This is a genomic window from Enterococcus sp. E5-37 (genome assembly GCF_035726925.1).
GTDB lineage: Bacteria > Bacillota > Bacilli > Lactobacillales > Enterococcaceae > Enterococcus_B > Enterococcus_B faecium.
In genome coordinates, this window is the sequence record NZ_JAPMLG010000001.1 from 230,686 (window position 1) to 288,356 (window position 57,671).

The window sequence follows — 57,671 nt, forward strand, 5'->3', positions numbered from 1 at the left end:
TGAATTAACGGTGATCGGAGAACCGCCTAAAATCCTGGAACATCTGATTGAAATCCGAGGAATCGGGATCATTGATGTAATGAATCTTTTTGGTGCGAGTGCGGTACGTGGCTCTATGCAAGTCCAGTTGGCTGTTTATCTGGAAGCATGGGCAAAAGATAAGAAATACGACCGTCTGGGCTCTGAAGACACGACCGTTGAAATCGCGGAAGTGGGCATTCCACAAATAAAAATCCCTGTCAAAACAGGACGAAACGTTGCAATCATCATTGAAGTAGCCGCGATGAATTTCCGTGCACGTACAATGGGCTTTGACGCAACGAAAACATTTGAAGAAAGATTAAGTCGCTTGATTGAAGAAAACTCAGGCAACGACTAGCAAGGAGTGACAATATGTTAGCACAAATCAATCGAGTTGCTTTTGAGCTTGTAGGGATTCCTATCTACTGGTATGCATTGATCATCGTATCAGGTATCATTATCGCCATGTGGCTTAGCAGCAGAGAGGCTGTTCGGGTAGGATTAAAAGCAGATGATGTGACAGATTTTATGTTGTGGGGATTGCCTATCTCCATTATTGGCGCTCGCTTATATTATGTTTTATTTGATCTTCCCCAGTATATAGCTGATCCAATCCAAATATTCAATATCCGTTCAGGAGGCTTAGCTATTTATGGCGGACTGATTGCAGGCGCGATCACGCTGTATTTTTTTACTAAATATCATTTTATTTCTTTGTGGACTTTTTTAGATATCGCTGCACCAAGTGTATTATTAGCACAGGCAATCGGTCGTTGGGGAAATTTCATGAACCACGAAGCATATGGACCAGACACGACGCGAAGCTTCTTAGAAAGTCTGCATTTACCGCAATTCATCATTGATAATATGTATATCGAAGGGATCTATCGTCAACCAACATTTCTTTATGAATCACTTTGGAGTTTGATTGGATTTATTTTGCTTTTGTTTTTACGAAAGAAACCACACCTTTTGAAAAAAGGCGAAGTCCTTTTATGTTATCTAATGTGGTATAGTTTCGGGCGTTTCTTTATTGAAGGATTACGTACAGACAGTCTTTACTTTTTAGGTGTGATCCGTATTTCTCAATTATTATCTGCTGTGTTATTTGTCGGTACATTGATTCTATTTATTTGGCGCAGAAAAAAAGGAAATTTACCGGATTATGACCGCTCATTAGGAAAAAATCAACAAATTATCTGATTTTTAGAGCGTTAAAAATGAAAAAAATTTCAGGAGTGGTAAAATGAATTATAGAGTAGCGGTTTTAGGACCAGGCTCTTGGGGTACTGCTTTGGCACAAGTCCTCGCCGAAAACGGACATGACGTTCGGATTTGGGGACATCGTGCTTCACAAGTAGAAGAAATCAACACCCAACACACGAATCAACGTTATTTACCAGATCATTATCTACCCGATTCCATCCAAGCATTCACCAATATGGAAGATGCAGTAAAAGACGCAGATGCGGTGCTATTCGTCATTCCAACGAAAGCAATACGTTCTGTTGCAAAAGAACTAGTGCCTAAATTGAATACAAAGCCAGTGATCATCCATGCAAGTAAAGGATTAGAACAGGGAACACATAAAAGGATCTCTGACATCTTGTTAGAGGAAATCCCAGCAGAAAAAAGAAAAGCTGTTGTTGTTCTTTCTGGACCAAGCCATGCAGAAGAAGTAGCGAAACATGACATCACTACGATCACAGCTGCAAGTACAGATGCAAAAGCAGCAAAATATGTACAAGAGCTGTTCATGAATAATTATTTTCGGATCTATACTAATCCTGATGTGATCGGTGTAGAGATGGGGGCAGCTTTGAAAAATATTATTGCTATTGGTGCTGGCGCTATTCACGGCTTAGGGTTTGGCGATAATGCAAAGGCAGCAATCATGACGCGCGGATTAGCTGAGATCAGCCGTTTAGGTGTAGCAATGGGTGCCAACCCGCTGACCTTTATCGGATTAAGCGGAGTAGGCGATCTAGTCGTTACTTGCACAAGTGTTCATTCTAGGAACTGGCGCGCAGGCAACTTGTTAGGACAAGGGCAGCCCCTAGAAGAGGTGCTAGCCAATATGGGAATGGTCGTTGAAGGTGTGAATACTACCCAAGCAGCGATGGAACTAGCCCAAATAATGGAAATCGAAATGCCCATCACTCAAACAATCTATGAAGTGCTGTATGAACAAAAAGAAATCAAAACAGCCGCAAAAGAAATCATGTTACGTGATGGGAAAAAAGAAAATGAATTCTCATTAACAATTTTTTGAAGGAGCGAATGTATATGAAAGTCAAAAAAGCAGTTATTCCAGCAGCAGGATTAGGAACAAGATTTTTACCAGCAACAAAAGCTATGGCAAAGGAAATGTTGCCAATTGTTGATAAACCAACAATCCAGTTCATCGTTGAAGAAGCGTTGAAATCAGGTATCGAAGACATCTTGATCGTTACAGGAAAAGCTAAACGACCAATCGAAGATCACTTTGATTCAAATATTGAATTAGAAACAAACCTAAGTGAAAAAGGAAAGACCGAATTATTGAAATTAGTAGAAGAAACGACAGATGTCAACTTGCATTTCATCCGTCAATCTCATCCAAAGGGTTTAGGACATGCCGTTCTTCAAGCAAGAGCCTTTATTGGAAATGAACCATTTGTCGTTATGCTAGGCGATGATATAATGGAAGACGAAGTACCATTGACACAGCAATTAATCGATGATTACGAACGTACTCATGCTTCTACGATCGCCGTTATGCAAGTTCCTCATGATGAAACTTCAAAATACGGAATTATCAATCCAGGAGAAGTATTGGAAGATGGGTTATACAATGTCAAAAACTTTGTTGAAAAACCAGATCCAAGCAAAGCACCAAGTGATTTAGCTATTATTGGACGTTACTTATTGACTCCAGAAATTTTTGATGTATTGTCCGAGCAACAACCAGGAGCCGGAAATGAAATCCAACTAACTGACGCAATCGATACATTGAATAAAACACAACGCGTATTTGCCCGTAAATTCACAGGTAAACGTTACGATGTCGGTGACAAATTTGGTTTTATGAAAACAAGTATTGAATATGGTCTAACACATCCAGAAGTAGGTGCACCTTTACGTGAGTACATCCTGTCTTTAGGTAAAACATTAGAAGCAGAAGGAAGCAAGATCGATCATAATCCAAAAGGAATAACAGAAATCAAAGAAGAAAAGAAAAAATAACCCTTTTTTCTAACGAGCTTCAGCTGCTAATTGAATAAAAAGTAGTTGAAGCTCGTTTTTATTTGTTTAAAAAACACGAAAATGCTATCCTTATAGAAAAGAGAGACAAGAAGGGAGTTTGATCATGTCAGGAGGAGAAATTGCAGGATTGATCGCAGCAATCGCCTTTGCGATACTTGTCGTTTTTATCGTTCGTGTGTTGTTGCAAGTTTCTAAAACTTTAGAAAAAGTAGATCAGACTGTAGCAGAAGCAAATACGACGATCGAAATCGTCACAAAAGACGTAGATCTTTTGTCTAGACAAGTAGAAGGCTTACTGGTCAAAAGTAATGAACTGCTCTTGGATATCAATGGAAAAGTCGCAACGATCGATCCATTGTTCACAGCAGTTGCTGATTTAAGTGAAAGTGTATCAGAACTTAATCATTCTAGTAAAAACATCGCGACGAAAGTCGGCGGAATCGGTAAAACGACAGCTAAAGCGACGGTTGCCGGAAAAGTCGGTGGGACAGCGATGAAATTTTTTAAAAACAAAAAACATACTGAAACGACAGGAGGAAAATAAAAATGGCTAAAAAAGGTGGATTTTTATTAGGTGCAGTAGTCGGAGGCACAGCCGCAGCAATCGCCGCGTTATTGTTAGCACCAAAATCTGGTAAAGAACTTCGGGATGAATTAGCTGCCCAAGCGGATGATTTGATGGATATGGCTTCAGATTACACAGATATGGCGAAAGAAAAATCGACTGAGTTAACAGGTATTGCAAAAGAAAAAGCGCAAGATCTTTCTCAACAAGCAGGTGATCTAGCAGGTAGTGTCAAACAAAAAGTAAGTGAATCAGCAGATGAAGCAGGAAGTGAATCTGACGATATCTTGTTAAATCTTAAAGAACAATCAGCTGACTTATCTAATCGTTTCAAAAAAACGGCAGAAGATATGAAAAAACCTGCAGATGAATTAGGAAGTATTGCTAAAGATACTTCAGAAGATATTATGATTGATGTAAAAGACGCTGCTGGTAAAGCAGGAGACACTGTCAATGAAGGAATGTCAGAAGCAGAACCAGTTGCAGATGACACAAAAGAAATGATGAAAATGGCAAAAGAAGATGCGAAAGAAGCTAAAAAAGAAATAAAAGATACAATGACAGATTCATCTACAAATCACTAAAATCACAAATTTATAGAATAAAAAGGTGGGAGCGGACTAGCTCTCACCTTTTTTACTCTTATTTTTCTAAAACAAGTAATTCTTTTGGTGTAGTCGTGAATGGCACACAGCCATCGCTTGTCACATATACACAGTCTTCGATACGTACCCCTACTTTTTCAGGAATATAGATTCCTGGTTCAAGAGAGAAGCACATCCCTTCTTCGATTACTAAGTCATTTCCTTCTACAAGGGAAGGGAATTCGTGGACGGTTGTTCCGATCCCGTGACCTAAACGGTGATTGAAATATTCGCCGTAGCCATAGCTGTTGATCACGTTTCGTGCGATTTGATCAAGTTCACCTGCTGTCACACCTGGACGGACGGCTTCTTGTGCGGCAAGCTGTGCTTCAAGAGTGATGTTGTATATTTTTTCTTGGAAGTCGGTTGGTTTTTGATAAGCAATTGTACGAGTAGCATCACTGCAATAGCCATTCCAAACAACGCCAAGATCGAATAACACAAGTTCATTCGGTGAAATCTTCGTGTTTCCTGGTGTACCATGAGGGCTTGCAGCATTTGCTCCTGCAAGGACTAATGTGTCGAAAGACATTTGTGAAACACCTTGTTTTTTCAATTGGTATTCAATTTCTGCAATGATCGCTTGTTCAGTCACGCCTTCTTTCACTGCTTTAAAGCCAATCTCAAATGCAACATCGGCCCATTTACCAGCTTCGATCAGTTTGTCTTTTTCCTCTAGAGTTTTGATCAGTTGTAGACGTTGGATGATGGAAGTTAGATCAGTGTAAGAATCCGTTCCCGTCAAGATATCAGAGATAGCATCGAAGCGCTCGACAGTCAAGGCGTTCTTTTCAATCCCTACATTGCCAGGCTGACCATAGCGAGCACGAAGTTCTTTTCCGATGATCTCCCAAGGATTTTCGCTGTCTAAATAGCCACGGACATCATACGCCCAACTACTGTTTTGAGCATCTTCAACTTCCAAAGCAGGAGTGAAAAGGAAAGGATCTTGTTCAAGAGGGATAAAAAGAGCTAGTACACGCTCATGAGGATCACTTTCGTATCCGGAAAAGTAAGCGATGTGGCCAGGGTCGCTGATATAAGCCAATTCGACTTGGTGTTGTGCCATCCATTGACGTAGTTCATTGATTTTTACGTTATTCATTTGGCAACCTACTTTCTAAATTAATTTTGTATTCAATAATTGTACCACTGATTTATTAAAAGACCAACGTTCTAAAAACTGAAAAAAGTAAAAATTTTCATGAAAACAGAGATAAAACGGTTGCAATTCTTGAGATTATTTGATATTCTATTTTAGAAATGTAAGACGTATTTTCAGAAAACATATAAAATATGAATAGGAGAACACAAATGGAAAAGCAAACAATCACTATCTATGATGTAGCGAGAGAGGCAAATGTTTCGATGGCTACTGTTTCACGTGTCGTAAATGGCAATCCAAACGTCAAACCAGCAACAAGAAAAAAAGTCTTGGAAGTTATCGATCGCTTGGATTATCGTCCAAACGCAGTTGCGCGTGGCTTGGCAAGTAAGAAAACAACAACAGTTGGGGTAATCATCCCTGATGTCAGCAATATGTTCTTTGCTTCTTTAGCACGTGGTATCGATGATGTGGCAACAATGTACAAATACAATATTATCTTAGCAAATTCAGATGGTAACGACCAAAAAGAAGTCAATGTATTGAATAACTTACTGGCTAAGCAAGTGGACGGCGTGATCTTCATGGGTCACCATATCACAGACGAAATCCGTGGAGAATTTTCACGTTCAAAAACTCCTGTTGTATTAGCTGGCTCTATTGATCCAGATGAACAAGTAGGTAGCGTAAACATTGATTATGTATCAGCAACAAAAGATGCAGTAAACAAATTGGCAAAAAGCGGCAATAAAAAAATCGCTTTTGTCAGTGGTGCGTTGATCGATCCTATCAATGGACAAAATCGTCTGAAAGGCTATAAAGAAGCATTAAGCGAAAATAACCTACCATATAGCGAAGGGTTGATCTTTGAAGCACAATACAACTTCAAAGATGGTCTATCTCTAGTCGATCGGATCCATAATAGCGGTGCAACAGCTGTCTATGTTTCAGATGATGAATTAGCCATCGGTATTTTGGATGGTTTATTAGACCGTGGCGTGAAAGTACCGGAAGAATTCGAAATCATCACAAGTAACAATTCACTACTGACAGAAGTAGCTCGTCCTCGTTTAACAAGTATCACACAACCATTATACGATTTAGGGGCGGTATCTATGCGCCTATTGACGAAAATGATGAATAAAGAAGAAGTCGAAGAAAAAACGATTATCTTGCCTTATGGAATCGAAGAAAAAGGATCTACAAAATAATAAAAGGACAACCATTCAGAGGTTGTGTGCCTGCCGTTTAACTCTGCGTTACAAGGAGCAATTTCAAAAAACAGCATCTCATGTTTGATGAATATTGTGACTCGTGATTCGGAGTTGGCAGGAGAACACCGTTTATTCGGGAAAAGGGGTTATGACAAAATTTTGTTATAATCCTTTTTTTGTGTCTTAAAAAAGAGAGAAAGTGGTTGAAATTACATTTATCGTATATAAAACAATCCGTGTATAGATGCTGCATTTTGTTCACCACCATCAAAAAAATAAGGGAATGTGACAATACTATTGTCACATTCCCTTATTACTGTGTATTCTATTAAATCAATCATCTTTCTCATCTGATTCTTTGGTTGCTTGATTCGCTCTTGCATAAGCTGAAGCGGTGTTCCAGTAATCTGTATAGTTTTCATCGGTACCGCCAACGCCAAACTTAAAGGCGCTTTTCTTCGGTCCATTTTTCGCCCATAGCGATTCAACTGTTTTTCCTGGTGTTTGGATGGATTTTTTATTGACAGTAACTTTTCCAGGTGTTTGACCAGTAAATCCAGATACTTTTTTCTTCATCACATCAGATGATAATTCGAATTTCTCATCAGTGCCAAAAATGTCAGGTTTTGCTTGGTAAGCTTGATTGATCAGATTGGCAAGATAATTAGCCGAACGTATCCTTGCTTTGCTGTCCATTCCAGTATTGTCATCGTGCCCTGCCCAGCTACTGATGGTAATAGACGGAGTAGAGACAATTAGCCATGAATCTCGGTATTCATTGGTAGAACCAGTTTTTCCGACCCAATCTGCTTTTCCTAGATTTCCGTTTAAGCTTGAGATGGCATCTTTGAATGGTGTAGTGATTTTTGCATTGATCACACTGCGCATCATGTCATTCATGATCGATGCCGTTGCTTCCGAATAGATCCGGACAGAGTTGCTTTCGTGTTTATAAATTACATTTCCTGCGTTATCTGTGATGGAATCGATGATATAGCCTTCTTCATAGACCCCGCCGTTTGCTAAAGCCTGAAATCCGTTGGTCTGTTGAAGCGTCGTGACATCTACTGTACCTAAAGGAGCAGATTCAACGCCCCAATTGTCATTTGCCGGGTAGTTCATCTTTGCCAAGTAGTGCTCGTAAGCATATTGTTTCGATCCACCGGAATTCAACACATCTTGATATAAGTGATAAGCCGGGATATTGTTGGACCATTCTAGTGACTCACGGACGGTTTGGAAGGTGTTCGATCCTTCGTTAGTAGCATTGACGATTTTCTCGCCAGCATTTTCTCCTTCTTGCCAAGTTGTTGCATAATCTGATACACGGGATTCTGATCCGATAAGCCCCATGTCGATTGCAGGTCCGTAAACAAGAACTGGTTTGATTGATGAGCCAGCTTGACGTTCTGTATCGAAGGCATGGTTATTTTGATTCTGACTGTAATTCCGTCCGCCAACGAATCCGTAGATGCGACCAGTTCTGTTATCCATCAATACATTTCCGGTTTCTACTTGACTGCCAGCACCATCATCTAACATGTATCCATAATTTTCAACGCCATTTTGCAATGCAGCATAGACATCTTTATCGATTGTCGAATGGATTGTATATCCTTTATTTTGGATCGTTTGCTGTGCCTTTTGATAATAAGCGTCACTGACCGATGAATCAGACATATCAGCGTTGTCTTTTTCAGCCAATTGTTGTGCAATGATTCTTGTTGCTTCATTCATCACAGTATAATACAAGAATTCTCTGTCAGTCTGTTCTGCGATTTGTTGTGGTAGAAAGTCTTTTGTAAGGTCATAGGCTTTTGCTTCTTCGTATTGTTCTTTCGTAATTTGGCCTTCACGATACATACTGAATAAAACAAAATCTTTTCTGGCAAGGCCGGCAGAAAGATCTTCTTTTAGCGCGCCTGTGTTCGTGTATGGACTATACGTGATCGGGCTTTGGGGTAATCCAGCGATGTAAGCAGCTTGCGGCAGCGTCACATCTTTTGCATCTACACCAAAGATTCCTCTTGCAGCTTCCTGGACTCCAGCAATGTTTTGTCCCTTATTATTACGACCAAATGGTGAGACATTCAAATACGTAGCAATGATCTCATCTTTTGAAAAGTATTTTTCTACTTGTGCAGAAAGAATGATCTCGTTTGCTTTACGTTTGAATGTTGTTTCATCTGTAAGGATCTGCTGTTTGACTAATTGCTGTGTCAAAGTTGATCCACCAGAAGAGCCAATACCAGTAGCTTCAGATACTAATGCTCGTAAAACAGCTTTAGGAACGTAACCTTGGTGTTTATCGAAGTATTCATCCTCTGTGCTGATAATTGCAGTTTTCAATAAAGGTGAAATTTTATCAGATGAAATAGTCGTGCGCATCAGATCTGTCTGGATTTTTGATATCTCTGTATTATCTGCATAAACAATCTTTGACGTTTCTGTAATGTTTCCTAGTTCTGTCTGCAGTGCTTTTTTAGTCGGCAATTGTGTGTCTTCGACGAGATAGGCAAAATAGCCAGCGCCTATTCCAATACCTAGAGCTGCGAACATCAAAAGAAGAACAGTAATAAAAACAGTCAATGATTGAAAAACTCTAAAAATAATCTTAGGAACAAACCATTTTTCTTTTTTTCTTCTATTCTGTTTTTTTCGAGTATTTTTGCGTGGCAAAAGGGTCACCTCAACTAATGGTTTTATTTCGCTAATTATAGCAAATAATAGAACAAAAAAACAGACAAGGCTGTTTTTGGCAGGAATTTCTTTTTTAAAGGAGTTAAAACGTGAGAAAATGATCTTTTTTATAAAAGAGTTCTTAAGCTTTTCTTTAGAGAAAATTTCAGTTACTATGGAGAACAGGGCAAAGAAAAATCAATCATTTTCTTTGTATATCATTTTACCAATATATAGGAATTGTTAGTAACAATTGCCTTTCAAGGAGGAATCCATCCATGTTATTAGGCTCACACGTCAGCATGAGCGGAAAGAAAATGCTGTTAGGAGCAGCAGCAGAAGCAGCCAGTTATGGATCTTCGACTTTTATGATCTATACAGGCGCCCCTCAAAACACTAGAAGAAAAACCATCGAAGAGATGAATATTGATGCCGGAAAAGCGTACATGGCAGAAAACGGTCTAACAAATATCGTCGTTCATGCCCCTTATATCATTAATTTGGGGAATACGGTCAAACCAGAAATGTTTCCTTTTGCCGTCCAATTTCTGAGAGAAGAGATTGTTCGTGCGGAAGCTTTAGGCGCTACTCAAATTACACTTCACCCAGGTGCTCATGTAGGGGCAGGAACAGAAGCCGGAATTGCTAGAATTATTGAAGGCTTGAATGAAGTTTTGACAAAAGAACAGACGGCACAAATCGCTTTGGAGACAATGGCAGGTAAAGGTACGGAAATCGGTCGAACATTTGAGGAATTAGCGCAAATCATCGATGGAGTAAAATTGAATGAAAAATTATCCGTTACTTTTGACACCTGTCATACGAATGATGCCGGTTATAATATTAAAGAAGACTTTTCAGGTGTAATGGAAGAGTTTGATAAGATCATCGGGTTAGATCGGCTTAAAGTACTCCATATCAATGATTCTAAAAATCCGCAAGGTTCGCATAAAGACCGGCACGCCAATATTGGTTTTGGAACAATCGGATTCGACACGCTGAATAAGATCGTCCATGATCCAATGTTTGACAATATTTCGAAAATCTTGGAAACTCCCTATGTCGGCAAAGATAAAAAGAAAGCTTACGCACCATATGGAAAAGAAATCGCCATGTTCAAAGCGCAAACATTTGATCCAGAAGTGTTTCCTGAGTTATTAGCAGAAGAAGTGATACTCTAAGATTTTCTATCTGACAGCAGCAAAAAAGGACCAGGCACATTGCCTTGTCCTTTTTTGTTTAAGAAACAAAGGAGTACTTTTTGCAGTCTTTTTCATCATGCATCTTCTCCCCCCTCTTTTTAAATTTAGACAAACAGGGTATACTGGTAGAAAAGTAAAAAAACGAAAAGTTTCACAAGCAAGTGGCAAAACGTGATTGGAAGGACGAAAAGATGCTGAACACTTTAAAACCCTTGATCAACCAACTAAAAAAGAAACATACATACTTTATTCTTGGCATAGCCCTATTATTTACAATTATTCGTTTGTATTTATATAGTAAAGCAATCTATGGAACAGACATGTCGGCAACCTATGATGACCAGCTGCTGATTCGCTATGCTCAAAATATTTTGGACGGTAAATGGCTAGGGGAGTATACGACTACAACACTTTCCAAAGGAATCTCCTACAGCTTATTTTTAGTACTTGCACATAAACTGCATCTTTCTTATGCAGTTTTGTTCGGCATGTTCAGTATTTTTGCCAGTATATTGGTTGCACTCGCGTTTAAACCGATCGTGAAGAACAAGTATCTTCTTTTAAGTATCTATTTTTATTTTTTGTTTTCTCCGATTAGTTTTACACATGAATATTCCACTCGAACATATCGTAATGCCCTCGTGATTCCGGCTGTTGAGATCATTATCGCTTGTTTATTAGCTATTTATTACCGCAAATACGGTTCTAGCAGAAAATTGCTGCCATGGTTTTTAGGGCTTTCTGTCGCTTTTCCTTTCTTTTGGTTCATTCGCGAAGATTCTATCTGGCTTCTTCCTTTTACTGTAGTAGCTTTGGGTATCAGTTTCGTCCAGATCTTGCTAGGGCAAGACTTTTCTTTCAAAGAAGTAAAGAAGTTAAAAAAACGACTCTTTCTTCTCTCGAAACGGGAATGGCTGAAACTTTCATTGTTATTACTTCCTATAGTTGGCTTTTCCATCGTCTATCAGTGGATCGAATATAAAAATGAGACAACATACGGTATTGCAACCATCAATGACCGTTCCAGTGGAGAATTTGGACGTTTGATGAAACAACTGATCCGAATAGATGATGAAACGAACTTGAATAAAGAAAACAGTGAGATATGGGTCTCACATGCTGCACTAAATAAAGCATTAGCCGCATCTCCTACATTCCATACTGTTTCTACCCGTATTGACGAATTATATACGACTCACGCGTGGACTCAAGGTGGAAAAGTAAAAGAATTACCCGGAGATATCATCTTTTGGGCATTGCGAGATGTGGTAAGCGAATCTGGTTATTACCAAAACAATGCAAAAGAAACCAATGATTTTTGGAAAAAAGTCAACCAAGAATTAGAAGAAGCCTATCACAAGGGAACCATCAAAAAGAAAAAAGAGTTCTATCTGATGGGATCAGGAGATGGAAAGACGATGAGTGATCTACCAATCGTATTCGATTTCCTTCAATCAGGATACGCTTATGCATGGCGATATAAAGATTTCCATCAAGGAGGAAATTATAGTTTCGGAACGCAAGAACAAGTCAAACAGGCTCAAGAATTATTAAACCTTCCGCTAATGGAGAATTGGATCGATAGTAATGAACCGAGAACACCTAATTTCCAATTAACAAAATCAGCAAAAGTCGCGAATGTCATCATAAAAATTTACCAAGTTCTGGCTATTCCCGTGCTGATTGCTTCAATAGCAGGGATATTACTTATGATACTAGGAACCGTATTTGCAAAAGCTGATCGTGCCTATTATAGTTCCTCTTTGATTGTGGTCACCGGATTAATACTGACACAATTGGTTTTTCTTTTCGGTGTCTCGTGGTTTTGTTCTTATGCGCCAGAAAAAAAGGATTATTTTTTAAGTGTCTACACTGGCGCAGGCGTGCCGTTAACGCAATTCATCGTAGTAACAAGCATGCTAGTTTTCAGTAAATTAAATCTGAAAAAAGCTTTATCTTCTAAATAAAAAGACCCTTGGTAGCTAGATTTTTAACCTAACTATCAAGGGTCTTTGTGTGGAAAAATCAGTTTTTATTCGATTTCTTCTACCATTTCCTGCAAACGCTGTTCATATTTTTTGTTTCCTTTATATAAATCACCAATCGTCCATGCCAACAGGAGGAGGACAAGAACAATGATTACATAAGCGATGTGATCAGCCAATGCTAGTTGAGCGGAAGTGGCTTGCTCGCCGAAGAAACTTTCGATCTGTCCTGGTAATCCTCGTAAGTTCAAGTAAGTTAGACTAATCACAGAGAACCAGCCAAGAAGTTTTACGATGAATGAATTTTTAAATCGGCTACCCATCTCCGCTTGGCTGTTGGTCATCATCAGTAAAGGGATCATCGAAAACGGCAACGCAAAAGCCAAGAACACCTGGGATTCATTCATTAAGTTATTCAAAGCGGTATGTTCTTCGATCGTTCCTTTTGTACTTGTAAACAAAACACAAATCAATACAGGAATCACAGAAAGCAATCGTGTGACCAGTCTTCTTAGCCAAATCGGGATACGCATATGGATGAATCCTTCCATGATGACTTGACCGGTCAACGTACCAGTAATAGTAGAGTTCTGGCCAGAAGCAAGAAGTGCTACAGCAAATAAAGTGGACAAGATACCAGATTTTGCTACAGCAATCAAGATACCATTGCTCATAGCTGATGGATCAGATAAAGCTTCATACAGACCAAAAAAGGAAGGATCTTGAACAGAACCGGTTTTGAAGACAGCGACACCCATAATCAATAGCAGCGCATTGACTAGAAAAGCCATCGACAATTGGATATTAGAGTCCCAAGTAGAAAAACGTACAGCTTGTGCTACATCTTCTTCGTCTTGGTGATCGATCTTCCGAGTTTGTGAAACTGCTGAATGTAGATATAAGTTATGTGGCATGACTGTTGCGCCAATAATCCCTAATGCTCCAGTTAGCGGAGTTTCGCCACCAATGACAGGTGAGTCGGAGAATGTATGGCTGTTAGGGATAAAGCCAGCAAATAAACTGTGCCAATCTGGGTTAGACAAGCCAACTTGATAGACAAAAACGAATAAAATGACGAAAATCAAGCAGACAACCAGTGCTTCGATCTTACGAAACCCGACTTTTGTCAGTAGTAAGAGAACGAAAACATCTAATACAGTAATAAAGACGGCAATCACCAATGGAATATCAAAAAGTAAGTAGAGGGCGATTGCTGCACCAATGACTTCTGCAATATCTGTTGCCATAATGGCTAATTCAGTCAAGATCCATAAAATGACACCCAATGTCTTACTTGTGCGTGCTCGGATTGCTTGGGCCAAATCCATTTGGGTCACGATTCCTAATTTTGCTGCCATATACTGTAAAAGCATAGCAATCAGACTAGACATCAAAATAACTGACATCAATAAATATTGGAAATTTTGTCCACCAGTGATCGAAGTGGACCAGTTACCTGGATCCATATAACCAACTGCTACTAATGCACCTGGTCCAGAGTAAGCAAGAAGTGTTTTAAAAAAACTTTTCCCCTTTGGTACATCAACTGTTCCATTTACTTCAGCTAAAGATAAACCATTTGTATGTTCAATAAGTCGATGCTTATGAAATTGTTTATTGGATTGATTATTCAAGAAAAAACCACCTTTCCTATTTATCTACGATTACATTCTACACCTCAAAAAGAAAAAATTAAAGAAAAAGATTCGGTATGCCTAATTTATTTTCGTGGCGTGTCTTGCTAGATGACGAAAGAAATTTTGTTCTCCTCTAAAAAAACCGCTATTTTTTGCATGAAACTAAAGAATACGCCTTTCTTTTTTCAATAAACTTTAGTAAAATAAGTCATTGAGAGCAATTCGGAAATAGAAAGGAGAGATTTATATGTTATCAACAGGTATTGTCGTACTTATTGCTATTATTGCTTTGCTAATCGGCGCAGTAGGTGGCTTTTTCCTAGCGCGTAAATATATGAAAGACTATTTAGAAAAAAATCCTCCCGTTAATGAGGACATGTTGCGATCAATGATGATGTCAATGGGGCAAAAACCATCTGAGAAGAAAATTCGCCAGATGATGCAGCAAATGAAGAACCAAGGGAAAAAATAGGTTCTGACCCAACGACTTTTTACGGGCTGATTTTTTCAGTCCGTTTTTTATTTCGTAATTTATTAGACTATTCAGATTATTCAGCAAAAAAGACACGCACAGACAATCCTAGGCTCTTGATAAAGACAAAGGAGGAGTAAAATGTCGATTTTTAGAAAGTTAGGCTGGTTTTTTCGTCAGGAAAAGAAACATTATTTAATTGGGGTTTTCTCGCTATTCGCAGTGGCCTTGGTACAGTTAGTTCCTCCAAAAGTGATTGGGATCATCATTGATGAGATTGCCGATAAAAATTTATCAGTAAAGATCATTTTCGGGTGGATCTTCCTATTGATTATCGCTGCTTTTTTACAATATCTTTTTCGTTATATCTGGCGGACGAATATTTGGGGAAGTGCAGCTCGGTTGGAGAAAGAACTTCGGCAGCAGTTATTCAAACATTTTACAGAAATGGACAATCTCTTTTACCAAAAATATCGGACTGGGGATTTGATGGCTCATGCAACGAATGATTTGAATGCGATCCAGAATGTAGCAGGAGCTGGTATCTTGACCTTTGCAGATTCAGTGATTACGGGCGGAACAACGATCATTGCGATGATTTTGTTTATTGATTGGCGCTTAACACTGATTGCGCTGATTCCTCTGCCTTTGCTGGCCGTCACTTCACGAGTGCTGGGGTCGAAACTCCATGATGCTTTTCGTGATTCGCAAGAAGCTTTTTCTAGTATCAATGATAAGACACAAGAAAGTATCACTGGGATCAAAGTCATTAAAACATTTGGACAAGAAAAAGAAGATCTAGCGGATTTTGAAGAAAAGATTGAAGATGCAATTATTAAAAACAAACGAGTCAATTTTTTAGACTCCTTATTTGATCCATTCATTACCTTGATTATCGGTCTGTCTTATGTTGCAACAATTATTTTAGGTGGAAAGTATGTCTTGGAAGGCACGATCTCGATCGGGCAGATGGTCTCATTTATTAGTTATATCGGTATGCTTGTTTGGCCGATGTTTGCGATTGGTCGATTGTTCAACGTATTGGAAAGAGGAAATGCTTCTTATGATCGCGTCAATGAACTTTTGCATGAAAAAACGCATATCGTGGAACAACTGGGTGCAGTGCAGACCCCGGCAAAAGGCGAGCTGAATGTAGCTATTTCCTCTTTTAATTATCCGAAAGAAGAATCACCAGCATTAGAACAAATCAAGTTTGCAATCCAAGAAGGAGAAACATTAGGTATTGTTGGGAAAACTGGTGCGGGAAAAACGACGATCATCAAATTACTGATGCGTGAATACGATGATTATCAAGGGAAAATCCAATTTGGCGGACGTTCGATCAAAGAATATTCATTTAATGCTTTATTAGGATCAATCGGCTATGTGCCTCAGGATCACTTCTTGTTTTCGATGACCATTCGAGATAATATCCGTTTTTCTAATCCAAAACTTTCAGAAGAAGAAGTAGAGCATGCGGCTTCTTTAGCATTTATCAACAATGAAATCAAGGAATTACCAAAAGGTTATGATACCTTAGTTGGAGAACGTGGAGTCTCTTTATCTGGCGGACAGAAACAAAGGATTTCGATTGCTCGAGCATTGATCAAAAATCCTGAATTATTAATATTAGATGATGCACTTTCTGCAGTAGATGCCAAAACAGAAGAAGCTATCTTGCATAATTTAAAAGAAATAAGAAAAGAGAAAACAACTATCATTTCAGCTCACCGTTTAAGTAGCGTGATGCATGCAAAAGAAATCATTGTTGTCGATCAAGGGAAAATCATTGAACGAGGAACCCATCATGAGCTGCTTGCACTAGGCGGCTGGTATGAACAAATGTGGGAGAAACAGCAATTAGAAGCGAAGATAGAAGGAGGCGAGGCCTGATGGATGAAAATTATCAATCGGAATGGACAAAATCGATTCCACTTAAAGAACAGAAAAAGATCATCACACGACTGATGAAGTTCGCCAAACCTTTTAGAAGAACGTTCATCGTTGCTATCTTATTTGCGTTTGCTCTGTCTGTGATCAATGTCCTATTGCCAAGGATCATCCAAACTTTTATGGATGTTCATCTGGCTAAACAGTCGGCTACGACACAAGTTATTTTGTTTTTTGCTGGTATGTACTTATTTGGAGTCATAGTAAAAAGTATCATTTGGTTTTTCCAATGGTATTTGTATTCCATGGCTTCATTGAAGACCTATCAGTATATTAGGGTAAAATTATTTGAAAAGCTGCATACACTAGGTATGCGTTATTTTGATCAGACACCGGCAGGATCAACCGTTTCTCGAGTGACGAATGACACAGAAACGCTATTTGAATTTTGGTACGTCTTTTTGATGGTATTGACTGGGATCTTTGCAGTCGTTTCTTCATTCATTGCCATGTTTCAAATCAATGGAGAAATTGCCTTGTGGACTTTGGTGTTCTTGCCAATTTTAGGAATCGTCATCTGGTATTACCAGAAATTTAGTTCTCGTATTTACCGGAATATGCGAGAAAAATTAAGTCAGCTGAATACGAAATTGAATGAATCGATTTCCGGCATGCGTATTATCCAGCAGTTTCGCCAAGAAGCTCGTTTAGCTAAAGAATTTGAACAAGTGAACAATGAGTATTTAGACACGCGTTATGCGATGATCAAAACGAATTCGATTCTGTTAAGTCCAATCATCAATTTTCTATATGCATTGGCGATTGCGTTGGTGTTGACTTTGTTTGGGATCGATGCGTTGCATTCTCCCGTAGAAGTTGGACTGATCTATGCATTTACGACCTATGTCCAGGGATTTTTTAATCCAATGTCTCAAATGATGGACTTTTTGAGCATCTTCACAGATGGGATGGTTGCTGGTAGTCGTATCTTGAAGATTATGGATACGGAAGAATATGCACCACAACAAAACCCTGGAGCAGATCAAATGATTACTTCAGGTAAGATTGAGTTTCGCAATGTAAGCTTTTCTTATGATGGAGAGCACAATGTATTAAACAATATCTCTTTTGTTGCTAATCCGGGAGAGACCGTTGCATTAGTGGGACACACCGGAAGTGGGAAAAGCTCGATCATCAATGTATTGATGCGGTTTTACGAATTTTATGAAGGTCAGATATTGATTGATGATCATGACATTCGAGAATATCCAATGGAAGAGTTACGTAAGAAAATGGGGCTGGTCTTGCAAGATGCTTTCTTGTTTTATGGGGATATCGCAGGAAATATTCGGATGATGAATCCAGCTATCACAGACGAACAGATACGCCATGCGGCTGAGTTTGTTCAAGCAAACAAATTCATCGATGAATTACCAAAAGGATATCACTCAAAAGTGATCGAACATGGTGCCAGCTATTCTAGTGGACAACGACAGCTGATCACTTTTGCGCGAACAATCGTGACTGATCCTAAAATTCTAGTATTGGATGAAGCAACAGCAAATATCGATACTGAAACAGAAGGATTGATCCAAGAAGGATTGGCAAAAATGCGTCAAGGACGGACAACGATTGCGATTGCCCATCGGCTGTCAACGATTCGAGATGCAGAATTGATTTTAGTTTTAGACAAAGGTCATATAGTAGAACGCGGGAATCATGAAACACTTCTAGCGCAAAATGGTTTGTATGCAGATATGTACAAACTGCAAAGTAGTGGTATATAAAAGATGTTGTGACAGTAGCATTTTGACCTAAGCACTAGAGTGAAAATAAAACATAGCTTCCCATATTTTTCATCTGTGAGAGTTAGTGTCGTAGTTACCAGATTTAAAAAAGACGACGTCAGCTAGTCAGAAGTGCCTAATAGCCCCTAAGAAAGCGTTGACAAAATCGTTTGCTTTCGATAATATAAAGAAAACGATACAACTTGGATAGTGATTGCCTGATGCAAGCTAAACCTAATGAGTCTCCCATGGTTTCATGGACGGCTTTTTGGGTTTTTCTTTTTGTTTTGGATACAGCCCTATATATCATGGAAAGGAGCAAAACATGCTGATTGAGAAAGTACTGAATAACAACGTCGTAATAACAAGGGATGAAAGAGATCGGGAAATGATTGTGATGGGAAAAGGATTGGCATTCAAAAAGAAGGTGGGTGACCCGATTCTTGACTCATGCATCGACAAAAAATTTCAGTTGACAAATGACGGACTTTCACAACAGTTCCAAGAATTGGCACAAGCGATTCCTCTTGAGTACTTAGAAATTTCTTGTGAAATCATTGAATATACAAAAGAGGCTCTGCAAGTCCATTTAAATGATTCTGTGTATATTTCATTGACGGATCACTTGTATACAGCTATCGAACGTCAAAAAATGGGGATCTTTGTGCCAAATGTATTGCTGTATGATATCAAACAACTGTTTCCTAAAGAGTATGCCATTGGGAAAAAAACAGTGAAGAAAATCTCGGATAAATACCACATCAAGTTATCAGAAGACGAAGCCGGATTTATCGCATTGCATTTAGTCAATGCACAAGGCATTCAAAGCCAGCAAGACAATACCTACCTGTTTACCACAACAATACAGGATATTTTAAATATCGTCCGCTATTACTATAAGATTACATTTGATGAAGATTCAGTCCACTTTTTTCGATTCGTCACGCACCTGCGTTTTTTTCTGACACGTGTTCTAGATGGAGCAAAATCAGAAGATGGAGAAGTTTCTGAGGAATTGTTCCAAGTTATTCAAAAAAAATATAAGGATACGTTTGGTTGCGTTGAGAAAATAGCAGACTTTTTAACCGGGGCTTTCGACTACCAGATGTCCACGGATGAAAAAATGTATTTAACGATCCATACTGCGCGTTTAGTGCATGAGAATCGTTGTAAATAAATAAAAAAGGAGGACAAATTAACAAGAACGTATGAAAATAAGGGTAGTGACATTCAGTTGGCTAAACCTTCCACTAATTAATTGGAGGGAATAGAAATGGGAAAATACCAGGAATTAGCAGAAAACATCGTAAAGAATATCGGAGGAAAAGAAAATATCCGTAGCTTGACACACTGTGTGACGCGACTTCGTTTCAAACTAAAGGAGGAAAATAAAGCAAAGGATGATGTTTTGAAAAAGATGGAAGGGATAGTCACCATCATGAAAAGCGGCGGGCAATATCAAGTTGTAATCGGGAATCATGTGCCAGATGTCTATGCAGAAGTACTGACAGTAGCCGGGATTTCCGATGAAGCAGAAGAAGAGGTTTCTTCAAGTAGTAATCTGTTCAATCGATTAATCGACATATTAAGTGGCTGTTTCCAGCCTTTTTTAGGTGCTTTGGCTGCAGCGGGAATGGTCAAAGGATTAAATGCTTTGTTCTTGTTTCTCAAATTTTATACTGAAGGATCGGGTACGTATATCATGCTGAATGGGATAGGGGATGCAATTTTTTATTTCATGCCAGTGATCTTAGGGTACACAGCAGCGAAAAAATTTCATCTGAATCCGATGGTGGGGCTCGTGATTGGTGCAGCACTTTGTTATCCGACTGTACAAGGAGCAGCACTACAAAGTGGTTTCCCTGATGGCAGTCCTGCGCCTTATAGCTTGCTGGGTCTTCCGGCTTATGAAACATTTTTGGGTATCCCATGGGTGGGCAGCAGTTATACCAGTAGCGTCGTACCTGTTATCTTCATTATCGCATTTGCCGGACAAGTCCAAAAAATTGCCAAGAAATGGATTCCTGCAGTCGTCCAGACCTTTTTGGTTCCTTTTTCTGTGTTATTAATCGCACTTCCTGCTGGCTTTTTGATTATCGGTCCGATTGTCAGTATACTGACAGATCTATTAAGCACGGGATTCCAAGCATTGATGGACTTTTCTCCAGCTGTGTATGGTGCAGTTCTAGGGTTTCTTTGGCAAGTACTGGTGATTTTCGGACTTCATTGGAGTATTATCCCTCTTGCGATTATGCAACTAGCGCAAAATGGGTGGAGTCAGATGTTAGTAGGCGTTTATGGCGCGAGTTTTGCACAGACAGCAGTGGTATTGGCGATGTATTTCAAGTTCAAGGATCAAAAAATGAAGGCGCTTTGCATGCCAGCTGTGATTTCAGGAATCTTAGGCGTAACAGAACCGGCCATTTATGGAATCACCTTACCGAAGAAGAAGCCATTTATTTACTCGATGATTGGTGGTGCTGTTTCAGGAATCTATTTGATGGCATCTGGAACAATCAGCTACACAATGGGTGGATTAGGGATTTTTGGGGTGGTAAACTACATCACGGAAACAGACGCCAGTGGTATGTTTCAAGCGTTTATCGGCATTGCTATTGCTTCGGTAATCGGGTTTTCGCTGACTTTTTTCTTTTGGAAGGATGAAGCAGGTGAAACAGATGCTATACAGAAAAAATCAGGTAAAGAAATTGTAAAAACACCGATACAAGGACAAATCGCTCCACTAAATGCAGCGAAGGATGCAGCTTTTGCTCAAGGAACATTAGGTCGAGGGATCTTGATCTACCCTGAAAAAGGAGAAGTACGAGCTCCTTTTGACGGAACAGTCATGACCTTGTTCCCGACGAAACATGCAATCGGAATGGTTTCTGAAACAGGGCTGGAATTGCTGATTCATGTCGGATTGGATACTGTGCAGTTGGAAGGGAAATATTTTGAAAGCTTAGTGCAGCAAGGAGAAAGAGTGAAACAAGGCGATCTGTTGCTACGCTTCGACAAAAAGAAAATCGAAAAGGAAGGATACAGTTTAGAAACACCTGTGATCGTCACCAATTACACGGATTATTTGGATATTTTGGAAAACCAAGGGGAGACGGTCGGGCCAGACGATGCACTTATCACCGCACTGACCTGAACGGTTAGGTGAAGAATGGAATAGGCTTAACTATTCTTTTTATTCCACTTCTTTATTTTCAAAATTGAAAGGCTCTTTCATGATGGCTGAGCTGATAGGGCGTTTATCGAATTTTTGACCGACAGAAATTAGATGGACTAAATTCTGTTGATAATTTTCTGCAAAAACACAACTATATAACACGTCTAGAAGATAACAAATTGATGTATTGATCGTAAAATTACCAATTTTTGAATACAGTCGCTCGCGTGTCGTAAGTCGCAAAGCGGCTGTACTCATTGCAGATAGCGTTGAATCACCGATACTGGTCAAAGCTAAAATTGGAACATGATTTTGTTTCAATATTTCTGCGGTACGAAGAATCACTTTATTTTCACCCGTATAAGAAATCAGGATCCCGCACATATCGCTCGTGCAATTGTACGCTTCATAGAATGATTCACCAAAAGTGGTGACAATTGTGACATCCATTTTGATGCGCTTCATTTTCAGCATGAAATCTTGAGAAATCAAAGTATTCGAGTTACTGGCGAAGATCACGATTTTTTTTGCCTGGAGCAGTAAATACTTGGCTTTTTGCAGTTGGTCATGATGAATGAGAGAAAGTGTATCTTGAATCGTCATCTGTTCTAAAGAAGCCATTTTATTTGCGATCGTCATAATACCGTCTGTGGTGGAAAAAGGAAGATTCGCATCTACGTCTTGAAAATTCCCTTCAAGATAGGCTGTTTCAGCTAAAAAAGCATTACGAAAACTGACCCAGCCATCAAAACCCATTTTTTTTGCTATACGGATGAGTGTGGACGGGTGGACATAACATCGCTCAGCGATCTCTTGGATGGTCATTTCGCCAAGTGCTGGAGAATCGCTTAAGAGAAACTGGATCACTTCATTTTCTGAAGGAGAAAAGGAGATTTCTTTGATTTTTTCACGTAATAACATGTAGATACCTTCTTCTTATTTTTTTACGTAAATTATAACTTTTTTGAAAATGATTTGTAAACGGATTTATACTATATAACTTAAAATAGACATTTTTTGACAAGATATTTACAAAAATCCATTAGAAAACACTAACTTTTGTAAATGTTACTGGAAAGAAACGGATTTCTATTGTTTGTTTTGTTTACAAAAAAGATAATGAAAGTGTAAAAAAGTAAAGGAGTGAGAACATGGCAAAAGGAATCAAAATCGCTACGATTGGTGGAGGCAGCAGTTACACCCTGAGTTGATGGAAGGATTTATCAAAAGATATGAGGAATTACCGATACGAGAAATCTGGCTCGTAGATGTAGAAGAAGGAAAAGAAAAGCTTGAGATCGTTAGTCAGATGTCTCAGCGTATGTGGGATGCTTCTCCATATGAAGTCAAGATCTATGCAACTCTGGATCGGGAAGAAGCATTGAAAGATGCGGATTTTGTTACGACTCAGTTTCGTGTCGGTCAATTAGATGCACGAATCAAAGACGAGCGGATCCCTAGTTATTATGGGATGATTGGGCAAGAAACAAATGGTGCTGGCGGGATATTCAAAGCTTTTCGTACCGTTCCAGTCGTTTTGGCAATCGTTGAGGACATGAAGCGTTTATGTCCAAATGCTTGGCTGATCAATTTCGCGAACCCAAGTGGGATGGTGACAGAAGCAGTTATCAGATATGGCAAATGGGATAAAGTGATTGGATTATGCAATGTGCCAGTGATGGCGATGATGACAGAACCAGCAATGCTTGGCAAGAAAAAAGAAGAGCTGATCTACAAGTTTGCCGGTCTAAATCATTTCCATTGGCACAAAGTAGCAGATAATAAAGGAAATGACCGCACGGCAGAATTGATTGATCGTTTATACGATGAAGATAATGGATTACCGAAAAATATCTTTGATATCCCGTTTTTCAAAGAACAATTAAAACAAATGAACATGATCCCTTGTGGCTACCACCGCTATTACTACCGTGAAGAAGAAATGCTGGAACATGCTTTAGAAGAATATCAAACGATTGGTACAAGAGCGCAGCAAGTGAAAGAAACAGAAGCAGAGCTATTTGAATTATACAAAGATCCAGAATTAGACCATAAACCTGAACAATTGCAAAAACGAGGTGGCGCTTATTATTCAGACGCTGCCTGTGAAACGATTGCTTCAATCTATGGAAATAAAGAAACACAGATCGTGGTATCTACAAAGAATGATGGAGCTGTTCCTGACCTGCCGGCAGATTGTGTAGTAGAAGTCACTGCCTATGTTGGCGCACAAGGAGCGAGAAATGTAGCGTTTGGTTCTCTTCCTGCTGCTGAAAGAGGCTGGTTGCAAGTAATGAAGAATATGGAATTGCTGACGATCGAAGCAGCTGTGACTGGTGATTATGGGAAAGCTTTACAGGCGTTTACGATCAATCCGCTTATACGATCAGGAAAGACAGCAAAACGGATCATGGATGAGTTGTTTATTGCACACCAGCAGTATTTACCGCAATTCAAGGAGACAATCAGCCGATTAAAAGAAGAAGGAATCGAAGTTCAAGATGAACTGGCAAGAGAATTATCAGGTAATACACATATAATGGAGGAAGTATAATGGGATTCAGAAAAGATTTTTTATGGGGCGGTGCTACAGCAGCCAATCAATGTGAGGGCGGTTATGATGAAGGTGGACGCGGACTAGCAAACGTAGATGTTGTGCCAATCGGAAAAGACCGTTTTCCTGTTATCACCGGAAAGAAAAAAATGTTTGAATTTGATGAGGATCATTTTTATCCAGCAAAAATTGCAATCGATATGTATCATCGTTATAAAGAAGATATTGCTTTGTTTGCAGAAATGGGGTTCAAGACTTATCGAATGTCCATCGCCTGGAGTCGTATTTTTCCAATGGGGGATGAGAAAGAGCCGAATGAAGCTGGCTTGAAATTTTATGAGGATGTCTTTAAAGAATGCCAAAAGCACGGAATTGAGCCACTTGTGACGATTACGCATTTTGATTGTCCAATGCATTTGATCAAAGAATATGGTGCGTGGCGTTCCAGAGAACTCGTTGGTTTTTATGAAAATCTGTGTCGAGTCATCTTCAATCGCTATAAAGGACTTGTCAAATACTGGCTGACATTCAATGAGATCAATATGATCCTTCATGCACCATTCATGGGCGCAGGGCTGTATTTTGAAGAAGGAGAAAATGAAGAACAAATCAAATATCAAGCGGCACATCATGAGTTGGTTGCAAGTGCCATCGCAACGAAGATTGCTCATGAAGTAGATCCGGAGAACAAAGTAGGCTGTATGCTGGCAGCAGGAGCATATTATCCATACACTTGCAATCCTGAAGATGTTTGGGCTTCTAGAAAATCAGATCGAGAAAATTATTTCTTCATTGATGTCCAGTCACGAGGAGAATATCCCGCTTATGCATTGAAAGAAATGGAGCGAAATGGCATTCAGATCGAAATGGAACCAGGGGATGCCGCATTGCTGAAAGAACATACTGTTGATTTTATCTCTTTTTCTTATTATTCTTCCCGAGTTTCGACTACCGACAACGAACTCTTGGAACAGACTGCAGGAAATATCTTTGCTTCTGTCAAAAATCCATATCTGCAAGCAAGTGAATGGGGGTGGCAAATTGATCCATTAGGCTTGAGAATAACGATGAATGATATTTATGATCGTTATCAAAAACCATTATTTATTGTAGAAAACGGCTTAGGTGCAGTCGATACGCCAGATGAAAATGGTTATGTGGAAGATGATTACCGAATCGATTACCTGGCAGCGCATATCCAGGCGATGAAGGATGCAGTAGAACTAGACGGAGTCGATCTATTAGGCTATACGACTTGGGGATGTATTGATTTAGTATCAGCTGGTACCGGTGAGATGAAGAAAAGGTACGGATTCATTTATGTCGATCGTGATAACCAAGGAAATGGCACATTAGCCCGTTCAAAGAAAAAATCATTCAACTGGTATAAAAAAGTAATTGATTCAAATGGAGAAAATCTTTCGAACGATTGATCAATGATTTATAAAAGTCTATTGTTTTTCAGCGGATTTTTCGAGTATAATAAAGCTATTCGAGAAACGCAAGCAGAACAATAGACTTTTTTTCGCATTGGCTGTAAAGTATGCTTACTTGATTAAGTAAAGGAGAATCTACATATGTATGATGTAATCGTTATTGGCGCAGGTCCTGCTGGGATGACTGCTGCTTTATATGCTTCACGTTCAAACTTATCCGTATTGATGATCGAACAAGGTGCCCCTGGCGGCCAAATGAACAATACGGCAGAAATCGAAAATTATCCTGGATTCGATTCGATCATGGGCCCCGATCTAGCTTATAAGATGTATGAAAGTGTCTCAAGATTTGGGACAGAAAATGCTTATGGAATCGTTCAAGATATCAAGGATCACGGCAGCCATAAAGAAGTCATCTGTGAAGATAAAAGTTACGAAGGAAAAACAGTCATTATCGCAACAGGATGTATCCACCGTAAATTAGGCGTACCTGGCGAGGAAGAATTTGCTGGACGAGGCGTTTCTTACTGTGCAGTCTGTGATGGTGCGTTTTTCCGTAACAAACGTCTAGTAGTCATCGGGGGTGGGGACTCAGCAGTAGAAGAAGCCATCTATTTGACACAATTTGCTTCTGAAGTAGTGATCGTCCACCGTAGAGATGAATTACGTGCACAAAAGATCATCCAAGACCGTGCATTTGCAAATGAAAAAATTTCCTTTATGTGGGATACAGTCGTTGACGAAATCGTTGGAAACGAAATGGTAGTGACAGGTGTGAAAGCACGTAATGTCAAAACCGGCAATGAATTTGATTTAGCAGCAGACGGAGTATTCATCTATGTTGGACTGGATCCATTAACTGCACCTTTTAGAGAAGCAGGTTTGACGAACGAAGCTGGCTGGATTCCAACAGACAACGAAATGAAAACGAATATGCCAGGCGTTTTTGCCATCGGAGATGTTCGTGAAAAAGATTTGCGACAAATCACTACAGCTGTTGGTGACGGCGGTATTGCTGGACAACAAGTGTATAAATACTTGGAGTCTTTGGAAGAAACAACAGCATAAGTTTAAAAAGAGTGAAAGAACGGTTTCAATTGTTCTTTTACTCTTTTTTTTCGCGTGAAATTTACTGAATCTGATTTATGCGAACACGTCCAACACCTTTTGATAAAAGAATCCTTTCTTGATTTAAGCGTTTTTTGGTCCTCATACTTTCATATCTAATAAGTGAATGCTATACTTATTAAGAACCATATTTCAGAAAGAGGTGTTATTTTCATGTCTTGGGAACAAGTGTATGAACAATGGGTACATGAAGAAAATTTAGAAGAAAACTTAAAAAAACAATTAAATGATCTGGGTGAAGATCCTGAAAAACTTGAAGATGCTTTTTATGCACCGTTGGAATTCGGTACTGCAGGCATGCGGGGAATCTTAGGACCTGGGATCAATCGAATGAACATCTATACGGTAAGACAAGCAACAGAAGGACTAGCACGTTTCATGGATACACAAGGTGAAGAAACAAAACGCCGAGGTGTCGCTATCGCTTATGACTCACGCCATCAGTCACCAGAATTTGCAATGGAAGCAGCCAAAACACTGGCACATCACAATATCCCGTCTTATGTATTCGAAAGTCTGCGTCCAACACCAGAGCTTTCTTTTGCAGTTCGTCATTTGAAGACGTTTGCGGGAATCATGGTAACCGCATCTCACAACCCAGCGGCTTACAATGGATATAAAGTCTACGGAGAAGATGGCGGACAAATGCCTCCTGCAGACGCAGATGCATTGACGAAATATGTCCGTGAAGTCAGCAATCCGCTAAAAGTCGAAGTATTATCTGACGAAGAAGCTAAACATAGCGGGTTGATCACGATCATCGGAGAAGAAGTGGACGCTGCTTATCTAGAAGAAATCAAAGCAGTGACGATTGATCGTGAATTGGTTGAAACAATGGGGAAAGATTTGAAACTTGTGTACACGCCACTTCATGGAACAGGGAAAATGTTGGGCGAACGTGCGTTGAAACAAGCTGGATTCGAACAATTCGTACTAGTTCCCGAACAAGCTGTGGCAGATCCAGATTTCACTACGGTCAAATCGCCAAATCCAGAAGAACATTCAGCTTTTGAATATGCTATACGACTTGGAGAAAAAGAAGGAGCTGACTTGCTGATTGCAACAGATCCTGATGCAGACCGTTTAGGCGCAGCGGTTCGTTTGCCAGATGGTTCTTATGAAGTATTGACTGGGAACCAACTCGGAGCATTGTTTGCTCAATATATTTTGGAAGCACATCAATCAAGAGGCACTTTACCAGAAAACGCAGCGGTATTGAAATCAATCGTTTCCAGCGAATTGCCTACAGCAATTGCGGAACACTACGGTGCTACCATGTTCAATGTGTTGACAGGGTTTAAATTCATTGCTGAAAAAATCCAACAATTTGAAGAAGACCATTCACATACTTTTATGTTTGGATTCGAAGAAAGTTATGGTTATTTAGTTAAACCTTTTGTTCGCGATAAAGACGCGATCCAAGCATTGCTTTTATTAGCAGAAGTAGCAGCTTACTATAAAAAACAAGGCAAAACGTTGTATGACGGCTTGCAAACGATTTTTGAAACCTATGGCTATTTCGCAGAAAAAACGATTTCTGTGACAATGAGCGGACAAGAAGGTTCTGCGAAAATCTCTGCTTTGATGGAAAAATTCCGTAAAGAAGCACCGACAGAATTTGCCGGAGCAAAAGTTATTCAAACAGAAGACTTTAAAGAATTGACGCGAACAGACCGTGAAGGAAACGTAGAAAAACTCACAACACCGCCATCCGACGTATTGAAGTATACATTGGAAGAAAATGGCTGGATTGCTATCCGCCCTTCAGGAACTGAGCCGAAAATCAAGTTTTATATTGGTGTAAAAGGAAGCTCTACAGAAGACGCAGCCGAAAAAGTAGCCTCTTATGAAGCGATTATCAAAAAGATGACAGAAGAATAAAAAACTTGAGACTGATGGAAAAAGTGGTAAACTTTAGAAGTCAGTCTTTTTTCAAGTTGGAGGTGAATGGATTGCCAGACACGCAAAAATCAAAAGTAGAGAAAGTCAGTCAATTATTCAAAATGTTGAGTGATCCCACTCGTCTTAAAATTCTGCTATATCTGAAAGACGGGGAACAAAATGTGACAGCAATCACCCAAGCAGTGGAAATGGAGCAGTCTGCTGTATCGCATCAACTACGTTTATTAAGAGAAAATCATGTCGTCAAGTCTCATCGCGAGGGAAAAGCGATTTTGTATAGTCTTGATGATTCTCATGTACTGGATATTTTGAACCAGACACTCAAACATGTGGAACATCAATAACGATAGGTGCAAATAGATAAACACTGGAGTGTGACAACGAAGAAATTTCGTTGTCACACTCCAGTGTTTTTTAAGAAAAAGACAAAAATGATTAATCGCTTTTTTCTGTTGTTTCAGTTCCATAATAACTATGATCTTCTAGGTCTAAAGCATTCAAAATAAGCGAAGCCGTTTCTTCAATAGATAAAGATGCCACATTGATCACTACACATCCTAGTTTTTCATAAAGATCATTCGCAAAATCGAGTTCAGCTCTAATTTTTTCGATATCGGAATAAGCAGTATCAGGGTTTAATCCGTAAGAGCGCATCCGTTCTTTACGGATATTATTTAAAATATCTGGGTTATTCGTCAGTCCCACGATTTTTTTAGGATCGATTTCCCACAGCTGTTTGGGAATATGTGCTTGGGGAATCAAAGGTAAATTGGCAACTTTTAAATTTTTATTTGCTAAAAACAAGCTCAAAGGCGTTTTGGAAGTTCGGGATACCCCTAGCAAAACGACATCTGCTTCTAAAAAACCACGAGGATCTTTCCCATCATCGTATTTTACAGCAAATTCCATTGCTTTGATCCGTTTGAAATAGTTCTCATTCAATAAATGGAGGGCACCAGGTTGCCGAATTGGCTTGATACCAGTTAAACGTTCAATTTCTGATATCGGTGGCGTCATCACATCGAAACTAAATAATTGATGTTCTTCACAAAAAGAACGTGTTATCTCGATCAGTTCTTGATTGATTAATGTATGCAGGACAAGTGCTTTTTCTTCTAATGCATCTTGCAATGCCTGCCTTAATGTTTTTTCATCTGTCACGAACGTTCTGCGGAATAGGTTGAACTCAACGGTAGGATACTGAGCCATAGTAGCTTGCGCTAGTTTTGTCGCAGTTTCTCCAGCAGAGTCGGAGATGACAAAAAAAGTAACGATTTCTGTAGAATCGGAAGACATGGATAAAACCTCACTTGCATTTTTTTTATGTTTATTATACCATACTCTAGAATGCGTACTTCGTAATCATTTTGATTTGGAGGAATAAGTCATGAAAAAACAGACATTGATCGAACAATCATTAGAAACATTGAAAAATAACGGTTTTAAATATACTAAAAAAAGAGAAGCATTGTTAACTTATTTAGTGAAGCGTAACCGCTACGTATCTGCTAAAGAAGTTTTTGACTATATGAATCAGGAATTCAAAGGGGTAAGTTATGATACGATTTATCGGAATCTCCATGATTTTGCAGAGATCGATTTACTGGAAGAAACCGATTTAAATGGAGAAATGAAGTTTCGTTTTCATTGCTGTCAGGGGGAAATCGGCCATCACCATCATTTTATCTGTACAGTGTGCGGAACAACGAAAGAAATCCATATGTGTCCGATGAATTATTTCGAAGAACAGCTAGGCGGATGCACGATCGAAGGGCATAGATTCGAGATTTTCGGAAGATGTGAAAATTGTCAATAAGGATTTAAATAAAATAACATTTGATAATTTTAAAAAAAAGCAAGATTTCCTTGACGGTCAAAACAGCATTAGATATAATATTTACAGGACAGTCTTGTTTTTTGAGATATATTTCAATAACAATTACGGTTACTTTTTAAGCTCGGAGGGAGGGAATTAACATGTCAAAAACAGTCGTTCGCAAAAACGAATCACTTGACGATGCTCTTCGTCGCTTCAAACGTTCCGTGTCAAAAGCGGGTACTTTACAAGAATCTCGTAAACGTGAATTCTACGAAAAACCAAGTGTAAGACGCAAGAAAAAATCTGAAGCAGCTAGAAAACGCAAAAAATTCTAGTTCTGTGATGAATTGGAGTTGGTAGTGTGTCACTACTAAGTAGATTAAACGATGACATGAAAGCAGCGATGAAAGCCAAAGATAAGGAATCTTTACAAGTCATCCGAATGATCAAGTCATCTATACAAAACGAGCAGATTAAAGAAGGTCACGACTTGACAGAAGAAGAAGAACTAACGGTGTTGTCTCGTGAAATGAAACAGCGACGTGATTCTTTGCATGAGTTTGAAGAAGCAGGACGTGACGATTTAGCTGAAAAAGTAAAAAGTGAAATTGTAATAGTCGAAAAATATATGCCGGAACAACTTTCCGACGAAGAAATTCGACAACTTGTTCAAGAAGCAATCACTCAAACTGGTGCTTCATCAATGAAAGAATTTGGCAAAGTTATGGGTGCAATTATGCCTAAAGTCAAAGGAAAAGCAGATGGAAACCAAGTAAATGCGATTGTGAAAGAACTATTACAATCTTAATTTTATCATTTAAACTGCGGACAGTGATTGTCCGCAGTTTTTTGTGTTCGTAAAAAAAGAACTAAAAAACAGCTAGAAGAAAGAATAAGATTCTTTCTTCTAGCTGTTTTTTTCCTGTTTAATATCTCTTATGTTAAATTGTGTTTGATTTGGTTATTCTTCTGGTAACTCACTTGCTTCTTGTTTATATCCTGATACGCGATATACATAATAAAAGAGCAAGCTGCCAGCGTAACCAAGCAACGTTGGGACGACCCAGCCAAGACCTAATGCAGCAAAAGGAACATAATGATGATAAAATCCTAGTAAGCTTGCTACGACAGTTTGCTGACTCACTAATGCAGGCGAATTTGCCAACATATCCAATACGGCTGGAACGGCAGAAAAGAACATCGTTACTTGATAGACAAATGGACTCTTTTGGAAGAATTTTGCTGTTAAGGAAAGTAAGATTAACGCAAGTGACAATGGATACAAAAGCATCAATACTGGTAAAGACCATTGGATGATGTTATCCAATCCGGCATTCGCAACGACAAAAGAGACAAAAGTCGTTAACCGCAGCCATGTCATATAACTGACTTTAGGGAACAGTTTATGGAAATCTTGTGCAAAAGAAACAACGAGTCCCATAGCGGTAGTGAAGACACCTAATGTGACCATTACCCCTAAGAAGCTAGCACCGAAGTTACCTAAATAAAAATTAGTGATCTGAGAAAGTGCAGTTCCGCCATTTTCTGATAAAGACATCTTATTCAAACTCATCGCACCGAGAAGGACCAGACCAAAATAAATCATGACTTCTAACGCAACGCTCAGGCTACCAGCTTTTGCTGTTAATTCTGTGACTTTTTTATCTTTAAAACCAAGATCACGAACTGCATGGACAAAAGTGACACTTAAAGCAAGTAAAGCTACTGCATCAACCGTGTTGTATCCTTCTAAAACGCCATTTGTCAAAGCGTTCGTCTGATAAGAATCTGCTGCAGATTGGTTTAGATTCCCCATGGGTTGGAATAAAGAAACGACAAAAATGATAGCTAATAATGCAAGAAACAAGGAGTTTAAATACTTTCCGACATATTTGACCAAACGTGTTGGATGTACAGTAAGGAAATAAGCAAGTAAAAAGAAAAGAGCAGAGAATAAAAACATACCTAATGAATCATATTTTTCAGGCAAAAAGGGTTTAGCAGCCATTTCAAAAGCAGTTGCTGCTGTCCGCGGTGTACCAAAGAATGGTCCGATCGTTAAATGAACAAGGATCAAGAACAAGGCAGCATACCATTTTCCGACAGGTTTAGCTAAGTCATACAGACCATCACTTTTTGTCACTACTACAGCTAAGATAGCTAATAATGGGAAAAGAGCGCCTGAGATGGCAAATCCTACACCAGCGCTGATCCAGTTTGATCCAGCCATTTGACCTAAGTGGACAGGAAAGATCAGATTACCTGACCCGAAGAACATCCCGAAGATAAGTGAACTGACCATCAATAATTGCTTCCATGAATAAGTTTTTGTTTCTTCCATAAATTTTTCCTCCAATAATTATCATTTTGAGTAACAAAATAAACGTTGCAGAAACTAGAAATACCACTAATATCAGATTCCATGAAAACCACCACCTTAAAATATAAAAAAAAGCCCTTTTCCACTTGGGAAAAGGGCTCTAGATTCTAGAACGGTACCACCTTTTTTCGCTTAAAAAAGCTTCTTCATTCACGGACGCTTTTCGATAAAGTTATCCGCTAGCCTGATAATGGAGGCAGCCACAATGATCTACGTTTTCGACATTGACTCGGAAATGATGTTCGTCTATTCGATTTATTGTCATTTCTCACTTACATGACTCACTGGGAATAAATCACTGAATAGCCTACTGTTTTCCTCGACGCTTTGCTGTATATTTATTTGTTGACGTTATAATACGCCTGTTTTTTTTGAAATGCAAGAATATTTCAAATATTTTGTTTTCTTTTTTTGAAACAAGAAAAATACCCAGAGAATACTTGCTAAGTTAGACGGAATACTTGTCCTCTATCTTATGCATAGCTTACATGATCAGCTTTTTTTATTCAAACGAGACCTTTAGAGAATGGAAGCAGCTATTTTTTAACGTTTCTTGGTACTTATGGTTAAGCAACTCTTTTAGAACCTTTTCTTATTTGCTATATAGTTTCTTCTGAGTATGGTAAAATAGGAAAGAATGAATCGAAAAAAAGGGGATGTCTATTTTTGACGGAAGAGTCTAGTTCTTTAGAGATTAGATTGACGGCTGCTGATGATGTCAGCATGCTTTTAGGTGCACACGACAAGCATATAAAACTGATTGAAGAAACAACAGAAACAACCATCCATACACGTGGAGAAATCATTCAGATCATTGGCGAACAATCCCAGATTTCCTTGGCTGCCTCAGTCATTCGGACATTGCAGGAATTGATCAAACGAGGAATCCATGTAAGTACACCAGATGTCGTGACGGCACTGAAAATGGGGCAAAAAGGCACATTAGATTATTTTGTTGAAATGTATGAGGAAGAGATCGTCAAAGACCGTAATGGAAAACCAATACGGGTAAAAAACAGCGGCCAAAAGAAATATGTCGAATCGGTAGCCAAACATGATATCGTATTTGGCGTAGGACCAGCCGGGACAGGAAAAACTTTTCTTGCAGTAGTATTAGCAATCGCTGCCTTGAAAAAAGGTGAAGTGCAAAAAATCATTTTGACGCGGCCTGCTGTGGAAGCAGGGGAAAATCTAGGCTTTCTTCCCGGGGATCTAAAAGAAAAAGTAGATCCTTATCTGCGTCCTGTTTATGATGCTTTATACCAAATTTTTGGATTAGATCATACGAACCGATTGATGGAACGAGGCGTGATCGAAATTGCTCCTTTAGCTTACATGCGGGGGCGGACATTGGATGATGCATTCGTTATTTTGGATGAAGCACAGAACACGACAGTTGCTCAGATGAAAATGTTCCTGACACGTCTTGGTTATCAATCAAAAATGATTGTCAATGGAGATACGAGTCAGATTGATCTGCCTCGAGGGACAACAAGTGGTCTTGTTCATGCAGAACGAACATTAAAGCAAATCAAGAAAATCGATTTTGTTAATTTTGAAGCAAGTGACGTTGTTCGGCACCCTGTAGTTGCCGAAATCATCAAAGCTTATGAAAAGGCAGATCTCCATCAAGAATAAGCTTTGCTTAGGAGGATAAGCACATGTTGAATAAAACACTGCAGAAACTACAAGAAAAACTTGGAAAGGCAGCATTGCCTTTCCTGCTGTTCTTGTTTTTTATCATTATCTGCGGCGTTACATTTAGTAGTGTCAAACAAAAGGCCAATGATTTCAGAGAAGGCCAAGTAGCAGAAGAAAGTATCCGTGCGAACAAAACGATCGAGAACACGGAAGAAACCGAACAAAAAAGAAAACTGGCAGCAGAAGCAGTCACTCCAGAATACACTTACCAAAAAGATCTTGCAGATGACCAGAACAATCGGATCAAGCAACTATTTGAATTGATCGATAAGACGAATGATGCCATCAACAAATCTTATGACGAAAAGATTGATAAGGCAAAGGAAGATGAAAATATCCCAAAGCCTACTACAGAAGAGCGGATCGCCGCGTTGAAGAAAAATTTTGAAAATGTGAATGCAGAAAATGTTGCGTTTTATCAAAAACTACCGAACAATTTTTATTCGACGATATTTGAAATGACTGAAACTGAGATCCATACTGTGAGGGATGAGAGTCTGAAGCTCATTGACGAACAGATGAGCAAACAAGTTCGTGAAAGTGAATTGGAAGCTTTTAAACAAGAAGCAGAAGAGCAAATCCAATATTTGAATGTCACACCAGCACAACAACAAATGATTCGCTACTTAGTGGATCAAGGTATCGTAGTGAATGACGTATTGAATGAGAAAAAGACAGAAGAATTGAAACAATCCGCACGAGAAGCTGTACAACCAGTGATGATCTTCCAAGGAGAAATCATTGTTCGTGAAGGTAATCAAATCGATGCTTCAGCTATGAAAAAATTGGAATTACTAGGACTGACTAATCAAACAACTTCGATTTTTCCACTAATTGCCATGGTTTTAGCTGTTTTGCTTCAAATCGGCGTACTGATTTATAATTCACTTCAATTCCAAAATGCAGGAGAAAGAACAAAATACGTGCTTTTCTATGTGACAGCTATGTCAGTCAGCATAGTGCTGATGAAATTTTTCCAATTATTCCAAACGGAACAAGCTACTTATATCCCGCTGTTTTATCCCGCTGCTTTTGCACCACTTGTTTTAAGCTTTTTCTTGAATCGAAGAGCAGGGATCATGGCTGGTATTTTCCAAGCAGTATCCGCACTTTTCATTTTTTATGATTCGATTGGCACGAACTTTCTAACGATTATCTTGATGTCTTATGTTTTCTCTGGGCTCATGGCAACGATTGTCAGACGTAAACGGATCTCAGAACAAGGATTATCTGCTGCCATGTGGGTCATTATTTTTCCTGTGATGATGGATGTCATTTTGATCGTCTATCAAGGAATGAGCTTTGGTGATGCAACGACTTGGTTAATGCTCGTCTGCGGGTTCACTGGTGCACTCTTCTCATTCTTGCTGACGATCGGTCTACACCCATATATTGAATTGATGGTCAATGATGACAGTGTAATTGTATTAAATGAACTCAGCAATCCAAATCATCCTTTATTGAAACAGTTGCTGGAAGAAGCGCCAGGTACTTATCATCATAGTATGATGGTAGCTAATCTAAGTGCTAACGCTGTAGCAGAAATCGGCGGACGTTCTTTGCTAACTCGAGTAGCTTGCTATTATCATGATATCGGCAAGATCAAACATGCTAGCTTTTTCGTTGAGAACTTGCCTTCAGGAGCGGAAAACCCGCACAATTTCTTATTGCCAGAAGACAGTAAACATATTATCTTTGGACATGTGACAGATGGAGCCAAAATATTGGAAGATTATAATATGCCGCAAATGGTGATTGATATTTGCAGACAGCATCATGGAACCACGCTAATGCGTTATTTCTACATCAAAGCGAAAGAACGCAATCCGGAAGTAACAGAAGAGCAATTCCGTTACCCTGGACCAAAACCGCAAAGTCGTGAAGCAGGGATCGTCAATATTGCTGACAGTTGTGAGGCTGCAGTACGGGCAATGGATCATCCGACGAGCGAAAAAATCGAAAGTTTTGTCCATAATCTTATCGAAGAGCGTATTTCCGATGGTCAATTAGACGATAGTGGACTGACCTTGAAAGAAATCCGAAAAGTGGAAAAATCATTGATCAGCGGTTTAAGTAGTACCTTCCATTCTCGGATCAAATATCCTAAAATGAAAACAGAAGTTGAGAAGATAAAGGAAGAACAAGAAGAATAGAAAGAAGCGATGTATAATGGATATTACCTTTATGGATGAAACAAACCAAGTCTCAGAAGAGAAAATGAAAGAAATCGATGACTTGCTGCAATTTGCAGCATCTTATTTAAAGCTGCCAGAGGAAACAGAAATGTCTGTTACTTTCATGGACAATGCGGCAATCCAAGTAATCAATCGTGATTACCGTGGAAAAGATGCACCGACAGACGTCATCAGTTTTGCTCTGGAAGAAGAAGGCGAAGACGAAATCCCAGTGATTTTTGAAGATGGAGAGAATCCATTGCCTCGTGTACTAGGAGACATCATGATCTCTATTGAACGTGCTGCTGAACAAGCAGAAGCTTACGGCCATTCATATGATCGGGAACTTGGCTTTTTAGCGGTACATGGATTCTTGCATATCAACGGGTATGACCATATGACACCAGAAGATGAGAAAGAAATGTTTGGTTTACAGAAAGAGATCTTGGATGCCTATGGACTCAAAAGATAAAAACGTAGAGAAAAACAAACATTTCCTGATGTCTGTGGAATTTGCTGTCCAAGGAGTCAAAACCGTTTTTGAGGAAGAACGCAATATGAGGAAACATGTTGCGTTCGGTATCCTTGCTTTATTTATGGGCGTGATTTTCCAGCTTGATCGGATAGAGTGGTTATGGCTGCTTTTAGCTGTTTTTCTCGTTTGGATAGTAGAGATCATCAATACTGTTTTTGAAAATGTAGTGGACATGTTTACGGATTTTCATTTTCATCCGATTGGGAAAAAAATCAAAGATATGGCAGCTGGAGCAGTTTTAGTGACCGCTTGTTTTGCTGTCATCATTGGGTTGATTTTATTTGTCCCTAAAATATATCATTTGTTGTTTAATTAAAAAGGAGAACGTATATGCCAGAACATAAATCAGGGTTTGTCGCAATCGTCGGCCGCCCGAATGTAGGAAAATCCACATTATTGAACCGAATCGTGGGTCAAAAAATTGCCATTATGAGTGACAAGGCACAGACAACTAGAAATAAAATCCAAGGAGTATATACTACACCAGAAGCTCAGCTGATTTTTATCGATACACCAGGAATCCATAAACCAAAGCATCGTCTAGGAGATTTTATGGTAGAAGCAGCTTACAGTGCGTTGAAAGAAGTGGATGCAGTCTTATTTATGATCAGTGCTGATCAAAAACGCGGCCGGGGAGACGATTTTATTATTGAACGTCTAAAAAACGTGCATTCTCCTGTTTATCTGATTATCAATAAAATCGATAAGATCCATCCAGACGAGTTGTTGGGAATCATCGAAGATTATTCGACGCAGATGCCTTTTGCACAAGTGATTCCGATCTCTGCTACAGAAGGAAACAATGTCGAACGCTTAATGGATGTATTAGTCAGTGAAATGCCAGAGGGCCCACAATATTTTCCAGATGATCAAGTGACTGATCATCCTGAATACTTCATCGTTTCTGAATTGATCCGTGAGAAAGTCTTGTTTTTAACACGAGACGAAGTGCCTCATTCTGTCGCAGTCGTTGTTGATTCGATGAAGCGAAACGAGAATGATAAAATCCATATCCAGGCCACGATTATCGTCGAAAGAGATAGCCAAAAAGGAATCATTATCGGCAAAGGCGGAAAAATGCTGAAGCAAGTAGGAACGAAAGCAAGAAAGGATATCGAAAATCTTTTAGGAGACAAAGTATTTCTAGAACTTTGGGTCAAAGTCCAAAAAGACTGGCGAGACAAAAAAGTCTATCTGCAAGACTTTGGCTACCGAAAAGACGAATACTGATATTCTGAACTTCTTATAGGTTAAGTATAGAAATAAACTGGATAAAAATCCGCACGTTGAGAAAAACAGCGGAAGATCGTAACATAAATAATCTGGATCGGCAGAATCTGCTTTTCCAGATTTATTTTTTAGGAGGGAGAATATGAGCCAGCTTGCAGAATCGAAAGGCTTGATTTTATCTAGCCGTAATTACAAAGAAAAAGATAAATTAGTCAAAATCTTTACGGAATCTTCTGGCAAAATGATGTTTTATATCAAAGGAATTCATCGGCAAAATCAGCCATTAGCTCCGGCTTTGCTCCCCTTTACCGAAGCAGTCTATATCGGTAATTTTCGAAGTGAAGGTTTGTCGTTTTTAAGCAGTGTCAAAGACGTCCATGCGTTTCGGAACATCCAAGAAGATATCTTTTTGAGCGGTTATGGTACGTATTTGCTAAATCTAGTAGATGCAGCAATCGAAGATCATCAATATGACCCGCATTTATTCCAATTTACGCAACAAGCTCTGCAGCGGATGGACCAAGGAGATGATGCAGAAATCATCACGAATATCTTTGAAGTTCAAATACTGCAACGCTTCGGAATCGCGCCAATTTGGACGCACTGTGTCGTATGCGGGGAAACAAAAGGAAAATTTGACTATTCTTCCAAATATGGCGGTGTGATATGCGAGAAACACTGGCCAATGGACGAACACCGTTATCATGCAGATCCTCGCGCTGTTTATTTCGTTCGAATGTTTTCGGCTATTTCTTATGATAAGATCAGTGGAATCCACTTGAAAGAAGAAACGAAGCAGGCAATCCGTGACCTCATTGACCAGTTGTATGATGAATATGTCGGTATTCATCTAAAAAGCAAAAAGTTCATTGATCAAATGAAGTCTTGGGCACACGTATTAAAGACGCCAGAGAAAAATATGCCTGAAAAAGAGATACCTGAAAAAGAAGAATAAATGAAAGATACAACAAAAAAATCAAAACTATTTGACAAATACAGGGACTTCCGTCTATTATTAACCGTAGATTAAATAGATCGTTCACTGAGAGGATCTATTATAGAAATAAGAAAACTGCAAAATGAATACGTACATTGACCAAGATCAGTAAAAAACACGTGGTTTAGCGAGTTCGGGAGAGTGGAAGCCGGACCCAAACGATTTTTGAAGAGGCACTTGCGAGTACGATAAATGAAGCTGCCGAATCTTTATTCGGAAGTAGGGTGGAACCGCGAAATTATTCGTCCCTATGTCTGTAATCAGACATAGGGACTTTTTGTCGTTTTCTTTCCTGTATTCTTATTGACAACAACGCTTAAAAATTGAAAGGGGCAAAACAGATGAGTAAAAAATTGACCGTCCAAGATATGATTTTAACATTACAAAAATTTTGGTCATCAAACGGTTGCATGCTGATGCAAGCTTATGATACAGAAAAAGGAGCAGGTACGATGAGCCCATATACATTCTTACGGGCAATCGGACCGGAACCATGGAATGCTGCTTATGTAGAGCCATCCCGCCGACCAGCTGACGGGCGTTATGGAGAAAACCCAAACCGTTTGTATCAGCATCATCAATTTCAAGTCGTAATGAAACCTTCACCTGAAAATATCCAAGAGCTTTATTTAGAAAGCTTGCGTCTTTTAGGAATTGATCCATTAGAACACGATATTCGTTTTGTTGAAGACAACTGGGAGAACCCATCGATGGGTTGTGCCGGTGTGGGTTGGGAAGTATGGCTTGATGGGATGGAGATCACACAATTCACGTACTTCCAGCAAGTCGGAGGACTACCTTGTAAACCAGTTACTTCTGAGATCACTTATGGACTAGAACGTCTTGCTTCTTATATCCAAGAAGTTGAAAGTGTCTATGATTTGGAATGGGCTGATGGCGTGAAATATGGTGAGATCTTCAAACAACCAGAATATGAACATTCCAAATATTCTTTTGAAGTAAGCGACCAAGACTTACTACTAAGCAATTTTGACCGTTTTGAAAAAGAAGCTAAACGCTGTATCGATGAAAATCTTGTTCATCCAGCGTATGATTATATTTTGAAATGCAGCCATACATTCAATTTATTAGATGCTCGCGGTGCAGTATCTGTAACAGAACGAGCAGGTTATCTTTCCCGTATCCGCAACATGGCTCGTGCTGTAGCCAAAATCTTTGTGGCAGAACGCGAAAAATTAGGATTCCCTTTATTGAATAAAAACACAGCAAATCCAGAAAACGTGAAGGAGGCTGAATAAGATGGCAAAAGACTTATTACTTGAAATCGGGCTGGAAGAAATGCCTGCTCATGTTGTCACACCAAGCATGAAACAATTAGAAGAAAAAACAGCAAAATTTTTAGATGAAAACCAATTGACTTATGATACGATCGAAACGTTTTCTACACCGCGCCGCTTAGCAATCAAAGTAACAAATATTCCAGAACGACAAGCGGACAGCGAAGAAGAAGTCAAAGGACCAGCCAAAAAAATTGCTTTGGACGCAGATGGAAACTGGACGAAAGCAGCTGAAGGATTTGTCCGCGGACAAGGTCTGACGACAGATGCTATCACTTTTAGAGAATTAAAAGGCGTGGAATATGTCTATGTAACGAAATACACTCACGGCAAAGAAGCAAAAGAAGTATTGACAGGTTTAGCAGATGTCATTAAAAGCCTCACTTTCCCAGTAACGATGCATTGGGCAGAATACGATTTTGAATATATCCGCCCTATTCACTGGATCGTGGCATTGTTAGATGACGAAGTAATCCCGTTTGAGATCTTGGATATCAAAACAGACAGAGCTTCAAGAGGTCATCGTTTCTTAGGCGAAGATGTGACATTTGCGCATGCAAAAGAATACGAAGAAAAATTAAATGAACAATTTGTTATTGCTTCACCGCAAAAAAGAAAAGAAATGATCATCACACAAGCAAACGAATTAGCAGAAAAAAATCACTGGATCATTGATCTAGATGAAGATTTACTAGAAGAAGTCAACAATCTAGTCGAATATCCAACTGTCTTTTCTGGCGACTTCGAGGAAAAATATCTTTCTGTTCCTGAAGAAGTACTAGTCACTTCTATGAAAGAACATCAACGTTATTTCGAAGTACGGAACGATCAAGGTATGTTGCTTCCTCATTTTATTTCTGCTCGTAATGGCGATCGGGTAAAATTGGAAAATGTGGTACGAGGCAATCAAAAAGTATTGACTGCTCGTTTAGAAGATGCGGAATTCTTTTATAATGAAGACAAGAAAGCTTCAATCGACCAATACATTGAAAAATTAAAAACTGTTACTTTCCATGAAAAAATCGGTAGCATCTACGAGAAAATGCAACGGGTACAAGTCATCGCTCGCATCATAGGCGAACAAGTAGGACTATCTGAGGAAGAATTGATGGATCTGCAACGCGCTGCTGAAATCTATAAATTTGATCTAGTAACCAACATGGTAGGAGAATTCCCTGAACTACAAGGGATCATGGGAGAAAAATATGCTCTGCTTAAAGGCGAGAAACCAGCCGTAGCAACAGCGATCCGTGAACATTACATGCCTATATCCAGTGAAGGAGATCTACCTGAGACTACAGTAGGTTCTGTTTTAGCGATTGCTGATAAATTAGATAGTATCTTTTCTTTCTTTGCAGTTGGGATGATCCCAAGTGGCTCAAACGATCCATATGCTTTGCGCCGTCAAGCATATGGTGTCGTTCGAATCATCGAATCGAAAAAATGGGCCTTTCCTTTGTCTGTTCTGCAAGAAACGATTAGTGAAGTTATCAGTAAAGATACGGATCGTTTTGGCATTGGCTTGTCAGCGGGACAACAACAGGTGATCGACTTTATCAAAGGCCGTCTGCGCCAATTATTGACAACGAAGAATATCCGTCATGATGTTATCGAAGCTGTTTTGAACGCAGAACAAAAAGATCTGACAAAAGTATTTGCAGCAGCACAATTGTTCAAGCAGCATCTTGCAGATGAAGACTTCAAACCATCGATGGAAGCTTTGACACGTGTCGTGAACTTAGCGAAAAAAGCGGAGCTTGAAAAACAATCAGAAGTAGACCCTGAACTGTTCGAAAACGAAGCGGAGAAAGAACTGCACAAAGCAGTAGAGGCAATGAAAACAAGCTTTGCTGACCAAACGATCAACGAAAATTATGATCAGCTTGTAAGCCTTCGCCCACTGATCGAAAATTATTTTGATCAGACGATGGTCATGGCAGAAGAACCAGCAGTACGTAAGAACCGATTAACGCAATTAAGTCAAATTGCTGCCATGGCTTTGTCACTAGCAAGTTTAGATCAAATCATTACAAAATAATTTCTAATATGTAAATAAACCAGAGAACAGGCGCAAAATAGGCTATTTCTCTGGTTTATTTGTTATAAATATAAATAACTATTATTAATTCAATGTTAATTTTTTTTGTTATTTTATTTTTTGTGTAACTTTTAAAAAAAACTATGAAAATTAAGGAAATAAAAATGAAATCGATTAATTGTTATCTTATTAATGTTTTATTTATTTTTAAATCGTAAATTGCCCTAGTCAAGAAAACAATTTGTGGTATGATTATATAGGGAAAACTTGTTTACAAATATTTCTGTGAATATATTAGTTTAATTATGTTTTTTAAAATAAAAAGCTGTCATTTTTATGTAAGTGAATTATATCTTAATTTATCTATCATCAATACTTAGGAGTGAATCTATGGAAAAGCCATTCGTCAAGTCATTGACTGCTGTGGCGGTAGGTGCAGGTGCTATTGCGATCTGTTTGTTTGGATACCACATCAATAATCAGCGGCAACATCAGCAACGGATCAATTATGCAGAATCTGCCATCACCAATCAAAAAGACACCTTGACTTCTTTATCAAAAGAAGTAGACAAGCTGTATAGTACAAAAGAAAAAATTTTTCTAAACCCTGAAATAACAGAAGAAACAATCACAAGTTTGTCCAATAAGCTATCCTCTGTCAAACTTTCAGCAGATGATTACGACATCAAAGAATCAGAATTGCCTAAAGAAGCTGTTGCAATCCAAGATGAGAAGAAAGCAATCGTGACACAGTTAGATAGTGCAGAATCAAAACTGAAGATCCAGACAGCTGTCAACGATTTATTTACTAAAAATGTATCAAACTGGCAGCAAGCTGTAGACGATGTCGTCATCAAAGAAAAGGTGACAAGTGCAGATGTTGCTCGTGTACGTGAAAATATGAGCTTTTTTAAAGATAGTCCTTGGAAAACGGTTGTTATGCAATATCTAGGATTCGCTGATACTCAGATCGCGCAAGTCACGCAACTAGATCAGTTATTCGATACGATGTTGAAGGATGGTCAAGTGACTGCCACCGCTACTTACGATCAATATTTGACGGTGCTCAGTCAAATAGAGCAGATCCGGAATGAAAAAATACGAGCAGCATACGCAACAAAAGCACAAACTTTTGCTCAGCAAATGGGCTATAGCAATATAAGCTATTGACAGTTAAAACGTTGATTCAAGCAAGGTTAGCAAACGGAGGAAACTATGGCAAGACGAAGAAGAAAATCAAGAGGGAAAAAAATATTTCTGATTATTTTAGCAGTTCTTATCGTATTAGTATTAGCAATTGTAGGAGTAGGAGCAAAATTATATCTGGATCTCTCACATTCTATTGAGAAAACTTACGAATCAGTGGAACGAACCCAAGGAGAACGAACGAAACCAGTTGATCTGGACAAACAAGAATCTTTCTCTGTTCTATTGATGGGGATTGATACTGGAGATTTAGGTCGGGTCGATCAAGGAAGATCAGATACGATGATGGTTGCCACAGTCAGTCCTGAAGACAAACAGACAACGATCGTCAGCATTCCTCGTGATACGTATGTCGACATCGTAGGTCGTGACACAAAAGACAAGATCAACCACGCTTACGCATTCGGCGGAGCTGCCATGGCGATGGATACCGTACAAAAATATGTAGACATCCCAATCGATCACTATGTCTCTATCAATATGAAAGGGCTAAAGGAACTTGTTGATGCAGTTGGTGGTATCGAAGTCAATAATGACCTCACTTTCTCACAAGATGGCTATGACTTTACAATCGGTAAAATCACATTGAACGGGGATCAGGCATTATCTTATTCTCGTATGCGTTATGAAGATCCAAATGGTGACTATGGTAGACAAGAGCGTCAAAGAAAGATCGTAGAAGGTGTAGCAAAAAAAGTATTGAGTTTAAACGGTGTCAGCAACTATCAATCCGTTTTGAATGCTCTAGAGTCGAATATGAAAACAGACATGAGCTTTGATGAAATGAAAAAAATCGCTTTAGATTATCGGGAGGCATTTGGTACGATCAAGCAAGATCAGCTGCAAGGAGAAGGCTTTATGCAAGATAATATCTCCTATCAAAAAGTCAGTGATCAAGAACTTGATCGTGTAAAAAAAGAATTAAAAGATCAAATGAATCTAGAGAATAAATAGGAAAGTGGAGAAAAAATGGAAGAGACAATCAGCTTGAAAGAAATTTTTGAAACATTACGCAAACACTTGGTAACAATCATCATCTCAATGTTTGCTGGCTTGGCCATCTCAGGAATCGTAACATTTTTCATCTTGACACCAAAATACAGTTCACAAGCACAATTGATCGTGACACTGCCACAATCAGACACTGCAAATGTCAATGATGTCAATACGAACCTGCAAATGATCAATACGTATAAAGATATGATCGTCAGTGATTTAGTACTAAATGAAGTCAAAGATCGTTTAGAAACAGAAGACAATGTGAAAATGACTGCTGGACAAATCAAAGATGCGATCTCCGTCAATCAGTCACAAAATTCACAAATGTTCTCGATCCAGGCAATAAGCACGAATGCAGTGACTGCTCAACAGATCGCTAACACAACTTCACAAGTTTTCCAAGAGAACGCAAAAGACGTGATGAATGTCGATAAAATCTCGATTATTTCAGGTGCAGTTGCCAATACGACACCTGTTTCGCCAAATAATAAATTGAATCTAGTGATTGGCTTAGTATTAGGAATGATGGTAGGCGTAGGTCTGGCATTCTTATTCGAATTACTTGATCGGACAGTGAAAGATGAAAAATATGTGACGGATACATTAGGATTCCCAATCTTAGGAACAGTTCCAGAAATGTCAGCGAAAGAATTGAACGCTGGTATCCGTAAAAAAGGATCAGCTCCTGCACGACCAAAAGCTACAAACGATAAAACAGCCCCATCACGCAGAAGCCGCTCAAGAGTCTAGGAGGAAGAAAAATGGCACGAACACAGAAACAAAAAGCAGCACAAACTCATGCAGTCAGTTTGATCACATTAACAAACCCATCTTCACCAATCGCCGAACAATATCGTACGATCCGGACGAATATCCAGTTTGCCTCCGCAGCTGGTCAGCAAATCAAAACGATTGTCGTGACTTCATCAGGTCCTGGAGAAGGAAAATCCACCACTGCAGCAAACATTGCAGTCGTTTTTGCTAAATCCGGTCAACGAGTTCTACTAGTCGATGCAGATTTACGTAAACCCGTCGTCTATAAGACATTCCAGCTGAACAATGCCAGGGGATTAAGTACAGCACTTAGTTCATCAGGAAGTGTAGCAGATGTGATTCAACGAACGCCAGTCGAGAACTTGTCGATTTTGCCTAGTGGACCTAAGCCACCCAACCCATCAGAATTGTTAAGCTCGCCAAGAATGGATCAGGTTCTAGCCGAAGCAAGACAGTTATTTGACGTGGTGATATTCGATATGCCACCAGTAGTAGCCGTAACAGATGCACAGATCATGTCTTCAAAAACGGATGGCACCTTATTGGTTGTACGTGAAAATACGTCACGTAAAGAATCATTGAATAAAGCAAAAGAACTGCTGGAGATGGTACAAGCACGAGTCTTAGGTGTTGTATACAACGGAGCAGAACATAGCAAAGATGCTGGTTATTACTACGGAAATTAAGGAATAAGAAGAGAGGAGACAAGAGAAATGATCGATCTACATTGCCATATCCTACCAGGAATCGATGACGGGGCAGAAAACTTAGAAGCAAGTATTGCAATGGCTGAAAAAGCGATTCAGCAAGGCATCACGCATATTTTATGCACACCACACCACAATAATGGAAAATACAGCAATGAAAAATCACAAGTCATTTCTCTAGTCGCTTCGTTACAAGCCGAATTAGAGAAAAGACAGTTGCCTTTGACGTTATTGGAAGGACAAGAAGTACGTATTACCGGAACGCTCATCGAAGACATCCATCGAGATGAAATTTTATTTACAGATTTAGATGATACATATCTTCTGATCGAATTTCCGACACTGGAAGTGCCGTTATATGCAGAACGGCTTTTTTTTGAGTTGTTAGAACTAGGAAAGACACCAGTGATCGTCCATCCAGAACGCAACGCGCATTTTCGAGAAGACCCAAATCATTTGCTTCCGTTCCTAGATATGGGATGTTTGGCCCAACTTACTGCGCCAAGTTATGTTGGTGTATTTGGCAAAGACATCCAGAAAACAGCCAAAACAATGGTCAAACATAATCTCGTGCAGATGGCTGCTTCTGATGCCCATGGGGTCTCTAAGCGCACCTTTTACTTAAAAGAGTGCTATGAGCAGATTGCCAAGGACTTTGGTAAGGAAAAAGTAGTACAGATGAAACAAGTCGCAAAGGATCTGATCAACGGGGATGAAATCAGTTATCCAATCTATGAAGAGGTAAAAAAGAAGAAGTTTGGTTTATTTTAGGGGGAATTAAAAAGTGTTTATATTAACAAGAAGAAGAAAAATTGCCACATTGGTTTTTGTGGACAGCTTGTTATTAATTGCTGCAAATATTGCAGCAGCTAAATTCATGAAGCCGTTTGTATCTATACCAATGGATCTTATTTTAATCTCTATCGGTTTGTCGATTGGTTTTTATTTATTTTATGGTAGTTTATTCAAAGTTTTCACTCGGATCAATCGCTATACAAATTTAAGAGAGATCATTGCAATTTTTAGTTCACTATCTGCAAGTGCTGCCTCAAGTATCCTCATACTGCTGTTCATTAATCGGCGATACAGTTTACGGTTAGTTATCTTTGCTTATCTGCTTTCGCTCTTATTGATCATCGGTAGCCGATTGATCTGGCGTATCTACATCGAAACAAAAAATATGAGATACGTATCAGCAGATTCTGCTAAAAATACATTGATTGTTGGTGCTGGCGAAGGCGGGCGTATTTTATACAACAGCTTTCTTGGATCCAAAACGGCTCAAGATATCCACGTTGTCGGGTTTGTAGATGATGATCCAAATAAAAGAAATACGTATCTTTCAGGAAAAAAAGTATTAGGTGCATTAAAAGATATTCCGGAATTGATTGAAAAATATGACATTCAAATGGTAACGATCGCTATCCCTTCCTTATCAAGAAAAAAATTACGACGAATCTTCGAGTTAGTCGAATCCGCTCGTGTGAAAGTCAACACGATGCCTTCTATAGAAGAACTTGCTTCAGGGAAAATTAGCGTATCAAAATTAAAAACAATTGACGTAGTGGATTTACTGGGAAGAGATGAGGTAAAGCTGGATATTGAATCCATCAAAGATCAGATCACAGACAAAGTCATTCTTGTCACCGGCGCAGGAGGATCGATCGGTTCAGAAATCTGTCGGCAAATCATTCAATTCAATCCTGCAAAGCTATTGCTTTTAGGACATGGGGAGAACTCGATCTACTTGATTGACCGTGAGTTACGCACGCATCATCAAAATTGTCCTACAGAAATCCTACCGATCATCGCAGATATCCAAGATCGCGAGAAAATCAATGAGATCATGGAACAATATCATCCAGATATCGTCTACCATGCAGCTGCTCATAAACATGTACCACTGATGGAATATAATCCAAAAGAAGCAGTCAAAAACAATATTTTCGGTACAAAAAATGTAGCAGAAGCAGCTAAAGCAGCAAAAGTGAAAAACTTCGTCATGGTATCGACAGATAAAGCTAACAATCCTCCAAATGTCATGGGTTCAACAAAACGAATCGCTGAAATGATTGTGACTGGATTGAATGAAGAAGGCTGTACGAAATTCTCAGCTGTCAGATTTGGGAATGTCCTTGGTTCTCGCGGTAGTGTGATTCCAGTATTCAGAGAACAAATTGCTCAAGGTGGTCCAATCACTGTAACAGACTTTCGTATGACTCGATACTTTATGACGATTCCTGAAGCTAGTCGTTTAGTTATTCAATCTGGCGCATTAGCAAAAGGTGGCGAAATTTTTATTCTAGATATGAGTGAACCAGTGAAGATTGTAGACCTAGCGAAAAACATGATCCGATTGAGCGGGTATAGCGAAGACGAAATCGAAATCATTGAAACAGGTATCCGTCCAGGGGAAAAACTATATGAAGAACTATTGTTGGATAAGGAAAGAAATGATGAAGCAGTTTATGAGAAAATCTTTGTAGGAAACATCAAAGGCTACTCAATACAAAAAGTGATGGATTTTGTTAAGAGCCTGCCGCAAGACGATGAACAATTGGCTAAAGACATTGTCACTTTTGCAAATGCTTCGAATAAATAGGGGGAGTAAAGTGTATAAAGACGGTTTAAAAAGAGGAATAGATCTTTTATTATCTTTAGCTGGTATCATCGTATTGTCACCGATTCTTTTGATTTTAAGTTTAGCTATCAAAATCGATTCAAAAGGTCCAGTCATCTTTAAACAAAAACGGGTAGGAAAAAACAAGACCCATTTTTATATCTATAAATTTCGGACAATGAAAGTAGATACACCGAAAGAAACACCAACTCATTTGTTATCAAATCCTGACTTTTTTATTACACGAGTAGGAAAATTTCTTAGAAAAACAAGTCTGGATGAACTACCGCAATTATTTAATATATTAAAAGGGGACATGGCAGTCATCGGACCACGTCCAGCGCTATGGAACCAATATGATTTGATTGAAGAACGAGACAAGTACCACGCAAATGATATCCGTCCAGGGCTAACAGGCCTAGCACAAATCAGTGGACGTGATGAATTAGAAATCGAATATAAAGCACGTTTAGATGGACAATACACATCAAATATCACGCCATTGATGGATCTAAAATGCTTTTTTGGAACCATAATTTCCGTCTTCAAAAGCGACGGTGTTGTCGAAGGCGGAACTGGTTCGGTGAAAAAGGAGGATGCAAAATGAAAAAGATCCTGATTACTGGTGCAAACAGCTATATCGGTACTTCCTTCAAAAAATGGATGACACCATTCCAAGATGAATATCAAATCGACACTTTAAGTGTACGAGGAGATGCGTGGAGAGAACATGACTTTTCGGGCTATGATACGGTCTTTCATGTAGCAGGTATCGCGCACGCAGATGTATCGAAAGTAAGCGAAGAAACAAAGCAGCTCTATTATGCGGTCAACCGAGACCTTGCGATTGAGACCGCAAAAAAATATAAACAAGATCTATCAGGAAAAAAGGGCCAATTCATTTATATGAGCTCCATCATTATTTATGGAGAAGAAACAAATATCAACAAAAAACGTATAATCACACCAGATACCAAACCAAACCCTTCTAATTTCTATGGTGACAGCAAACTGCAAGCGGAGATTGGCTTACAACCATTAGATGATATTACTTTCCATGTTGCTATTTTACGTCCGCCAATGATCTATGGACCGGGGAGTAAGGGAAACTATCAACAATTGGTGAAGTTGGCAAATAAATTACCTATTTTTCCTGATGTAAAAAATGAACGATCAATGCTCCATATTGATAAGTTGTCTGAGTTTGTCAAAGAACGCATTGATGCTCAAGACAGTGGTGTATTTTTCCCACAAAATGATCAATATGTTCGCACAAGTCATATGGTGAGAGACATTGCTCAAGAAAATGGAAAAAAAATTTACCTTTTCTCTTATATGAATTGGGTAATACGCTTACTCGGATATGTACCAGGAAAGATCGGACGATTGACGAATAAGGCGTTTGGGAATTTGGTGTATGAGAAAAGCAAGTCAAGGTAGGAGAAAATAAAGATGAAGAGAGCATTAATTGTTGCTTCAGTTGCATCAATGATAGATCAATTTAACATGAGTAATATTGATATTTTAATATCCTTAGGGTACAAAGTTAGTGTAGCGACTAATTTTATTGAACCAGGAAATATTAGTCACAAAGAGTCAAATAAACTAAAAAGAGTGTTGAATAACAAGGATGTTGAATTACTACAGGTTGATTTTTCTCGAAGTTTATCGAACCTTGGTGCAATAATAAAATCATATAAACAACTAAAAAGAATATCAAAAAAGAAATATGATATTGTGCACTGTCATTCTCCAATTGGAGGCGTTTTGACAAGAATAATTTTTAGAAAATTAAAAACTAAGGTTTTATACACTGCACATGGTTTTCATTTTTATAAGGACGGCCCAAAAATTAATTGGTTAATTTTTTACCCAATTGAAAAATTTTTATCCAGATACACAGATATATTACTCACAATCAATAATGATGATACGAATATAGCAAAAAAATTTCACTCAAGAGAAGTTATACAAATTCCAGGTGTTGGAATAGATTATAAAAAGATTAGAGAAATTTCTACTAGTGCAAGAAATGATCGTTTAATTCAAAAATTAAATATTAAGAATGATGTTCCAATATTTATTTCTGTTGGAGAATTGAATGATAATAAAAACCATATAACTGCAATTAAAGGCTTGTCAAAAATGGAATTTGATTTTTACTACTTGATTATTGGAAAAGGAAGAAATACAGAAGATCTTAAAAAAAAAGTAATTCAATACGAATTAACAGATAATGTAATATTTTTGGGGTACCAGAATAATGTATTTCAATATTATGCTCTCGCTGATGCTAGTATTTTTATTTCTAAAAGAGAAGGTTTGGGTCTAGCTGGACTTGAAGCTATGGCAGCTGGATTACCCTTGATTTCTACATATGTGGGGGGGATTAAAGACTATACTGAAGATGGAGAAACTGGTTTTGTTTTTAAGGATAGTAAAAACGTGAATCAGTTTGTAGAAGCTTTAGAAAAATGGATAAATCTCTCTAATAGTGAGAAGAAAGCAATGAGTGATAACTGTAGAGCTGTTGCCTTAAATTATGATATAGAGAAAGTTAATAACATAATGAAGAAAACATATTCTATTTAGTTTTTGTTATTATGCAGATAAAATAATTTTATTTAACTCAAAGGAGATTTTTATATATGAGAGTAATTGCATTTTATTTACCACAGTTTCATGAAATTCCTGAGAACAACGAATGGTGGGGAGAAGGATTTACAGAATGGACAAATGTAAAAACAGCAAGACCGTTATATTCAGGACATTATCAGCCACGAGAACCAATCAATGATAATTATTATGATTTATTAAATGATGATGTAAAAGAATGGCAAGTGAGCATAGCAAAAAAAAATGGTATCTATGGATTTTGTTTTTATCATTATTGGTTTGATGGAAAAATGTTATTAGAAAAGCCTGTAGAACAATTTTTAAAAAATAAAAACTTGGATATCAACTTTTGTCTTAGTTGGGCTAACGAACCTTGGACTAAAGCTTGGGTATCAAAAAATGATTCTATATTGATAGAACAAAATTACGGAAATGAAGAGAACTGGGAAAAACATTTTGACTATCTTCTTCCATTTTTTAAAGATTCCAGATATATTTGCAATGATGGGAAACCTTTATTTGTAATTTATCGTCCTGAACAAATTGGCTGTTTAAATGAAATGCTTGATTATTGGCAAATTTTGGCTAAAAAGAATGGACTAGCAGGAATCGATTTTGCATATCAACATATTGATTTTGATTTGTTAAAAGATAAGGATGATTCTAGATTTGCTTACAATATTGAGTACGAGCCTTTGTATGCAATGAATGATATGACTAACCCTATAAAAAAATTTCTAATTTCATCATTGAAATTTATTGATAATTTCACTCAAAAAATAGTTTCTAAAAAAGCATCTGAACTATATCTAAAAAAAGTTAGAACTTTGTCTTATGATGATGTTTGGGCTGCATCATTAATTGATGAAAATAAAGATAAGAAGAAAATTGCTGGTGCATTTGTTGATTGGGATAATACACCGAGAAGAGGAACAAAAGGATTAGTAATTAAAGATGCAACACCGGATAAATTTTATAAATATTTTGACCTGAAAATAAAACAAGTGAAAAAAAGCTATTCAACGGATATGATATTTATATTTGCATGGAACGAATGGGCAGAAGGTGGATATTTAGAACCAGATAAAAAGTTTAATGATAATTATCTAAAGAGCGTAAAAGAAGCTTTGGCAAACAATGATGAATTGAGGTGAATATTTTGAAGAGTAACACAGTAACAATATTATTATCTACGTATAATGGGGAAAAATATCTTGTAGAACAAATTGAAAGCCTAATTGCTCAAAAAGATGTAGAAGTAAATATATTAGTAAGAGATGACGGCTCAACAGATGCAACAAAAAAAATATTAAGCAAATATGAAAAATTTGGTTTAATCAAATGGTATACAGGGAAAAAATTAGGTCCAGCTTATAGTTTTATTGATTTGATTCACAAAGCACCGATTTCTGATTATTATGCTTTTTGTGATCAAGATGATATTTGGTTAGAAAATAAATTATCTAAATCAATATCTGCGATCAAGAGTAAAAAGGTTCCGTGTGCATATTTTTCCTCCAAAACTTTAGTAAATTGTGATTTAAAAAGAATGCCTTATTCAGATAATCAATTTGAAGAAAGTGATATTTCTTTGAGTACTATCCTTTTTCGAAGTATAGCATCTGGTTGTACTATTACTTTTAATCACGAGCTCAAAGATATTTTAGACATTTATAAACCTAATTATATACAAATGCATGACTCGTGGGTTATATTACTAGCAAAAATTTTTGGAGAGGTAATCTACGATAAGGAAAGTAACATATTGTATAGAATTCATGAAAAAAATGCTGTAGGAGTTCCATCGACAAAAAATCTTTTAATAAAGCGTATCCGAGCATTTAGAAAAGATGTAAGTTCTCATTCTAGATCACGTACTGCTTCTGAAATTTTAACAGGTTATGGTAATCTAATTTTTGATGATGAAAAGCTTGAGTTGATCAAAAATATTGCTGATAGTCGAAAGAAAATTAAGCCAAGATTTGTTCTAATTAACTCAAGATATAAATTTGCTCCAACTACCATAAGTAATCTAGTAATTAGAGTAAAAATAATTCTAGGATGGGTATAAAGGATATGAGATTGACTAAATTTTTTGAGAATTTGCTAGTAGTTATTTTTTTATTTTTTTTGATATACTACCCACCAATTATGTCTATGAATATCTTGTATGGTTTAGGATTTTTTTCTAATATTTATTTACTGTTGAATATGTTTTTAACTAAGAAAAAAGTGGAAATCAATGTAAATTATCTAAAATTGTATACTATTTTCTTTCTATTTTTTATATATTTAGCCTTGATAGCATATAGCAATTTCTATTCTCCGATGGAGGCTAGTAAGTCTGTCTTGTTTTGGCTTTTTTCAATATTTCCTAGTTTAATAATGTTAAATTATTATTTCAAAAAAAATAAATTTAGCCTAATGAATTTTACCAATATAATGCTTTGTGTAGGGATTGTTCAATCCGGTTTCGCGATCTTAGCTTTTTTTAATACTGAATTTCAGACATGGTTTATTGAACGAATGATAAATTATGGATATTCAGATACAAGATTTTCACAATTAGCGTCTTTTAGATGGTATGGTTTATCATCTAAATTAGGCTATACAATGCCAGCTGTTCAAGCATTTTTATGTATAATTACAATATATTTATCTATCTATTATTCGAAAAAATATTTATTTCTAACACCATTTTTATTTTTTTCAGCTGTAATAAATGCTAGAATTTCATTTATTATTATAGTATTGGGAATCTTTATTATATTTTCTACTTTAATAAAAAATAATAAAAGAAAAGTTTTTAAGAATTTGCTCGTATCAATATTAAGTAGTTTTTTGTTTATAATATTAGCACTAGGTTTATTAAAAAAATTTAATAGTGATACATACCAATGGTTCACTAGTGGGATATTAAATATTTTTGGTGGTAGTGATAATGCTATTTATGGAATAGGAGATTATTTTGTTAATAAAAATAATTACAAAGTTCCAACTGAATTAGTACAATTCTTTTTTGGAACAGGAAATTATGCTAATGGAGACAATGTTTTAAATTTTCGTACAGATGTGGGGTATATCAATGATATTTGGCTAGGAGGAGTTTTTTATTTATTGGCAATAGTGCTATTTTTTATAACTAAAACATTCAAAATGAAAAAAAATATTAAAAATAATTATTTAAATTTTATCTCGAATTTTTTTATTTTATCCTTTCTTATCCTGAACATTAAAGGATATGTTTTTTCAATTAATGAATTTACAACCTTCTTTTTTTCTTTTTATTTTTTTACATTAATAAATGAGGTGTACACAGATGAAAATAGCGTATATTTGTAATATGAATTTGGATGCTGATGGAGCTTTTGGGATTAAAACGAAAGTTTTTTCACAAGTAAAAACTTTGATAAATAATAATATAAAAACCGATTTGTATTATGCTACTTATAATGAAGTAAAACTGGTTTCTGACAATTCTGAAACTATACTTAAAGAAAAAACAAAAAAATATCAAACTAATCAAAAATTTTTTTTTAGTAGCATTAGTAGTTATTTAAACAATGATGATTATAAGGCTGTTTATATTAGACTAGATTATTTTTCTATTGATTTAATGAAACTTTTAAAGGATCTAAAGAAAAACCAGTTAAAAATTATTATTGAAATACCAACATATCCTTATAAATTTGAATTTATTGAAAAAGCTAAAATTCTTTTTAAGGAAAAAAAACTTGTGCTTTTTGCAAAGTTCTTAATGGTAATTTTACAAGATAGCATAATCAAAAACTTTAGTGTGAACTATATTGATAGAATAGTGACATATTCTAATGATAAATTGATTTGGAATACGAAAACTATAAATATTAGTAATGCAATTGATACGAGTGTTATCTCTAAAAAAAGAGTGGATTGTAAGTCTAATTTTAGTAATATTAACCTAATAGCAGTCTCAACTCTTAATCATTGGCATGGTTATGATAGGCTGATAAAAGGTTTAGAAGATTATAATAAAAAAAAGAATGATACTGTCGTAAAACTGTTTATAGCTGGTGATGGAAGTGAGAAATCTAAATACGAAAGCTTAGTCAAAAAATTAAAACTTACAGATTATGTTATTTTTTTAGGTATGTTAGATAAAAATGAATTATCTAAATATTATGATCTAGCTGATGTAGCTGTAGATTCTTTAGGAAGACATCGTGTTGGAGTTAAATATAACAGTAGTTTAAAAGGAAAAGAATATCTGGCCAAGGGGTTACCTGTAATTTCTGGGGTAAAGACTGATTTAGATTATATAGAAGATATAGATATTTATCTTAGATTTCCTTCTGATGAAAGTCATATTGACATTACCAAAATAGTTGATTTTTATATAAAACTTACTGATAAATATTCTAGTAAAAAAAATTTAACAGATAGAATTAGAACAATTGCAGTAGAACGATTTGATTTTGATACCGCATTTGAGCCAGTCTCGCAATATTTTAAGAATATAATGATGGAATAACTGATAAAAGTGGGAGTTTTAGTAGTTTTTTAGGAAAAGATATTTATTTTTTAATCCAAAAGTACAATGAGTGTATTTCTAAGACTGCTTAATAATCTACTACTCTCCATTTAGTTTTTAGGTGAATTGGGAATTCTAAACTGGTTATCCTGGTTCAGCTAAACTATGGTATTTTTGCATGTTTTTTAAGCATTGAAGAAGATTGGTAACTACAGTGCTCATTCTATCTGATTGTACTTCTACGAAAAGGTCGACAAAATTTATAAAAAATAAACTACGTATTATGGAAAACTAGAATTATCGATATTGATTAAATTTATTTTTAAAGAAAAAAGTGTCTGTTGAATGTGGTGTGATAATAGGGAAGCTTAAAGTAGTTATACCTAATCAATCCATGTGCGATATTAGTATATTTACGTTTAGTGGTGACTATATTGTTTTTTTCAGAAAGTAATTCGGTGGAGAATTAAAAAAGTATTTTAAGTGTCTTCATCCAAATTAATTATTCTTTAACAGAATAATTGGTGTTTTTTCCGTGCATATTAAAACATGCAGTTGCACAAGCAAGATTGATTCATGCAATTATGGCATGATAGAGATAGAATATGATTGCATTGTAAAAGCATCTTTATTTATGGGCTAGTGAATATGAAGGTTATAAACATAGTTTTCAGTTTGAGGATATAGATGGAATTTTTATACTTACATTCCAAAAGAGCTGATTCTAATTCTTAACTATTATGTAATCAATAGTAATTCTGATATTATAACATGTTTATTAACAAGGGATAATAGTGTCGAAGCAACAATATTTCGATATTGTTAATAACAGTACATGACATTTATCAATTATTTAAAATATATATAGATATTTTTACTATGATATAAGTGTGAACAGAGTAAAGAAATGAAATATTAAATTAAACTCTAAGAAACGAAAAATGTTATCTTATAATAAAAAATGGAAATAAAGATGTTTTTTATAAAAACTGATCGTGTGTCGAATGAAGAAAAAACTGTAAAGGAGATAATTTGATAGAACTGTTGAATGAATACAGATATGTTAGGATTTTAGCGATAATTTATATGATATCTTTTATGTTTATAGTATATAAAGAGCAATTTGAATGAGCAAGGTGGAGTAGCACATTAGTAAAAAACGTGATTTTTGTTATTGAAATGATAGAATACATAGTATTTATCAATTATTGAATGTTATGTGTGCTTTTGTGTTAATTTTCCAAAGATATTAAAAGATTAAATAGTAGGTTTCTGTTTATCCAGTACATCTGATTAATTTCTGCTAGAAAAAGCAAAACATCTATGATACTTAATAATGGATACGAACAAAATAAAAAACAGAGGAATTGTTATACCTAGTTTGGCAAGAAGTTTCGTAAAGATACTATCAACAGACTTAAAAGT

At 37.6% G+C, this 57,671-nt stretch carries 48 protein-coding genes and 1 pseudogene (1 of these 49 running past the window's edge); 43 read left to right on the plus strand and 6 right to left on the minus strand.

Translation table 11 applies throughout. The annotated features are described in order from the left end of the window. The 6 genes from hprK to OS138_RS01150 all read left to right on the plus strand — a co-directional run. On the plus strand, window positions 1-379 hold the final stretch of the coding sequence (hprK, locus tag OS138_RS01125; protein WP_002289568.1) for an HPr(Ser) kinase/phosphatase. 560 nt of this gene lie to the left of the window's left edge; the window shows 379 of its 939 coding nt (coding positions 561-939); the start codon falls outside the window, past its left edge; its stop codon occupies window positions 377-379. Window positions 380-393: 14 nt separating this feature from the next. Beyond that, entirely contained in the window at window positions 394-1,224 is an 831-nt protein-coding gene (gene lgt / locus OS138_RS01130; RefSeq protein ID WP_002289570.1) for a prolipoprotein diacylglyceryl transferase, read from the plus strand. Between the two features lie 43 nt (window positions 1,225-1,267). Further along, the gene (locus OS138_RS01135) at window positions 1,268-2,293 is read left to right on the plus strand and encodes an NAD(P)H-dependent glycerol-3-phosphate dehydrogenase (RefSeq protein ID WP_002294970.1); all 1,026 of its coding nucleotides are present in this window, start codon (window positions 1,268-1,270) and stop codon (window positions 2,291-2,293) included. Between the two features lie 14 nt (window positions 2,294-2,307). Further along, a complete protein-coding gene (gene galU, locus OS138_RS01140; RefSeq protein WP_002289574.1) occupies window positions 2,308-3,246 on the plus strand; it encodes a UTP--glucose-1-phosphate uridylyltransferase GalU in 939 nt (312 codons plus the stop codon). A 124-nt stretch (window positions 3,247-3,370) separates the two neighbouring features. Continuing rightward, entirely contained in the window at window positions 3,371-3,811 is a 441-nt protein-coding gene (locus OS138_RS01145) for a DUF948 domain-containing protein (protein WP_002289575.1), read from the plus strand. Between the two features lie 2 nt (window positions 3,812-3,813). Continuing rightward, window positions 3,814-4,416 (plus strand): YtxH domain-containing protein, encoded by a 603-nt coding sequence (locus tag OS138_RS01150; RefSeq protein WP_002334130.1) that lies wholly within the window; start codon window positions 3,814-3,816, stop codon window positions 4,414-4,416. A gap of 58 nt (window positions 4,417-4,474) precedes the next feature. On the opposite strand, the gene OS138_RS01155 is transcribed toward OS138_RS01150, so the two are convergent. Continuing rightward, the gene (locus tag OS138_RS01155; protein WP_002296134.1) at window positions 4,475-5,581 is read right to left on the minus strand and encodes an aminopeptidase P family protein; all 1,107 of its coding nucleotides are present in this window, start codon (window positions 5,579-5,581) and stop codon (window positions 4,475-4,477) included. Between the two features lie 209 nt (window positions 5,582-5,790). On the opposite strand from OS138_RS01155, the gene ccpA reads away from it, so the two are divergent. After that, window positions 5,791-6,792, plus strand: coding sequence for a catabolite control protein A (ccpA, locus tag OS138_RS01160; RefSeq protein WP_002291653.1), 1,002 nt, complete (start codon window positions 5,791-5,793; stop codon window positions 6,790-6,792). 336 nt (window positions 6,793-7,128) lie between these two features. Here ccpA and OS138_RS01165 read toward each other — a convergent pair whose 3' ends face one another. Beyond that, on the minus strand, window positions 7,129-9,474 hold the full coding sequence (locus OS138_RS01165) for a transglycosylase domain-containing protein (protein WP_002289443.1): 2,346 nt from the start codon (window positions 9,472-9,474) through the stop codon (window positions 7,129-7,131). Between the two features lie 278 nt (window positions 9,475-9,752). On the opposite strand from OS138_RS01165, the gene OS138_RS01170 reads away from it, so the two are divergent. Then, window positions 9,753-10,655, plus strand: coding sequence for a deoxyribonuclease IV (locus OS138_RS01170; protein WP_002334132.1), 903 nt, complete (start codon window positions 9,753-9,755; stop codon window positions 10,653-10,655). 212 nt (window positions 10,656-10,867) lie between these two features. Further along, window positions 10,868-12,643 carry a glucosyltransferase gene (locus OS138_RS01175; protein ID WP_325069587.1) on the plus strand — a complete coding sequence of 592 codons (1,776 nt, stop codon included), beginning with the start codon at window positions 10,868-10,870 and terminating at the stop codon, window positions 12,641-12,643. A 65-nt stretch (window positions 12,644-12,708) separates the two neighbouring features. Here OS138_RS01175 and OS138_RS01180 read toward each other — a convergent pair whose 3' ends face one another. After that, complete coding sequence (locus OS138_RS01180) at window positions 12,709-14,295, minus strand: Nramp family divalent metal transporter (RefSeq protein ID WP_002326755.1); 1,587 nt, start codon at window positions 14,293-14,295, stop codon at window positions 12,709-12,711. A 250-nt stretch (window positions 14,296-14,545) separates the two neighbouring features. Between OS138_RS01180 and OS138_RS01185 the strand changes: the two genes are divergently transcribed. The 5 genes from OS138_RS01185 to OS138_RS01205 all read left to right on the plus strand — a co-directional run bounded on the left by OS138_RS01185 (window position 14,546) and on the right by OS138_RS01205 (window position 21,601). Beyond that, window positions 14,546-14,770: a YneF family protein gene (locus tag OS138_RS01185; RefSeq protein WP_002294955.1), complete on the plus strand. Its 225-nt coding sequence runs from the start codon at window positions 14,546-14,548 to the stop codon at window positions 14,768-14,770. A 141-nt stretch (window positions 14,771-14,911) separates the two neighbouring features. Beyond that, window positions 14,912-16,663 carry an ABC transporter ATP-binding protein gene (locus OS138_RS01190; RefSeq protein WP_325069588.1) on the plus strand — a complete coding sequence of 584 codons (1,752 nt, stop codon included), beginning with the start codon at window positions 14,912-14,914 and terminating at the stop codon, window positions 16,661-16,663. After that, window positions 16,663-18,447, plus strand: a complete 1,785-nt coding sequence (locus OS138_RS01195) for an ABC transporter ATP-binding protein (protein WP_002337439.1) — start codon at window positions 16,663-16,665, stop codon at window positions 18,445-18,447. The genes OS138_RS01190 and OS138_RS01195 overlap by 1 nt, the downstream gene beginning before the upstream one ends. 325 nt (window positions 18,448-18,772) lie before the next feature. Continuing rightward, the gene (licT, locus tag OS138_RS01200) at window positions 18,773-19,624 is read left to right on the plus strand and encodes a BglG family transcription antiterminator LicT (RefSeq protein WP_002327764.1); all 852 of its coding nucleotides are present in this window, start codon (window positions 18,773-18,775) and stop codon (window positions 19,622-19,624) included. A gap of 96 nt (window positions 19,625-19,720) precedes the next feature. Further along, window positions 19,721-21,601: a beta-glucoside-specific PTS transporter subunit IIABC gene (locus tag OS138_RS01205; RefSeq protein ID WP_325069589.1), complete on the plus strand. Its 1,881-nt coding sequence runs from the start codon at window positions 19,721-19,723 to the stop codon at window positions 21,599-21,601. Window positions 21,602-21,640: 39 nt separating this feature from the next. Here OS138_RS01205 and OS138_RS01210 read toward each other — a convergent pair whose 3' ends face one another. Next, window positions 21,641-22,543, minus strand: coding sequence for a MurR/RpiR family transcriptional regulator (locus OS138_RS01210; RefSeq protein WP_002334136.1), 903 nt, complete (start codon window positions 22,541-22,543; stop codon window positions 21,641-21,643). Window positions 22,544-22,773: 230 nt separating this feature from the next. Here OS138_RS01210 and OS138_RS01215 point away from each other — a divergent pair. The 5 genes and pseudogenes from OS138_RS01215 (at window position 22,774) to OS138_RS01235 (ending at window position 28,986) form a co-directional block, all read left to right on the plus strand. After that, window positions 22,774-24,176, plus strand: a pseudogene (locus OS138_RS01215) (6-phospho-beta-glucosidase). Beyond that, window positions 24,176-25,609 (plus strand): 6-phospho-beta-glucosidase, encoded by a 1,434-nt coding sequence (locus OS138_RS01220; protein WP_002289178.1) that lies wholly within the window; start codon window positions 24,176-24,178, stop codon window positions 25,607-25,609. The pseudogene OS138_RS01215 and the gene OS138_RS01220 overlap by 1 nt, the downstream one beginning before the upstream one ends. 144 nt (window positions 25,610-25,753) lie before the next feature. After that, window positions 25,754-26,680 carry a thioredoxin-disulfide reductase gene (trxB, locus tag OS138_RS01225; RefSeq protein ID WP_002296150.1) on the plus strand — a complete coding sequence of 309 codons (927 nt, stop codon included), beginning with the start codon at window positions 25,754-25,756 and terminating at the stop codon, window positions 26,678-26,680. Window positions 26,681-26,893: 213 nt separating this feature from the next. After that, window positions 26,894-28,621, plus strand: a complete 1,728-nt coding sequence (locus tag OS138_RS01230) for a phospho-sugar mutase (RefSeq protein WP_002334138.1) — start codon at window positions 26,894-26,896, stop codon at window positions 28,619-28,621. Window positions 28,622-28,635: 14 nt separating this feature from the next. Continuing rightward, entirely contained in the window at window positions 28,636-28,986 is a 351-nt protein-coding gene (locus tag OS138_RS01235; RefSeq protein WP_002321425.1) for an ArsR/SmtB family transcription factor, read from the plus strand. A 91-nt stretch (window positions 28,987-29,077) separates the two neighbouring features. On the opposite strand, the gene OS138_RS01240 is transcribed toward OS138_RS01235, so the two are convergent. Further along, entirely contained in the window at window positions 29,078-29,938 is an 861-nt protein-coding gene (locus OS138_RS01240) for a pyruvate, water dikinase regulatory protein (protein WP_002296156.1), read from the minus strand. A 91-nt stretch (window positions 29,939-30,029) separates the two neighbouring features. On the opposite strand from OS138_RS01240, the gene OS138_RS01245 reads away from it, so the two are divergent. The 3 genes from OS138_RS01245 to OS138_RS01255 all read left to right on the plus strand — a co-directional run bounded on the left by OS138_RS01245 (window position 30,030) and on the right by OS138_RS01255 (window position 31,269). Beyond that, window positions 30,030-30,458 carry a Fur family transcriptional regulator gene (locus OS138_RS01245; RefSeq protein ID WP_002287322.1) on the plus strand — a complete coding sequence of 143 codons (429 nt, stop codon included), beginning with the start codon at window positions 30,030-30,032 and terminating at the stop codon, window positions 30,456-30,458. A 161-nt stretch (window positions 30,459-30,619) separates the two neighbouring features. Next, entirely contained in the window at window positions 30,620-30,796 is a 177-nt protein-coding gene (gene rpsU, locus OS138_RS01250; protein WP_002287321.1) for a 30S ribosomal protein S21, read from the plus strand. Between the two features lie 26 nt (window positions 30,797-30,822). Continuing rightward, window positions 30,823-31,269 carry a GatB/YqeY domain-containing protein gene (locus OS138_RS01255; protein WP_002287318.1) on the plus strand — a complete coding sequence of 149 codons (447 nt, stop codon included), beginning with the start codon at window positions 30,823-30,825 and terminating at the stop codon, window positions 31,267-31,269. A 153-nt stretch (window positions 31,270-31,422) separates the two neighbouring features. Here OS138_RS01255 and brnQ read toward each other — a convergent pair whose 3' ends face one another. Beyond that, the gene (brnQ, locus tag OS138_RS01260; RefSeq protein ID WP_002288744.1) at window positions 31,423-32,802 is read right to left on the minus strand and encodes a branched-chain amino acid transport system II carrier protein; all 1,380 of its coding nucleotides are present in this window, start codon (window positions 32,800-32,802) and stop codon (window positions 31,423-31,425) included. A 705-nt stretch (window positions 32,803-33,507) separates the two neighbouring features. On the opposite strand from brnQ, the gene OS138_RS01265 reads away from it, so the two are divergent. From OS138_RS01265 to OS138_RS01365, 21 genes are all read left to right on the plus strand, one after another. Continuing rightward, window positions 33,508-34,479 (plus strand): PhoH family protein, encoded by a 972-nt coding sequence (locus OS138_RS01265; protein ID WP_002291698.1) that lies wholly within the window; start codon window positions 33,508-33,510, stop codon window positions 34,477-34,479. A gap of 23 nt (window positions 34,480-34,502) precedes the next feature. Next, the gene (locus OS138_RS01270) at window positions 34,503-36,695 is read left to right on the plus strand and encodes an HD family phosphohydrolase (protein ID WP_002306228.1); all 2,193 of its coding nucleotides are present in this window, start codon (window positions 34,503-34,505) and stop codon (window positions 36,693-36,695) included. Between the two features lie 16 nt (window positions 36,696-36,711). Beyond that, window positions 36,712-37,188 carry an rRNA maturation RNase YbeY gene (ybeY, locus tag OS138_RS01275; RefSeq protein ID WP_002288749.1) on the plus strand — a complete coding sequence of 159 codons (477 nt, stop codon included), beginning with the start codon at window positions 36,712-36,714 and terminating at the stop codon, window positions 37,186-37,188. Beyond that, window positions 37,172-37,567: a diacylglycerol kinase family protein gene (locus OS138_RS01280; protein WP_002301250.1), complete on the plus strand. Its 396-nt coding sequence runs from the start codon at window positions 37,172-37,174 to the stop codon at window positions 37,565-37,567. The genes ybeY and OS138_RS01280 overlap by 17 nt, the downstream gene beginning before the upstream one ends. A 14-nt stretch (window positions 37,568-37,581) precedes the next feature. Continuing rightward, window positions 37,582-38,481 carry a GTPase Era gene (gene era / locus OS138_RS01285; RefSeq protein WP_002288753.1) on the plus strand — a complete coding sequence of 300 codons (900 nt, stop codon included), beginning with the start codon at window positions 37,582-37,584 and terminating at the stop codon, window positions 38,479-38,481. A 142-nt stretch (window positions 38,482-38,623) separates the two neighbouring features. After that, window positions 38,624-39,436 carry a DNA repair protein RecO gene (recO, locus tag OS138_RS01290; protein WP_002301248.1) on the plus strand — a complete coding sequence of 271 codons (813 nt, stop codon included), beginning with the start codon at window positions 38,624-38,626 and terminating at the stop codon, window positions 39,434-39,436. Between the two features lie 383 nt (window positions 39,437-39,819). Then, a complete protein-coding gene (gene glyQ / locus OS138_RS01295; protein WP_002291706.1) occupies window positions 39,820-40,737 on the plus strand; it encodes a glycine--tRNA ligase subunit alpha in 918 nt (305 codons plus the stop codon). A 1-nt stretch (window position 40,738) separates the two neighbouring features. Next, window positions 40,739-42,814, plus strand: a complete 2,076-nt coding sequence (gene glyS / locus OS138_RS01300; protein ID WP_002343192.1) for a glycine--tRNA ligase subunit beta — start codon at window positions 40,739-40,741, stop codon at window positions 42,812-42,814. Between the two features lie 390 nt (window positions 42,815-43,204). Further along, window positions 43,205-43,984, plus strand: a complete 780-nt coding sequence (locus OS138_RS01305; RefSeq protein WP_002343193.1) for a hypothetical protein — start codon at window positions 43,205-43,207, stop codon at window positions 43,982-43,984. Between the two features lie 45 nt (window positions 43,985-44,029). Then, window positions 44,030-44,974, plus strand: a complete 945-nt coding sequence (locus OS138_RS01310) for an LCP family glycopolymer transferase (protein ID WP_002294932.1) — start codon at window positions 44,030-44,032, stop codon at window positions 44,972-44,974. Window positions 44,975-44,989: 15 nt separating this feature from the next. Beyond that, entirely contained in the window at window positions 44,990-45,769 is a 780-nt protein-coding gene (locus OS138_RS01315) for a YveK family protein (RefSeq protein WP_002327773.1), read from the plus strand. 11 nt (window positions 45,770-45,780) lie between these two features. After that, a complete protein-coding gene (locus OS138_RS01320; RefSeq protein ID WP_002331546.1) occupies window positions 45,781-46,479 on the plus strand; it encodes a CpsD/CapB family tyrosine-protein kinase in 699 nt (232 codons plus the stop codon). 27 nt (window positions 46,480-46,506) lie between these two features. Then, window positions 46,507-47,271: a tyrosine-protein phosphatase gene (locus OS138_RS01325; RefSeq protein ID WP_002343194.1), complete on the plus strand. Its 765-nt coding sequence runs from the start codon at window positions 46,507-46,509 to the stop codon at window positions 47,269-47,271. Between the two features lie 13 nt (window positions 47,272-47,284). Next, entirely contained in the window at window positions 47,285-49,102 is a 1,818-nt protein-coding gene (locus tag OS138_RS01330) for a polysaccharide biosynthesis protein (RefSeq protein ID WP_010721596.1), read from the plus strand. 10 nt (window positions 49,103-49,112) lie between these two features. Beyond that, complete coding sequence (locus OS138_RS01335; protein WP_002335970.1) at window positions 49,113-49,727, plus strand: sugar transferase; 615 nt, start codon at window positions 49,113-49,115, stop codon at window positions 49,725-49,727. Beyond that, entirely contained in the window at window positions 49,724-50,560 is an 837-nt protein-coding gene (locus OS138_RS01340) for an NAD-dependent epimerase/dehydratase family protein (protein ID WP_002335969.1), read from the plus strand. The genes OS138_RS01335 and OS138_RS01340 overlap by 4 nt, the downstream gene beginning before the upstream one ends. A gap of 12 nt (window positions 50,561-50,572) precedes the next feature. Then, window positions 50,573-51,712 carry a glycosyltransferase gene (locus OS138_RS01345; protein WP_002335968.1) on the plus strand — a complete coding sequence of 380 codons (1,140 nt, stop codon included), beginning with the start codon at window positions 50,573-50,575 and terminating at the stop codon, window positions 51,710-51,712. A 56-nt stretch (window positions 51,713-51,768) separates the two neighbouring features. Then, on the plus strand, window positions 51,769-52,890 hold the full coding sequence (locus OS138_RS01350; protein WP_002335967.1) for a glycosyltransferase WbsX family protein: 1,122 nt from the start codon (window positions 51,769-51,771) through the stop codon (window positions 52,888-52,890). A gap of 5 nt (window positions 52,891-52,895) precedes the next feature. Continuing rightward, window positions 52,896-53,807, plus strand: a complete 912-nt coding sequence (locus tag OS138_RS01355) for a glycosyltransferase family 2 protein (RefSeq protein ID WP_002335966.1) — start codon at window positions 52,896-52,898, stop codon at window positions 53,805-53,807. 5 nt (window positions 53,808-53,812) lie between these two features. Then, complete coding sequence (locus OS138_RS01360) at window positions 53,813-55,078, plus strand: hypothetical protein (RefSeq protein ID WP_229212125.1); 1,266 nt, start codon at window positions 53,813-53,815, stop codon at window positions 55,076-55,078. Further along, entirely contained in the window at window positions 55,056-56,246 is a 1,191-nt protein-coding gene (locus tag OS138_RS01365; protein ID WP_002335964.1) for a glycosyltransferase, read from the plus strand. Before OS138_RS01360 ends, OS138_RS01365 begins: the two co-directional genes overlap by 23 nt. Window positions 56,247-57,671: the final 1,425 nt, after the last annotated feature.

Coding starts and splice junctions, on each gene's coding strand:
- lgt (WP_002289570.1), top strand. CDS start 394: ATGTTAGCACAAATCAATCGAGTTGCTTTTGAGCTTGTAGGGATTCCT.
- OS138_RS01135 (WP_002294970.1), top strand. CDS start 1,268: ATGAATTATAGAGTAGCGGTTTTAGGACCAGGCTCTTGGGGTACTGCT.
- galU (WP_002289574.1), top strand. CDS start 2,308: ATGAAAGTCAAAAAAGCAGTTATTCCAGCAGCAGGATTAGGAACAAGA.
- OS138_RS01145 (WP_002289575.1), top strand. CDS start 3,371: ATGTCAGGAGGAGAAATTGCAGGATTGATCGCAGCAATCGCCTTTGCG.
- OS138_RS01150 (WP_002334130.1), top strand. CDS start 3,814: ATGGCTAAAAAAGGTGGATTTTTATTAGGTGCAGTAGTCGGAGGCACA.
- OS138_RS01155 (WP_002296134.1), bottom strand. CDS start 5,581: ATGAATAACGTAAAAATCAATGAACTACGTCAATGGATGGCACAACAC.
- ccpA (WP_002291653.1), top strand. CDS start 5,791: ATGGAAAAGCAAACAATCACTATCTATGATGTAGCGAGAGAGGCAAAT.
- OS138_RS01170 (WP_002334132.1), top strand. CDS start 9,753: ATGTTATTAGGCTCACACGTCAGCATGAGCGGAAAGAAAATGCTGTTA.
- OS138_RS01175 (WP_325069587.1), top strand. CDS start 10,868: ATGCTGAACACTTTAAAACCCTTGATCAACCAACTAAAAAAGAAACAT.
- OS138_RS01185 (WP_002294955.1), top strand. CDS start 14,546: ATGTTATCAACAGGTATTGTCGTACTTATTGCTATTATTGCTTTGCTA.
- OS138_RS01190 (WP_325069588.1), top strand. CDS start 14,912: ATGTCGATTTTTAGAAAGTTAGGCTGGTTTTTTCGTCAGGAAAAGAAA.
- OS138_RS01195 (WP_002337439.1), top strand. CDS start 16,663: ATGGATGAAAATTATCAATCGGAATGGACAAAATCGATTCCACTTAAA.
- licT (WP_002327764.1), top strand. CDS start 18,773: ATGCTGATTGAGAAAGTACTGAATAACAACGTCGTAATAACAAGGGAT.
- OS138_RS01205 (WP_325069589.1), top strand. CDS start 19,721: ATGGGAAAATACCAGGAATTAGCAGAAAACATCGTAAAGAATATCGGA.
- OS138_RS01210 (WP_002334136.1), bottom strand. CDS start 22,543: ATGTTATTACGTGAAAAAATCAAAGAAATCTCCTTTTCTCCTTCAGAA.
- OS138_RS01220 (WP_002289178.1), top strand. CDS start 24,176: ATGGGATTCAGAAAAGATTTTTTATGGGGCGGTGCTACAGCAGCCAAT.
- trxB (WP_002296150.1), top strand. CDS start 25,754: ATGTATGATGTAATCGTTATTGGCGCAGGTCCTGCTGGGATGACTGCT.
- OS138_RS01230 (WP_002334138.1), top strand. CDS start 26,894: ATGTCTTGGGAACAAGTGTATGAACAATGGGTACATGAAGAAAATTTA.
- OS138_RS01235 (WP_002321425.1), top strand. CDS start 28,636: ATGGAAAAAGTGGTAAACTTTAGAAGTCAGTCTTTTTTCAAGTTGGAG.
- OS138_RS01240 (WP_002296156.1), bottom strand. CDS start 29,938: ATGTCTTCCGATTCTACAGAAATCGTTACTTTTTTTGTCATCTCCGAC.
- OS138_RS01245 (WP_002287322.1), top strand. CDS start 30,030: ATGAAAAAACAGACATTGATCGAACAATCATTAGAAACATTGAAAAAT.
- rpsU (WP_002287321.1), top strand. CDS start 30,620: ATGTCAAAAACAGTCGTTCGCAAAAACGAATCACTTGACGATGCTCTT.
- brnQ (WP_002288744.1), bottom strand. CDS start 32,802: ATGGAAGAAACAAAAACTTATTCATGGAAGCAATTATTGATGGTCAGT.
- OS138_RS01270 (WP_002306228.1), top strand. CDS start 34,503: ATGTTGAATAAAACACTGCAGAAACTACAAGAAAAACTTGGAAAGGCA.
- ybeY (WP_002288749.1), top strand. CDS start 36,712: ATGGATATTACCTTTATGGATGAAACAAACCAAGTCTCAGAAGAGAAA.
- OS138_RS01280 (WP_002301250.1), top strand. CDS start 37,172: ATGGACTCAAAAGATAAAAACGTAGAGAAAAACAAACATTTCCTGATG.
- era (WP_002288753.1), top strand. CDS start 37,582: ATGCCAGAACATAAATCAGGGTTTGTCGCAATCGTCGGCCGCCCGAAT.
- recO (WP_002301248.1), top strand. CDS start 38,624: ATGAGCCAGCTTGCAGAATCGAAAGGCTTGATTTTATCTAGCCGTAAT.
- glyQ (WP_002291706.1), top strand. CDS start 39,820: ATGAGTAAAAAATTGACCGTCCAAGATATGATTTTAACATTACAAAAA.
- glyS (WP_002343192.1), top strand. CDS start 40,739: ATGGCAAAAGACTTATTACTTGAAATCGGGCTGGAAGAAATGCCTGCT.
- OS138_RS01305 (WP_002343193.1), top strand. CDS start 43,205: ATGGAAAAGCCATTCGTCAAGTCATTGACTGCTGTGGCGGTAGGTGCA.
- OS138_RS01310 (WP_002294932.1), top strand. CDS start 44,030: ATGGCAAGACGAAGAAGAAAATCAAGAGGGAAAAAAATATTTCTGATT.
- OS138_RS01315 (WP_002327773.1), top strand. CDS start 44,990: ATGGAAGAGACAATCAGCTTGAAAGAAATTTTTGAAACATTACGCAAA.
- OS138_RS01320 (WP_002331546.1), top strand. CDS start 45,781: ATGGCACGAACACAGAAACAAAAAGCAGCACAAACTCATGCAGTCAGT.
- OS138_RS01325 (WP_002343194.1), top strand. CDS start 46,507: ATGATCGATCTACATTGCCATATCCTACCAGGAATCGATGACGGGGCA.
- OS138_RS01340 (WP_002335969.1), top strand. CDS start 49,724: ATGAAAAAGATCCTGATTACTGGTGCAAACAGCTATATCGGTACTTCC.
- OS138_RS01345 (WP_002335968.1), top strand. CDS start 50,573: ATGAAGAGAGCATTAATTGTTGCTTCAGTTGCATCAATGATAGATCAA.
- OS138_RS01350 (WP_002335967.1), top strand. CDS start 51,769: ATGAGAGTAATTGCATTTTATTTACCACAGTTTCATGAAATTCCTGAG.
- OS138_RS01360 (WP_229212125.1), top strand. CDS start 53,813: ATGAGATTGACTAAATTTTTTGAGAATTTGCTAGTAGTTATTTTTTTA.
- OS138_RS01365 (WP_002335964.1), top strand. CDS start 55,056: ATGAAAATAGCGTATATTTGTAATATGAATTTGGATGCTGATGGAGCT.